The 52,659-nt window shown below is 40.6% G+C and carries 46 protein-coding genes and 1 tRNA gene (1 of these 47 cut by a window edge); 19 read left to right on the top strand and 28 right to left on the bottom strand.

The features are described from left to right. Window positions 1-521: 521 nt before the first annotated feature. Entirely contained in the window at window positions 522-965 is a 444-nt protein-coding gene (gene perR, locus CFT42_RS12210; protein WP_088810928.1) for a peroxide-responsive transcriptional repressor PerR, read from the bottom strand. Between the two features lie 71 nt (window positions 966-1,036). Beyond that, window positions 1,037-1,981 carry an NAD(P)-dependent oxidoreductase gene (locus tag CFT42_RS12205; RefSeq protein WP_088816233.1) on the bottom strand — a complete coding sequence of 315 codons (945 nt, stop codon included), beginning with the start codon at window positions 1,979-1,981 and terminating at the stop codon, window positions 1,037-1,039. Window positions 1,982-2,129: 148 nt separating this feature from the next. Between CFT42_RS12205 and CFT42_RS12200 the strand changes: the two genes are divergently transcribed. Beyond that, a complete protein-coding gene (locus tag CFT42_RS12200; protein WP_088816232.1) occupies window positions 2,130-3,428 on the top strand; it encodes a glutamate-1-semialdehyde 2,1-aminomutase in 1,299 nt (432 codons plus the stop codon). An 83-nt stretch (window positions 3,429-3,511) separates the two neighbouring features. After that, the gene (locus CFT42_RS12195; protein ID WP_088810925.1) at window positions 3,512-4,591 is read left to right on the top strand and encodes an aromatic acid exporter family protein; all 1,080 of its coding nucleotides are present in this window, start codon (window positions 3,512-3,514) and stop codon (window positions 4,589-4,591) included. A 194-nt stretch (window positions 4,592-4,785) separates the two neighbouring features. On the opposite strand, the gene ntdP is transcribed toward CFT42_RS12195, so the two are convergent. The 3 genes from ntdP to mutY form a co-directional block, all read right to left on the bottom strand. Next, window positions 4,786-5,313, bottom strand: a complete 528-nt coding sequence (gene ntdP, locus CFT42_RS12190) for a nucleoside tri-diphosphate phosphatase (protein WP_088810924.1) — start codon at window positions 5,311-5,313, stop codon at window positions 4,786-4,788. Window positions 5,314-5,484: 171 nt separating this feature from the next. Continuing rightward, window positions 5,485-6,231, bottom strand: coding sequence for an enoyl-[acyl-carrier-protein] reductase FabL (fabL, locus tag CFT42_RS12185; RefSeq protein ID WP_088816231.1), 747 nt, complete (start codon window positions 6,229-6,231; stop codon window positions 5,485-5,487). After that, window positions 6,228-7,316, bottom strand: a complete 1,089-nt coding sequence (gene mutY / locus CFT42_RS12180) for an A/G-specific adenine glycosylase (protein ID WP_088810937.1) — start codon at window positions 7,314-7,316, stop codon at window positions 6,228-6,230. Before mutY ends, fabL begins: the two co-directional genes overlap by 4 nt. A gap of 249 nt (window positions 7,317-7,565) precedes the next feature. On the opposite strand from mutY, the gene CFT42_RS12175 reads away from it, so the two are divergent. Then, window positions 7,566-8,546 carry a metal-dependent hydrolase gene (locus CFT42_RS12175; protein ID WP_088810922.1) on the top strand — a complete coding sequence of 327 codons (981 nt, stop codon included), beginning with the start codon at window positions 7,566-7,568 and terminating at the stop codon, window positions 8,544-8,546. A 60-nt stretch (window positions 8,547-8,606) separates the two neighbouring features. Here the strand turns inward: CFT42_RS12175 and CFT42_RS12170 are convergent, their stop codons facing one another. From CFT42_RS12170 to recX, 3 genes are read right to left on the bottom strand one after another with little or no spacing between them, the layout of a single operon-like run. After that, a complete protein-coding gene (locus CFT42_RS12170) occupies window positions 8,607-9,068 on the bottom strand; it encodes a dCTP deaminase/dUTPase family protein (protein WP_088810921.1) in 462 nt (153 codons plus the stop codon). Between the two features lie 12 nt (window positions 9,069-9,080). Further along, the gene (locus CFT42_RS12165; RefSeq protein WP_088816230.1) at window positions 9,081-9,305 is read right to left on the bottom strand and encodes a YfhJ family protein; all 225 of its coding nucleotides are present in this window, start codon (window positions 9,303-9,305) and stop codon (window positions 9,081-9,083) included. Continuing rightward, complete coding sequence (recX, locus tag CFT42_RS12160) at window positions 9,302-10,117, bottom strand: recombination regulator RecX (protein WP_088816229.1); 816 nt, start codon at window positions 10,115-10,117, stop codon at window positions 9,302-9,304. The genes CFT42_RS12165 and recX overlap by 4 nt, the downstream gene beginning before the upstream one ends. Window positions 10,118-10,198: 81 nt before the next feature. Here recX and CFT42_RS12155 point away from each other — a divergent pair, with 81 nt between their 5' ends. Then, window positions 10,199-11,113 carry a TIGR01777 family oxidoreductase gene (locus tag CFT42_RS12155; RefSeq protein WP_088810918.1) on the top strand — a complete coding sequence of 305 codons (915 nt, stop codon included), beginning with the start codon at window positions 10,199-10,201 and terminating at the stop codon, window positions 11,111-11,113. A gap of 20 nt (window positions 11,114-11,133) precedes the next feature. On the opposite strand, the gene mprF is transcribed toward CFT42_RS12155, so the two are convergent. Further along, window positions 11,134-13,716 carry a bifunctional lysylphosphatidylglycerol flippase/synthetase MprF gene (gene mprF, locus CFT42_RS12150; protein ID WP_088816228.1) on the bottom strand — a complete coding sequence of 861 codons (2,583 nt, stop codon included), beginning with the start codon at window positions 13,714-13,716 and terminating at the stop codon, window positions 11,134-11,136. Between the two features lie 27 nt (window positions 13,717-13,743). After that, window positions 13,744-14,421, bottom strand: a complete 678-nt coding sequence (locus CFT42_RS12145) for a VanZ family protein (RefSeq protein ID WP_088810916.1) — start codon at window positions 14,419-14,421, stop codon at window positions 13,744-13,746. A gap of 182 nt (window positions 14,422-14,603) precedes the next feature. Here CFT42_RS12145 and CFT42_RS12140 point away from each other — a divergent pair, with 182 nt between their 5' ends. The 3 genes from CFT42_RS12140 to CFT42_RS12130 all read left to right on the top strand — a co-directional run bounded on the left by CFT42_RS12140 (window position 14,604) and on the right by CFT42_RS12130 (window position 17,207). Continuing rightward, window positions 14,604-15,347, top strand: a complete 744-nt coding sequence (locus CFT42_RS12140) for a MerR family transcriptional regulator (protein WP_088816227.1) — start codon at window positions 14,604-14,606, stop codon at window positions 15,345-15,347. A gap of 220 nt (window positions 15,348-15,567) precedes the next feature. Then, complete coding sequence (locus CFT42_RS12135) at window positions 15,568-15,759, top strand: DUF3311 domain-containing protein (protein WP_088810914.1); 192 nt, start codon at window positions 15,568-15,570, stop codon at window positions 15,757-15,759. Continuing rightward, window positions 15,756-17,207, top strand: coding sequence for a sodium:solute symporter family protein (locus CFT42_RS12130; protein WP_088810913.1), 1,452 nt, complete (start codon window positions 15,756-15,758; stop codon window positions 17,205-17,207). Before CFT42_RS12135 ends, CFT42_RS12130 begins: the two co-directional genes overlap by 4 nt. Window positions 17,208-17,223: 16 nt before the next feature. Here the strand turns inward: CFT42_RS12130 and CFT42_RS12125 are convergent, their stop codons facing one another. Further along, window positions 17,224-17,541, bottom strand: coding sequence for a phage repressor protein (locus tag CFT42_RS12125; RefSeq protein ID WP_088810912.1), 318 nt, complete (start codon window positions 17,539-17,541; stop codon window positions 17,224-17,226). A gap of 79 nt (window positions 17,542-17,620) precedes the next feature. Then, window positions 17,621-19,021, bottom strand: a complete 1,401-nt coding sequence (rlmD, locus tag CFT42_RS12120) for a 23S rRNA (uracil(1939)-C(5))-methyltransferase RlmD (RefSeq protein WP_088816238.1) — start codon at window positions 19,019-19,021, stop codon at window positions 17,621-17,623. A gap of 133 nt (window positions 19,022-19,154) precedes the next feature. Between rlmD and CFT42_RS12115 the strand changes: the two genes are divergently transcribed. Next, window positions 19,155-19,799 carry a deoxynucleoside kinase gene (locus CFT42_RS12115; protein ID WP_088816226.1) on the top strand — a complete coding sequence of 215 codons (645 nt, stop codon included), beginning with the start codon at window positions 19,155-19,157 and terminating at the stop codon, window positions 19,797-19,799. 33 nt (window positions 19,800-19,832) lie between these two features. On the opposite strand, the gene CFT42_RS12110 is transcribed toward CFT42_RS12115, so the two are convergent. Beyond that, window positions 19,833-20,690, bottom strand: a complete 858-nt coding sequence (locus CFT42_RS12110) for a YihY/virulence factor BrkB family protein (RefSeq protein ID WP_088810910.1) — start codon at window positions 20,688-20,690, stop codon at window positions 19,833-19,835. A gap of 106 nt (window positions 20,691-20,796) precedes the next feature. Between CFT42_RS12110 and CFT42_RS12105 the strand changes: the two genes are divergently transcribed. Further along, window positions 20,797-21,018, top strand: a complete 222-nt coding sequence (locus CFT42_RS12105) for a DUF1128 family protein (protein WP_088810909.1) — start codon at window positions 20,797-20,799, stop codon at window positions 21,016-21,018. Here the strand turns inward: CFT42_RS12105 and CFT42_RS12100 are convergent. Next, the gene (locus CFT42_RS12100) at window positions 20,998-21,807 is read right to left on the bottom strand and encodes an AAC(3) family N-acetyltransferase (protein WP_088810908.1); all 810 of its coding nucleotides are present in this window, start codon (window positions 21,805-21,807) and stop codon (window positions 20,998-21,000) included. The genes CFT42_RS12105 and CFT42_RS12100 overlap by 21 nt on opposite strands. A gap of 53 nt (window positions 21,808-21,860) precedes the next feature. Beyond that, entirely contained in the window at window positions 21,861-22,619 is a 759-nt protein-coding gene (gene map / locus CFT42_RS12095; RefSeq protein WP_088810935.1) for a type I methionyl aminopeptidase, read from the bottom strand. A 203-nt stretch (window positions 22,620-22,822) separates the two neighbouring features. Between map and CFT42_RS12090 the strand changes: the two genes are divergently transcribed. Further along, window positions 22,823-23,269: a flavodoxin gene (locus CFT42_RS12090; RefSeq protein ID WP_088810907.1), complete on the top strand. Its 447-nt coding sequence runs from the start codon at window positions 22,823-22,825 to the stop codon at window positions 23,267-23,269. 61 nt (window positions 23,270-23,330) lie between these two features. On the opposite strand, the gene CFT42_RS12085 is transcribed toward CFT42_RS12090, so the two are convergent. Then, entirely contained in the window at window positions 23,331-23,693 is a 363-nt protein-coding gene (locus tag CFT42_RS12085) for a hypothetical protein (protein ID WP_088816225.1), read from the bottom strand. Between the two features lie 154 nt (window positions 23,694-23,847). Between CFT42_RS12085 and CFT42_RS12080 the strand changes: the two genes are divergently transcribed. From CFT42_RS12080 to CFT42_RS12060, 5 genes are all read left to right on the top strand, one after another. Further along, window positions 23,848-24,087: a LapA family protein gene (locus CFT42_RS12080; protein ID WP_088810905.1), complete on the top strand. Its 240-nt coding sequence runs from the start codon at window positions 23,848-23,850 to the stop codon at window positions 24,085-24,087. Between the two features lie 112 nt (window positions 24,088-24,199). Continuing rightward, entirely contained in the window at window positions 24,200-25,432 is a 1,233-nt protein-coding gene (locus CFT42_RS12075) for an aminopeptidase (RefSeq protein ID WP_088810904.1), read from the top strand. A gap of 97 nt (window positions 25,433-25,529) precedes the next feature. Next, entirely contained in the window at window positions 25,530-26,783 is a 1,254-nt protein-coding gene (locus tag CFT42_RS12070; RefSeq protein WP_088810903.1) for an MDR family MFS transporter, read from the top strand. A 217-nt stretch (window positions 26,784-27,000) separates the two neighbouring features. Further along, window positions 27,001-28,008 carry a rod-share determining protein MreBH gene (gene mreBH / locus CFT42_RS12065; RefSeq protein WP_088810902.1) on the top strand — a complete coding sequence of 336 codons (1,008 nt, stop codon included), beginning with the start codon at window positions 27,001-27,003 and terminating at the stop codon, window positions 28,006-28,008. A 96-nt stretch (window positions 28,009-28,104) separates the two neighbouring features. Continuing rightward, a tRNA-Arg gene (locus tag CFT42_RS12060) sits at window positions 28,105-28,178 on the top strand. Window positions 28,179-28,351: 173 nt separating this feature from the next. Here CFT42_RS12060 and CFT42_RS12055 read toward each other — a convergent pair. The 8 genes from CFT42_RS12055 to CFT42_RS12020 form a co-directional block, all read right to left on the bottom strand. Further along, the gene (locus CFT42_RS12055; protein ID WP_088816224.1) at window positions 28,352-29,434 is read right to left on the bottom strand and encodes a DUF871 domain-containing protein; all 1,083 of its coding nucleotides are present in this window, start codon (window positions 29,432-29,434) and stop codon (window positions 28,352-28,354) included. A gap of 21 nt (window positions 29,435-29,455) precedes the next feature. Beyond that, on the bottom strand, window positions 29,456-29,758 hold the full coding sequence (locus tag CFT42_RS12050) for a PTS sugar transporter subunit IIA (RefSeq protein WP_088810898.1): 303 nt from the start codon (window positions 29,756-29,758) through the stop codon (window positions 29,456-29,458). A 19-nt stretch (window positions 29,759-29,777) separates the two neighbouring features. Next, window positions 29,778-30,092 (bottom strand): PTS sugar transporter subunit IIB, encoded by a 315-nt coding sequence (locus tag CFT42_RS12045; RefSeq protein ID WP_088816223.1) that lies wholly within the window; start codon window positions 30,090-30,092, stop codon window positions 29,778-29,780. A gap of 149 nt (window positions 30,093-30,241) precedes the next feature. Next, on the bottom strand, window positions 30,242-32,920 hold the full coding sequence (locus tag CFT42_RS12040; protein WP_088810896.1) for a sigma-54-dependent transcriptional regulator: 2,679 nt from the start codon (window positions 32,918-32,920) through the stop codon (window positions 30,242-30,244). A gap of 80 nt (window positions 32,921-33,000) precedes the next feature. Beyond that, window positions 33,001-34,116: a DEAD/DEAH box helicase gene (locus tag CFT42_RS12035; RefSeq protein WP_088810895.1), complete on the bottom strand. Its 1,116-nt coding sequence runs from the start codon at window positions 34,114-34,116 to the stop codon at window positions 33,001-33,003. A 138-nt stretch (window positions 34,117-34,254) separates the two neighbouring features. Continuing rightward, window positions 34,255-35,214 carry a LacI family DNA-binding transcriptional regulator gene (locus CFT42_RS12030; protein ID WP_088810894.1) on the bottom strand — a complete coding sequence of 320 codons (960 nt, stop codon included), beginning with the start codon at window positions 35,212-35,214 and terminating at the stop codon, window positions 34,255-34,257. Between the two features lie 46 nt (window positions 35,215-35,260). Further along, on the bottom strand, window positions 35,261-38,467 hold the full coding sequence (locus CFT42_RS12025; protein ID WP_167373841.1) for a GH36-type glycosyl hydrolase domain-containing protein: 3,207 nt from the start codon (window positions 38,465-38,467) through the stop codon (window positions 35,261-35,263). Continuing rightward, the gene (locus CFT42_RS12020; protein ID WP_088816222.1) at window positions 38,464-40,620 is read right to left on the bottom strand and encodes a glycoside hydrolase family 3 N-terminal domain-containing protein; all 2,157 of its coding nucleotides are present in this window, start codon (window positions 40,618-40,620) and stop codon (window positions 38,464-38,466) included. The genes CFT42_RS12025 and CFT42_RS12020 overlap by 4 nt, the downstream gene beginning before the upstream one ends. Window positions 40,621-40,962: 342 nt before the next feature. Between CFT42_RS12020 and CFT42_RS12015 the strand changes: the two genes are divergently transcribed. The 3 genes from CFT42_RS12015 to CFT42_RS12005 are packed head-to-tail and all read left to right on the top strand — an operon-like array spanning window position 40,963 to window position 43,995. After that, window positions 40,963-42,210: a sugar ABC transporter substrate-binding protein gene (locus CFT42_RS12015; protein ID WP_088810892.1), complete on the top strand. Its 1,248-nt coding sequence runs from the start codon at window positions 40,963-40,965 to the stop codon at window positions 42,208-42,210. Between the two features lie 49 nt (window positions 42,211-42,259). Then, window positions 42,260-43,147, top strand: coding sequence for a carbohydrate ABC transporter permease (locus CFT42_RS12010; protein ID WP_088810891.1), 888 nt, complete (start codon window positions 42,260-42,262; stop codon window positions 43,145-43,147). A 17-nt stretch (window positions 43,148-43,164) separates the two neighbouring features. Beyond that, a complete protein-coding gene (locus CFT42_RS12005; RefSeq protein WP_088810890.1) occupies window positions 43,165-43,995 on the top strand; it encodes a carbohydrate ABC transporter permease in 831 nt (276 codons plus the stop codon). A gap of 437 nt (window positions 43,996-44,432) precedes the next feature. Here the strand turns inward: CFT42_RS12005 and CFT42_RS12000 are convergent, their stop codons facing one another. From CFT42_RS12000 to CFT42_RS11985, 4 genes are all read right to left on the bottom strand, one after another. Continuing rightward, window positions 44,433-45,563, bottom strand: coding sequence for a glycerate kinase family protein (locus CFT42_RS12000; RefSeq protein WP_088816221.1), 1,131 nt, complete (start codon window positions 45,561-45,563; stop codon window positions 44,433-44,435). After that, window positions 45,560-47,248, bottom strand: coding sequence for a sugar phosphorylase (locus tag CFT42_RS11995; protein WP_369821474.1), 1,689 nt, complete (start codon window positions 47,246-47,248; stop codon window positions 45,560-45,562). Before CFT42_RS11995 ends, CFT42_RS12000 begins: the two co-directional genes overlap by 4 nt. Next, window positions 47,241-49,838 (bottom strand): glycoside hydrolase family 38 N-terminal domain-containing protein, encoded by a 2,598-nt coding sequence (locus tag CFT42_RS11990; RefSeq protein ID WP_088816220.1) that lies wholly within the window; start codon window positions 49,836-49,838, stop codon window positions 47,241-47,243. Before CFT42_RS11990 ends, CFT42_RS11995 begins: the two co-directional genes overlap by 8 nt. A gap of 75 nt (window positions 49,839-49,913) precedes the next feature. Beyond that, complete coding sequence (locus CFT42_RS11985; RefSeq protein ID WP_088810887.1) at window positions 49,914-51,899, bottom strand: fructose-specific PTS transporter subunit EIIC; 1,986 nt, start codon at window positions 51,897-51,899, stop codon at window positions 49,914-49,916. 132 nt (window positions 51,900-52,031) lie between these two features. Between CFT42_RS11985 and CFT42_RS11980 the strand changes: the two genes are divergently transcribed. Beyond that, window positions 52,032-52,659 carry the 5' portion of a MurR/RpiR family transcriptional regulator gene (locus CFT42_RS11980; RefSeq protein WP_088810886.1) on the top strand. Its footprint extends 125 nt past the window's final position, so the window shows 628 of its 753 coding nt (coding positions 1-628); its start codon is at window positions 52,032-52,034; the stop codon falls past the right edge of the window.

The following is a 52,659-nucleotide window of genomic DNA, read 5'->3' as shown; positions in this document are numbered from 1 at the left end:
CAGCGTTCGTCCTGAGCCAGGATCAAACTCTCTTTAAAATAAATCGAATTTGAATACTTATTCAACACCGTGAATAAGTTTCCTTAGCGTCACAAATTGACTTTGCTAGCTTGTTTCTTACTTTTTTTGGAAACATCTTTTTGTTTCCTGTCCTATGAATTGATTGGTGAAACATCTGTTTCATCGCTTTTTCATCTTCGTTTTGTTCAGTTTTCAAAGGTCATAATTTGCCGCATTTTTGAAAAGCAACTGGCTTTTTGCGACTTTTAAATCATATCATCTAAACGCTTGCCTGTCAACATTTTTTTGAATTAATTTAATTTCAAAAACAATTGATTAGTAGCGCCGAAAACTAATATATCAATTTTAAATGAAGATGTCAACAAGTTTATGCATAAAAATGCGAGAAAATATTTTTTTCACCATTTCTAAGGCAAACTAGGCTTTAAAATCCCCTTTTCCGCATAAAAATTAATCATTTTATGCAAAACAAAAATCACCTATTTTTAAAATAGGTGATTTTATTTTTTATTTTTCGCTTTACATTCAGGACATAACCCATAAACTTCTAAACGATGTTTGTTAATTTCATACCCTGTAACATGGGAGGCAAAATGCTCGACTTCATCTAGACCTGGATAATGGAAATCAACAATCTTTCCACATTCATCGCATATAGCATGATAATGGTTAGAAGTAGAAAAATCAAATCGGCTTGAAGCGTCGCCATATGATAATTCCTTAATTAATCCTGCATCTCTAAATACGCGTAAGTTATTGTAAACTGTTGCAACACTCATATTTGGAAAATCGCCTTCAAGTGCCTTGTATATTTCGTCGGCAGTTGGATGAATATGTGAATTAATTAAGAACTCAAGTATAGCATGACGTTGAGGAGTAATTCGTACTCCTGACTGTTTTAGAATATCTATTGACTCTTTTAAATGAGTGTTAGACACCGTCATGCACTCCTTCCTTTAAATGATAACTTTCTTATATTTTAACGGAAATGTTCATAAGCTGTCAATACAACGATTTAATATCCTCTATTTAAGTTGATTTCATTCTGCACGGTTTTGCCTGCTTTAAACTTCTCTAGACTATCAAGCCAGATTTCCATGCTGCGATTAATATATTGATCGGTATGTCCAGATACGTGTGGGGTCATTGTGACATTTGTAGCTGTCCAAATCGGGCTTTCAGTCGCCAGCGGTTCCTCGGGATAGACGTCGAGATAGAAATGGCGAATGGTTTTTTCAGCGATGACTTTTTCTAAAACGGCGCTTTCTATAGCGTTTCCACGACCGATGTTGATGAATACGGCGCTCTTCGGCAAAATATGGAAGAAGTCTTCATCATAGACGCCTGTCGTTTCTTTTGTTTTTGGTAGCACAGAAACGAAATAGTCAGCGGCGCGAATTACTTGTTTTAAGTCACGCATGGCGAAAGTTTTGTCAAAACCTTCTACTGGTTGGCCGGTTGTATTTAGTCCTACCGTTTGCATGCCAAACATTTTGGCGAATTTTGCGATTTGCGAGCCGATTGCTCCTGCGCCAGCAACAACGATTTCCTTATTGCCGAGCTCAACGACAGGGTGGGAAAACGCCCACTCTTTCTTTTTTTGAGCTTCATAAAAGTGTTGTAATTGCTTCACGTCATGCAACAAATAGCTCAGCACAAATTCTGCCATCGGGACAGCGTGAATGCCGCGAACATTTGACACTAAAATATTTTTTTCTAGAATAGCTTGCTTAGGTAAGCCGTCAACGCCCGCAGAAAAGACCATAATCCACTTTAGTGCGCTAGCTGCTTCAATAATTTCTGCTGTGATGTCACCGCCATATGTCACGATGCAGTCCACTTCATTAAGTTCCTTAAAGTTCTTTATTTCTTTTTCGTAATAAAATATATCGTTTGGATATGCTTCTTGCTGTTTTACTTGCCAATCTTCCGGTATCGTTAGCGTATATAAGATTTTCAAACAGCCCAGCCCCCTTTCTACTCTTTTAGTTTATGCTTTTTTTGAAAAAACGGCAATTAAGTTGTTCTTTCATGTTGCTGTTTTAAATTATTTCGCATAAAATGGACTAGATAAGCGGGATTCCGCGAAATTCAAAGGAGATGTCTAGATGGATCATTCAAAATCAGATGCTATACATAAGGAAGCAAAAAAACATATTGTTGGCGGCGTTAATAGTCCAAGTCGTTCGTACAAGGGCGTTGGTGGCGGTGTGCCGATTACGATGGAGCGGGCAGAAGGGGCTTATTTTTATGATGTGGACGGGAATAAGTATATTGATTACTTAGCGGCTTTTGGCCCCATTATTACCGGCCATGCACACCCACACATTACAAAGGCGATTACAAAGGCTGCAGAAACTGGGGTTTTATATGGTACGCCAACTGTGCATGAAATTACATTTGCGAAAATGTTAAAAGAAGCGATTCCTTCTATGGAAAAGGTGCGCTTTACCAATTCTGGTACGGAAGCTGTCATGACAACGGTTCGTGTTGCTCGCGCCTATACTGGCCGAGATAAGATTATTAAATTCGGCGGGTCTTATCACGGACACTTCGATCTCGTTTTGGTGGAAGCGGGTTCTGGACCTTCAACACTAGGCACGCCTGATTCTGCTGGTGTGACAGAAGCGACAGCCAAAGAAGTCATTACCGTTCCTTTTAACAACGTCAAAGCTTTTAAAGAAGCTCTTGATGTTTGGGGCGATCAGGTGGCAGCGGTGCTTGTGGAGCCGATTGTCGGGAATTTCGGGATTGTCGGGCCAGAACCAGGATTTTTGAAAAAAGTAAATGAGCTGACTCATGCGGCGGGTGCGCTCGTGATTTATGATGAAGTGATTACGGCATTTCGCTTTATGTACGGCGGGGCGCAAGATTTGCTCCAAGTGAAACCGGATTTGACAGCGCTTGGAAAAATTATTGGCGGCGGCTTGCCGATTGGGGCGTATGGCGGGCGCTTGGATATTATGGAAACTGTAGCACCGCTTGGTCCGGCTTATCAAGCTGGCACACACGCTGGAAATCCCGCTTCCATTCTATCTGGCATTGCCTGCCTAGAAGTTTTACAAGAAGAAGGACTTTATGATCGTTTTGAAAAATACGGATCTAAATTGAAAAATGGTATTTTAAATGCTGCTGCAAAACACGGCATTACAATTACGATTAACCAAATTGTTGGGGCGCTGACGGTATTTTTCACCGATAAAACTGTGCGGAACTATGCAGATGCTGAACAAACTGACGGCGAACAATTTAGTCGTTTCTTTAAACTTATGCGTGAGGAAGGTATCTTACTGGCGGCATCGAAATACGAGGCTTGGTTTATTACAACGGCCCATACTGAAGCAGATATCGACGACACAATTGCGGCAACAGAGCGTGTATTTGCCATTATGGCCTCCGAAAAATGATTTTTATGTTACAAAATGAAAAATATGGTTATAATAAAGGTATTAAAAGATAAAAATCGCCCATTAGAAAGGAATCACCTACCATGAAATTTGGAGCTAGAATATTAAAAACTGGTATTGCTATAAGTTTAGCTTTATTTATTGCCGAACTTTTCCAGTCCCCCTCTCCTTCGCTGGCAGGAATTTCCGCCATATTTGCGATTCAACCGTCCATTTACCGCTCGTACCGAACTATTTTAGAGCGCGCGCAAGGAAATGTGATTGGTGCCATCATTGCCATTGTTTTTGGTCTATACATTGGAAATGACTTCATTTTGATTGGCGTAGCTTCCGTTATTTGTGTGGCGCTACTTCTGCAATTAAAACTAGAAAATACGATTGGCCTTGCTCTTGTAACACTTGTTATTGTCATGGATTCACCCGGAAATGACTTCCTTGAAATCGCCTTAATTCGTTTTGGTACAATCATGCTAGGGCTTGTTGCAGCATTTATCGTCAACTTAATTTTCATTCCACCAAAATATGAAGTGGCTTTGTATCAGCAAATTTACAATACGAACAATGAGATTATTAAATGGATCCGCTTAAATTTACGCCATGCCGCTGATTTTCCTTTACTAAAAAAAGATATGAACTGGATGCAGAAACAAATTGGGCAAATTCGTAATCAATATGAGCTTTATAAAGAAGAAAGAACTTTTTTAAAGCGAAATTCTGTTTCTAAAGGGCGTAAAATTGCTATCTACCGGCAAATGATTCTCTGCTCACAAAAAGGCTATGAACTTTTAAAAATTCAAAATCGCTACGAAAATGATTATTTACAACTTAATCCTGAAAAACAAGAGGTCATCAGACAGCAAATTGACTTTTTAGTAGATAAACATGAACAACTTCTACTCACATACATTGACCGCGTTGCCGTTGATACAGATTACTTGGAAGACCATTTGGCGCAAGATCCGAAAGAATTAATGGATTTATTTTTAAATGAAATGAAATCGGATGACCCAGAAAACAACACAGATGAGTATCACTTAATGCGCATTATCGCTTGCGTTTTTGCCTATCAGGAAGCAATCGACTATTTAGAAAAACTCATTCATAGTTTTAAAATCCGCCATACGGATGAGAATAAAATTGATATTAGTGTGACGGAAGAGTAATGGATAAAAAGCATAAATCTAGTAACACTACCATTTAGGTAATGGACTTTACTAGATTTATGCTTATTTTTATCCGCTTTATTTTACTTGAAATCACATACTTATTAGCCATGTAAAGCGAACAAAAAGACGCCAAAAAAAAGACGTTGCCCAAACCTTATTAAACAAACAGGTTTAGGCAAATGCGTCTTTTTTCAACGGTATTCTTTGTACTTTTCATACCAAATATCAATATAGTCCTTCGAAAAAGGTCCTTTTTTATCCAAAATCCAGTGACTCAAAATATCTACGTTATTGCGTAAAATTCGGTCGATGGCATCAGGATATTTCATTTGGCGACGATGCTGCTCGTATTCACCTTCATCAAGTAAATGGAAACGTCCGTCAGGAAAAACTTTAATATCTAAGTCATAATCAATATACTTTAACGCTTCCTCATCGACCGCAAAAGGCGTTCCTAGATTACAATAATGGTACAGGCCATCTTCCCGTATCATTGAAATCACATTAAACCAATAATCGCTATGAAAATAGCAAATTGATGGCTCTCTCGTTACCCATTTTCGCCCGTCAGATTCCACGACAAGTGTATGATCATTTCCCCCGATAATAACATTTTCCGTTGCTTTTAGCACAACTGTTTTTTTCCAAGTACGATGAAGTTTACCGTTGTGTTTGTAGCTCTTAATCTGGATAATTTCTTTCTCTTTTGGCAAGTACATACACACTTTCCTACTTTCTTCATGTACTAGAAGCTGTTATTCACAAATCATTATAACATAACAAAACAACGCAAAAAACAATAAACTACGGAAAATCATCTTTTTTGATTAAAAAAGTAAAATCCGTGCAGAAAGTTCCATTTAAAGTGGGAAAATCATTTTTATTTGAGCTTATACGAGTAATGTCCGTCCACCATCAACCACAATCGTCTGCCCGCGAATCATATCTGCATGGCTGCTCGCAAGAAACATGACTGCGCTGACTAAATCTTGAAGCTCTACCATGCGCCCCGCCGGAGTCCTACTAATCGCATCTTCGATTAACTCCGCTTTATTCGGAAAATGTTCCAGCGCGTCCGTTTCAATCAAGCCGCCTGAAACCGTGTTAACTGCTATTCCGTAAGGCGCAAGCTCAACCGCCAAGTAACGCGTGAGCGATTCAACCGCCGCCTTAGAAACGCCAACAGTCGTATAATTATCCAAATAACGAATCGAACCAATTGAGCTTAACCCAATGATTTTCCCGCCGCCCGTTTCCTGCATCATCTTAGCCGCTTCTTGGCTAGCGAACAAAAAGGCGCGCGCATTAATATTCATCGTCCAGTCCCAGTGCGTTTGTTCAAGCTCCATCAGCGGTTTCAAGACGCCGCTAGCCGCATTGCTCACAAAAAGGTCAAGTCGTCCAAACGTCGCTTTAATTTCAGCAAACATCGCGCGCGTTTTTTCAACATCGCCAATATTCGCACGGAAAAGCTCACATTTTCTGCCAAGTTTTTCAATTTCCGCCTGCACCTCTTCGGCTTTTTTACGACTCCGCGCAAAATTTACCGCCACATCATATCCTTCTTTTGCAAGCTGAATCGCGATTTCACGACCAAGCCCGCGACTACTTCCAGTCACTAAAGCTACTTTATTCATTCCAAATCCCCTTTTCTCTCAATAAAACTTTGCCACATTTTTTGGTATGGCACGGGAAACGCAAGCCGCTGCATCTCCTCTTCTGAAACAAATTTCACCTTGTCTTCTGGCTTACCGCCAGTAAGTTTAGCCGTCAAAACGTCCACTTCCCACACCAAATGCGAAAAAATATGCTTCACATGCGGTAGCGATTCTTGAAGTTCAACTTCTAAACCATATTTTTTTAGGAAAGCAAGTTTTACCATTTCACTATTGGCATTTGCTTTTACTTCCACAGTTGGAAACTGCCATAAATTGGCTAGCAGTCCTTCTGACGGGCGCTGTTCAACTAAAATGCGGTCATTTTGCCGGACAACAATTGCCAGCAGATGAATTTTTTTCGACTTCACTTTTTTTATTTTAACTGGATAGTCCAGTTCCTTCCCATTTTTGTGCGCTGAACAAAACGGTTGCAGTGGGCAAAGTAGGCACATTGGCTTTTTCGGTGTGCAAACTAACGCGCCAATTTCCATTAAGCCTTGGTTGAAAGACGCAGGATCAATTGGGTCAATTAAATCATACAGCACCGTTTCAAAAATCTTTCGCGTACTTGGTTTCATAATGTCCGCATCAATTTCGCATACGCGCGACATGACACGCATAACATTCCCATCAATTGCGGGTTCCGCTTTCTGATAGGCGATACTTAAAATTGCGCCGGCAGTATATGGGCCAACCCCTTTTAGACTTAAAATGTCCTTTAACGTGTCTGGCACTATTCCCTCATGTTCTTCAACAACTTGACGCATCGCCGCCTGCAAATTGCGGACACGTGAATAATAACCGAGCCCCTCCCAAATTTTAAGAATCGCATTTTCATCCGCATAAGCAAAGTCTTCCATCGTTTCAAATTGCGTCATAAATCGCGTGAAATAAGGGATAACCGTGTCCACTCGCGTTTGTTGTAGCATGATTTCTGACACCCAAATCCGGTACGGGTCAGTGTTCTCACGCCAGGGAAGTATCCGTTTATTGGCTAAGTACCAATCGATTAGAGCTTGTCTGAAAGCTTCAGTTTGTTTTTTATCAAAGTATGTATTTGTCATTCGTTCACCTAAATTTCTCATAAAATTCTAATGCTCCGCACTTTCGATGTGTAGTATAATGAAAACATGGGAATAGATTAATGGTTAAGCTTTTTCTATTATACAGAAGCTAGCTTTTTTTGAACAGCACTCTGCTTGTAAAGGCTTAGCTGACAGAGTAGTAATTACTCACCCACACACTTTAGTCGCAGGAAGATGCCGCTTGGTTTGTTAAGTGACTCTTTCTAACTTCTTGGAGGAGGAAAGCATTTGGACACAGGCACACATGTTGTTATGGGGATTGCACTTGGGGCTCTCGCAACAATTGACCCTGTAGTTGCAAGTAGTACTCATGCTACAATGGGTATCATGGCAGCAACAATTATTGGTTCTCAAATTCCTGATATTGACACTGTATTAAAACTTAAAAACAATGCGGATTATATTCGTAATCACCGGGGGATTACACATTCCCTTCCGATGCTCGCGATTTGGCCGCTCTTAATTTCAACTGTACTTTACTTTATTTTTCCGGCAGCAACATTTTTACACTTGCTCTTATGGAGCTTTATAGCAGTCGGGTTACACATTTTCGTCGATATTTTTAATGCATACGGGACGCAAGCGGTTCGACCATTTAAAGACACTTGGGTCGCATTTGGTTTCATCAACACATTTGATTGGTTTATTTTTGGATCACATGTCGTTGCGATTATCATCTGGCTACTCGGTGCTCCTGCTGGTCCAACATTCTTTACGCTTTACGGAATCCTCGCGCTTTATTATGTCGCACGCGCAGTTACACAGCACATGATTAAACATGCCGTCAAGAATTTAATTCCTGATGCCGAAGAAATCATCATCGCTTCAACGATTCATTTCTTCCAGTGGCGTGTCGCTGTGACAACGAAAGAACATTATTATGTGGGACGTGCTTTCAAACGAAACATTTCAGTTTATGAAAAGTTTGATCGCTTACCCGTTCCAAATAATGAAATCATTCGTTCTGCGAAACAAGATAAAAACTTGGCCGCTTTTGTCTCCTTTTCAAAAGTGTATAACTGGAGAATTGAAGAAAAGTTAGATGCCACGTATGTCACGTTTACGGATTTGAGATACCGTAGCAACGGGCACTATCCGTTTGTTGCCGTTGTTCGTCTAGACGATGATATGAATATCTTATCATCTTACACGGGCTGGATTTTCTCTGATGAAAAACTTCAGAAGAAACTCACCCCAGTAGCTGTGTAACTTTAACCTCATAAACAAACCCCAGCTGTTACAATAACAGCTGGGATTTTTATTTAAAATTTATTTACCAGTACTCCCAACACCACCAGCGCGTGACTCATTTGTCACATCATCCACGTCAGCAACGAGATATTTTGTGAAAATACCTTGGGCAATTCGCTCGCCTTGTTCAATTTTAACACTAGCTTCGCCAATGTTTCGCATCGCAATTCCAATGTTGCCGTCATTCGAAGGATTCCCGTAATAAGATGCATCAATGATTCCTGTGTTATTTGATAAATTAAGTCCGCGTTTAATTCCAATCGAGGAACGCACGTAAACACTTAACACCTCATCAGCTTGCATGTAGGTCTTCACGTCTGTCCAGAAAACGTGCTGGCTCCCCGGGTGTAGTGTCACTTCTTCATTGGAGAAAAAATCATACCCAGCTGACCCTTTATCTGAGCGAACGGGCAGTGTAATCGTTTGATTCAAAAATACTCGATTAGCATCCTTGACAACTTCAAAACCTCTTATTTTCATTTAAACTCTCCTTTATTTTCTCGAACTCACATGATGAAGCACAGCTCCGTGGTGTTCAATTTGTTGTTTGACATATTCATAAGCATATTCAGGTCCGCGGTACGGATAACCTGCTTTCGCATAAGAACTTTCAAAATCCGACCAAAGCATTTCCACCCAAAAGAGCGCTTTTTCTTTGTCTAAACTCGGATTTTTCGCTTGAAGCAATTGTACGAGTTCTTCTACATATTCATTCAATCTTGCTCCACCTCTTCAAAATCAATTTCATTTTCGGCTAGATAAGTTTGTATTGTATCATATTGAAAGCCTTTTTGCATGAGTGACTGAATGGTTTTTTGTTTCGCCTTCTTCGGACCAAGTCGTTTATTTTTCCGCATCAGCTTTTCAAGCTCTGCACCGAGAATTGCTTCGTCACTATTTTCATCTAAATCCGCTGTTGCGACGGCTGCCGCTTCTTTTGCAAGCTCGACGGTATAGCCTTTTTGCATTAAATCGGTCACAATTTTTTGTGTTAAAATTTTACGTGATGTCCGCTTGCCGCGGCGCGCAATTTTTGCTGCTTCTTTATTCGCGTTTTCTAATTGCATATCACTTGTATAAAACGGAAGTGTTTCGGCAATGAGTTCGCGCGTGATGCCTTTTTCAATGAGTTCGCGTTCAATTTTACCTTTTCCTTTTGTTGTCGTTTTCATTTGCGTTCTAATATACAGTTTCGCGAACTCGGCGTCATCTAAATAGTTCATTTCCACCAATTTTTGAATGACACTCGAAATATGTGCTTCTGAAATTTCCTGTTTTTTCAAATAGTCACGCACTTCTTTTTCTGACCGAACGCGGTGCGCTAAAAATTGAATGGCTTTATTTAAGCCTTTACGGACTTCGTCTTCCTCGACGATTTTATCTATTAATTCATTGGTTAGCGGCATTTCTTTTTTTAGTTGAAATTTCACTAATACGGCTTCGTCTACACTGAATAAATAGTTTTCATCTACAAAAATGTTGTAACGTTCTTTGTTTTTTTGTTGGGCTTGAATCGCAGTTATTTTCATCAAAAAACCTCCTCTTCCATTGTATCACAGTTTTTATTTGAAGAAAGTGGGAATAGAACTAAGTAAAGAGGTGAGCCGATTATGAAAATTTTAATTGCCGGCGGAACTGGTTTCGTCGGGCGCCATTTAACGCATGACTTTGAAAAGACGATGGATGATATTTATATTTTGACGCGCGGCAACCAAGCCGATTATGCGAATGTCCATTTTATTAACTGGCTAACAGATGAAACCCCGCTTCCTGATTTAAAAGAACACGTTTTTGATGCGGTTATCAATTTAGCTGGTGTTAGTTTAGCCGACGGGCGCTACACGGAAGAACGAAAACGCGCCATTGTTTCGAGTCGCGTGGAAGCAACAGCCGCACTCCTAGCAATTGTTCGCAAAATGAATGTCCGACCAAAAGTATGGATTAATGCGAGCGCAATTGGCGTCTATCCTTCTTCTAAAACTGCCATTTATAGCGATTCCGAAGAAACACCTATGAGCCGTACCTTTTTAGCACGCACTGTTCACGAGTGGGAAGAAACGGCGATAAAAGCCGAACAATACGGCATTCGTGTTGCATTCGCCCGCTTTGGCCTCATTTTAGGAACAGACGGCGGTGCGTTTCCGATTTTCGAAAAAGCCTTCCGAAATTTCTTCGGTGGACGCTTCGGCAGCGGAAAACAATGGTATTCTTGGATCCACATTGACGACGTTATCTCTGCTATCCGCTTCATCATTCAAAAGGAAGAACTAGATGGCGCCATCAATTTGGTCGCTCCGCACCCCGTCCAAGAGAAAAAATTCGCCGAGCTACTTGGGAAGAAATTACATCGTCCGTACAAAACTCCCGTTCCTAAAAGAGCCATTAGACTCGCACTTGCGGATAAAGCTGCGATGATTTTAGATAGTCAACGCGTGTATCCAGATAAACTACTCGCCCATCATTTCGAGTTCACATTTAACACGCTAGAAGAAGCTTTGGACGATTTAATAAATGAAGAGGCGTAGCGCTTTGCTACGCCTCTTTATTATTCTTCTGACTCAGAGAGCGGGACTTCTAAAATTATTTGATTGTGGGATAATTGGCGTTTTTTCCCTACTAGAAGCATGAGTTGTAACATTGTAAAGGCAATGGAACTCCGTTTTCGGTAGGCGACAAATTTTTGCACCCAGACGTTGACGTATTTTGCCTTGTAGTTTCTAAGCCCTTTAAATCCGTAGAAACCTTGACTATAGCGGTAAACAAGTCCCGCCATACGTTCGCCGAGAAACGCGTATTTGGATTCGCCGACATTGGCAAGTGGCGCCATCCCCATATTGAAAACTTGATAGCCATTTTCTTTCGCATCTTCAAACAAATTGATGAAGAGGAAATCCATAATACCTGATGGTGCTTCTTTGCCGTAGCGCATTAAATCAATCGAGGAAAGTTCATCGTTATAAGCAGGCATCATGGACGCAAAGGCGATGATTTTTCCAGCTTCATTTCTAGCAACCGCAACCCCCGCTTGTTCTAAATAATAGGTGTCGAAAAAGCCTAGAGAAAAACCTTTTTCCGTACGACCGTCTAGCCATTCATTGGATATTTTACGCAGCGTATTCCAAACATCAGAGCTAAACGGCGCTTCGAGAATCTCAAATTGATAGCCTTCGCGTTCAAATTTGTTCATTAAAGCGCGCTCCCCCTTTTTCTTTTTCCCAGAAAGAGAGAAGTTGGTGACATCAACGTAACCTTCCTCGCCTAGTTTAATAAAGTCAAAACCAATTTCGTGTAAGTATGGCAACATGTCCCCGCGGACTTCATAAAATACGGGGCGATAGCCGAACAAATCCGCTTTCTCAAGCAGTTCTAAAATGGCCGCATCACGCCGATTTGGATCCCCCGTAGGTTCGCCCATAATCACCATTTTATCGGCGATAATTCGGAAGCCAAAAAGGACGTCGCCATCTTGTGCCCAAAATAGCAATTTGTCGCGCAGAAACATGGTGTGGCTTACTTCATTGCCGCCCCACTTCTCTAAATGGGCGCGCACTTTTTCGGCTTCAAAAGGGCTGCCAAATTTTTCCTCGGATTGCGAGAAATAAATGTAGATGGCTACTAGGCAGATGACCGCGATGAGCATGCCGATGAAGCCGGTTACCCACACGTGTTCAGACGCAATTTCCAAGTATTCCGGAATTTGCTTTTTATGTTGGATGTTCGGCGAATTGTAAATACCGATGATAACATATCCGGCTAGGCAGGCAATAAAGATGACCGCATCCATGATGATTTTACTCCACGTGTACACAAATTTTTCACGGTAAAATTCTTTTCTCGCTAAATACACGCACAGTAAAATGATGCCAAGGAAAATCGCTTGTTTGATGGAAAATACACGCGCCAAGGTGTTGAAAATCGCGCAGCCTAGTATGATAATCGTTGTGATGTAGGCTTTTTTCGTTTTGCTTTCAATAGCTCGACCTAGGCCAAGCAGCAGAAAACCAAACGCGACGTTTGTAACCTGGGAGATGAACAGAAAACCAAAGGGCATGAGTTTATACAAAAATGGGACGTGGTAGATTGCAAATGGTGCAACAGAAGAAATAACGAGCAGTAAACCGCTGAAATAAACGAAAATAATAAGGAAACGATGCGCTAGTTTTTGTAAAAATAGAAAGGGTAAATTTTCTAAATAATCGTTAAATCGTTTGCCGGCTTTTTGTACGAAGAAAAATAAGCCTGCGATAAATGGGACAATGTAGTAAAAGATTCGGTAAAACAACAACCACACGAGTGCCAGTTCTTCTGAAACGCCTAGCTGCCCGAGGCCGTAAAGCATGACTAAATCAAATGTGCCGACACCGCCTGGAACCATTGAAATAATCCCAATAACAGAAGCGATGACGAAAAGTGGAAATACTTTCATCAAATCGACTGGTTCATTCATTAAAAAGCCAATGATGACAAAACAACCAAATGCAAAGCCCCATTCTAAAAGCGATGCAGAAATTAATGTCAACTCACGTTTTAGCGGCAAGTCTTCAAACAGCGACTTGCTTTTCCATTTGGTGACTGTAAATAAAATCGGAAAATAAAGTCCGCCGCCAAGAAGCCACGGCCAGTAGCTGATAAAATGATTCGCAAAATTTGGAATGGCCAGTGTTGTAAGGCCAATTAAACAGTAAATGGATAGTCCAGAAACTAAAAATAATGCTATTTTTGAAATCGCAAGTAAAATTTCTTTGTGTGATGCATTTTTCCCGTAAAAACTAGCGCGTAAAGAAGCGCCCAAAACGCCGCCAAAACCACCAATATTGGTGAATGTATTTGTAATCCAGCCTGAGGAGACAACGTGCATCGCTGAAAATTTCCCCGGTAAAAGTTTGACGATGACAAAATCATAAATAAGCATCGGCGTTACGGCAACTAGCCCGACAATGACCATAATAAAAATACTCTCCGGGCTTTGTGAAGTTAAATTTTGCTTGAGTGAGCTATAATCGACGGTCGTTAAAATGTTGATGACCTCGTAAATGACGAATAACATAATAAGAGAAACAAAGACGATTTTGACAATCTTACTATTTCTCTGGAAAAAATCATAGGCTTGTAGTAATTTTTCTTTCATTTCCATTCTCCTTCGCTTGTCAAAGAATTAACGCTTTCTTTTCCCAATTCGTTTTCGAAGCGTTGGTACGCTATACATCACAATAACGCCCAAACAACCACTTAAGGTGTTTAAAATCACATCGTCTATATCCGTTGAACGACCAGTTGGTAGCATAATACCATCAAAACCGGTAATCAGTGTTGTTTGTGCAAATTGAACGAGCTCAACCGTACAAGATGTAAGAAATACAACTAAAATGGCCATGCTTGCCCTTTTACAAATTTTAAAATAAAGTAAAAAGAAAGAAAGTGGTGCAAGAAGCAAAGCATTTCCTACAATTTGAATGATTGTCGGCATTGTCGGTAAAGTTTGTCTAACCGTATTTTCGATTGTTGTAAAAGGCTTGAGGTTAATCATATCCGTTTGAATGTAAAAATTCCCTATGTAAGTACTGCTAACAAAATCCCCCAAAGCAATGTACATAACAAGATGGTGTAATACAAACACGTATAAAATAAAAACAATAAACCAAACAAAATCAATACTCGTCTTTAAAACAGCTTTTTTTGTTAAAATAAAAGTAATGATAAGTAAAAACAATCCATTTGCGGCTGAATTAATGAGCTCGGGTCTGCTCCCAAATTGGAGCGCTAGTGTAATCCCGTACCCGAGATATAAAATCGGAAGGCAAAGGACAAGATATTTTAAATTTCGTGCTTGCATTAAAAAGGTTCACGCCTTCCAAATTTTTTCTATACGTCTAGTGTAGCAGATAGGTCCCTTCTTGAAAAGCGTTCCCACGTATATTCTAGCTTACATTTTTGCAAGCCTAAAATTAATTAAAAAATCTAGTTGACCTTGACGTAACGTTAAGGTTTACAATATGAATACGGAGGTGGTTGGAATTGGAATACACAATTCAAAAGGTGGCGAAACTAGCTGGTGTAAGTGCACGTACACTACGCTATTATGACGAGATTGGGCTTTTAAAACCGGCAAGGCTCTCGACAAGTGGCTACCGAATATACGGGCAACGGGAGCTTGATTTACTACAACAAATTTTGTTCTATCGTGAGATGGATCTGGCTCTTCCTGAAATTAAAGCGCTCGTCACGGACCCTACTTTTCAGCCAAAAGAGGCTCTAAAAAGTCACCGGCAGGAACTCCTTCGTAAAAAAGAACGACTTGATGCGTTGATTCGAAATGTCGAGAAAACGCTTGAAAACATGGAAGGAATGGTGAACATGTCTGACAAAGAAAAATTTGAAGGATTTAAGAAAGATTTAATTGAAAAAAATGAAGCAAAGTACGGCGATGAAATTCGTGAAAAATACGGCGACGAAACGGTCGATGCGAGCAATGCGAAAATGATGAACCTTTCGGAAGATGATTTCGCGAAGATGGAGGCGTTAAATGACAAGCTATTTGACTTGTTGGAACGCGCAAAAACGGATGCGACCTTGCAGGAAGACATCTATTTGGCTCATAAAGAATGGCTCTCCTTCTCTTGGCCAGATTATTCGGAAGAAGCACACATTGGTCTTGTGAACATGTATGTGGACGACGATCGCTTTAAAGCTTACTATGACAACCGCGGCGGAGCTGGAACTGCCGAACGACTTCGCGATGCTGTCATGGCTTCACTTTAGGAAAAAATCCCACTTTCAGTTTGAAAGTGGGATTTTTGGTGTCTTAACGCTTTTTATGGTATCTTTTGTATAGTAAACTTTATGGAGGATTTTATATGGCGAAAAAATCAACGGATAAAAAACTGCTCATTAAAATTTCGGTGGCAGTTGTGCTCGGACTTTTAGCTTTTGATGCGATTATTATTTGGGCATTAATGCAGTAAATTTTAGGAGGAAAAATATGAAAAAGTGGTTGCTTATTATCCCCTTTTTATTTATTTTAGGTGGGATTCCATTTGCAAATCGAATTTACCCACTTATCTTTGGAATTCCATTTGTTTTAGCTTATATTGCGGCGGGTGTTATTCTGTCCTCTATCATTTTGTTTCTTTTGTATAAATGGGAACAAAACGGGGAGGATAATTTATCATGACGGCGCTTTTTATTATTTCGGCCTTTTTTATTTTAACGATTATTTTAGCAATTCGCGCGAAGCAAAAACAAAAAATGACACTTGAAAATTGGGCGGTCGGGAACCGAAGCTTTAATACTGTATTTGTCTTTCTTTTAACGGCGGGTGAAGTGTATACGACGTTCTCGTTTTTAGGTGGGAGCGGCTGGACGTATTCGAAGGGGATTTCAGCGGTTTATGTGATGGTTTACATTGCGCTTTCTTATGTTTCGTCTTATTTCTTACTTCCGCTTATTTGGTCTTATGCGCATGAGCATCGCCTTGTTTCACAGTCTGACTTTTTTGCTAAAAAATATGATAGCAAATGGCTTGGCGTTATCGTGGCTATCGTGGGCGTTATCGCGATTATTCCCATTATCGTCATTCAGCTAAAAGGGCTTGGCATCATAGTTTCGCTCACATCATATGGAAAAATCCCAATGAATGCCGCGATAATAATCGGAACGCTCGGCATCATTTTATATTCCGTTCTTTCAGGAATTCGCGGCGTTGCTTGGATTTCCGTTTTAAAAGATTTTATGATTTTATTTGTCATTGTGTTTATGGGAATTTATTTGCCACTCCACTATTTTGGCAGTTACGGCGAACTTTTCACACAAGTAGCTGCAATTAAGCCAGAACTGCTAACATTTCCAGAAACCACTTACACGGTAACTTGGTTTATTAGTACTGTTCTCTTTTATGTGCTCGGTTTTTATATGTGGCCGCAAGTTTTCGCGTCTACGTTTACCGCAAAAAACGCAAATACTTTCCGTAAAAATGCGATAATCAGCCCAATTTACACGCTCATGCTATTATTTGTCATTTTCATCGGATTTACAGCCGTCATTAAAGTGCCCGGCTTGCAAGGTGACGAAAGCGATCTTGCACTCATTCAGCTCGCCATTCAAAGCTTTAACCCGTTTTTCGTGGGTATCATTGGGGCGGCGGGCATGCTCACCGCACTTGTGCCGGGTTCGATGCTCTTAATGACAGCGAGTACCTTATTTTCTAAAAACATTGTCTTTGGGTTAAAAGGAAGCTACAACGAGGCGCGTGTCGCAAGGTTGTCCAAACTTTTCGTGCCGCTTCTTGGCGCCCTTTCTTGCGTGTTCGTTTTCCAAGGTGGCAATGCGCTTGCAGCGATTCTTCAAGTGGGCTACAGTCTCATTGTGCAGCTTTGTCCGGCGCTCTTTGCAAGTTTGATGAAGCGCAATCCAGTGACAACGGCCGGCGCCATTTCAGGAATTGCAACGGGGATTTTAATTACCATTTTTGTCAGCAATTACAGCATGACGCTTGCGACGATTTTCCCTGACTTGCCGCGCACAATTAGCGATATTAACATTGGCTTCCTGCCACTACTGGCAAATATTCTCGTCACTTTTATAGTTAGCGCATTCACGAAAAAGGAGAATTTTCGGCATTAAAAAAAACTTGGCATGATTACCAAATTTTGACTACTTTTCCAAAAATATTTCTACGTTTGACCCAACCATTTACAAAGCCATGGTTATTCGAAATTTGAAATTCCATTTCATTATTGCGCGAACGCACGGCAGAAATCAGGTGCGTGTAGTAGTTCCCTTTTACTTTACAAAAAACGATTGTTTTCGGTTCTAATAAAGTGTGTTCATTCACGGGTTCTAAACTAACTGGCTGATTTGACTTAATGATGGGCAACATAGAATTACCCGCTTCTTTGTACTTCTCGATGAACTGGCCATTTTGAAGTAAGGAAGCGATGTAGCTTGCCTTGGACATAAATTCTCCCTCCTTTTCATGTCTAAATGCAACACATAGCCTACAGTTTGTAAACAAAAAAAGCTGATTCCGCGGGGGATCAGCTTTTTACTTTTTTCTTTTGATTTGATTTTAGCGACAGCTTCACGACACACTCCACGTGGCTTGTCATCGGGAACATGTCGACCGGCTGCAAATACCGAATGCGATAGCGTTTTTCGAATAAAGCTAAGTCGCGGGCTAACGTAGAAGGATTGCATGACACATAGACAAGTTGCTTCGGACGAGCGCTTAAAATGGCTTGCGTTAAACTTGCATCAAGTCCAGTTCGCGGCGGGTCAACAATGATTGCGTCAGGCGCGTAGCCTTCACTTCGCCAATTTTGGAAGACTTCTTCTGCCGTTCCAGTCACATAATGTGCGTTTGTAATTCCGTTTTTCACTGCATTGTTTTGCGCATCTAAAACAGCTTCACGGACCACGTCCATGCCGCGCACTTCTTGTACTTTTTTAGCGAGCGAAAGCCCAATTGTGCCCACGCCGCAATACGCATCGACAATTTTTTCATCGCCAGTTAGCGTAAGCGCTTCTGAAACTTCCTCGTATAAACGATTCGTTTGCTTCGGATTGAGCTGGAAAAAGGCACGTGCCGATAAATCAAAATGAAGCTCTTTAAGCGCCTCTTCAATGCTTGCCTTTCCATCTAAAAGAAGCGTCTTATCTCCAAAAATTAGAGACGTCTTATCAGAATTGATGTTTTGCATGATTGATACAATTTCTGGGTGGCGCGCCTTAATTTCTGTTAGGATTTCTTGTTTTTTCGCAAATTTTTCGCTTGTCGTCACAAAAACAAGTTGCACCTCATCCGTTTCAACGCCCACGCGGACAACAATTGTGCGGATGAATCCTCGGCCGGTTGCTTCATCATACGCGGATATCCCGTATTTCGTAAGTAAATCGCGCACCGAATTCGTGATTTCAACCGTCCGCTCATCTTGTACGAGACAATCACTTGTTGGCACAAGTTCGTGTGAATCCGCACCAAAAAGACCTGTCACGATAGCGCCGTCTTGATTAGTTCGCGCTTGAAATTGGCTTTTATTGCGGTACCGGAACGGGTCTTCCATACCAATTGTATCGCGAATTTTCATTTTGTCGGTATTGAACGTTGTATGTTTCTTCAGCGCTTGAATTAAAATATCTTTTTTAAACTGTAGTTGCGCCGAATAGGATACGTGTTGCAACTGACAGCCCCCACATGCTTCGTATACGGGACAAGGCGCGACAACCCGATTGGTTGATGGTTTTCTGATTTTACGCACCACGGCTTCACTGTATTTTGGCGCTGTTTTAGTCACTTTTACGACGACCTCTTCATCCGTCAGTGCGCCTTTAACAAAAATAATAGTTCTTTTAAAATATCCGATTCCTTCGCCGTTAATTCCCATTTTTTTGATGGTGAGTGGGAATTCTTGTCCGACCTTGATTTGCGCTTCGCTCAACATGCTCTCCTCCATTCATTCTTTCTTATACTACCAAAAATTGCGAGTTTTGTCATGGCTGTTTTTAGCTAAAATTTGGTACAATAGCCATATCAGCCTTGGTTTTACTGAACGAAGGAGGCTTTTTGAAAGGATGGAAAAAAACGTGATTGTACTTGCTGGAATGATTGGCGCTGGTAAAAGCAGCTATACGGAGCTGATTGCAAAGGAACTTGGTTCAAAGGCATTTTATGAGAGTATTCAAGATAATCGTATTCTTGAAATGTTTTATAGCGACCCGAAACGCTGGGCTTTTGCGCTACAAATTTATTTTTTAAATACGCGTTTTCGTAGCATTAAACGCGCCCTTTTAGATCAAAATAATGTTTTAGATCGCAGCATTTATGAGGATGCGCTTTTCACGAAAATTAATTTTGAGGACGGGAATATTTCGGAGCCGGAAATGGATACGTTTTTGGATTTACTGGACAACATGATGGAAGAGATTAGTACGCTTCCGAAAAAGTCGCCTGATCTGCTCATTTATTTGCGCGGAAGTTTAGAAACGGTTTTAAAACGCATTAAACTGCGCGGACGTCCTTATGAGCAAATTGAGCTTAATCCCGCCTTGCTGGACTATTACACCACCTTGCATGCGCGTTATGATGACTGGTTTGACGCTTACGATCATAGTGACACGCTTGTTGTCAACATTGACGAAATTGATATCCACAATGAAGCGGATGCGGTTTATTTTATGGACTTAATTCGCGCTAAGCTAAATGAAATTCGGTCATAAAAAAAGGACTGGCGATAAAATCGCCAGTCCTTTTTAATTGATTTCGCCGACTGCTCTTCTCTGTTTTAAAATGAGAAGTGTCGCATTGATTTCGCCGCCAATCATTAAAATAATGCCTGTCAGATAAAACCATAACATTAAAATAATGATGACACCGATACTGCCGTATGTCGCTGAATAGTTGCCAAAATTATTGACGTAAAATGCAAAACCCATTGATGTAAGCGACCATCCGACTGTTGAAAAAAGCGCACCTGGTAAGATTTTAAACAAATGATTGCGCTTCGCTGGTGCAACCCAATATAAAAATGTAAAAACAACAAAAATAACAATGACTGTTACTAACCAGCGAATATTATTCCAGAAATCTATGACCTCAGGTGAAACATGCAGATGGTCAAAAACGAACAAGCCAATTTGTTGACCGAATACAAGTAAAATTAACGTGATTGCAACCGTTGCTAACATCGCGAGTGTAAAAACCATCGATACAAAACGCTTGATGAAATAATTACGTCTGTCGCTTACACTGTATGCTTTGTTAAGTGCTTTTGTGACAGCATTCATACCATTTGAAGCTGACCAAAGTGTCCCAATAATCCCAATCGATAGCAACCCACCGTTTCGGTTTGAGAGCAACGAATCTAAATTGCTTTCTAAAAAGTTAATAATTTCTTTTGGAGCGAACTCTTGAATTAAATTAAAAACAGCATCTTTATCTATATTTAAATAGGCGAGTAATGTCGCCGCAATTAAAAGCATCGGAAAGATTGAAAAAAGCATATAATAGGCTAGCTGTGCGGCACTTCCAGAAACATCATTCTTTCCAAAACGCTCGATAATAATGCGGATAAAACGATATAGCGGGTGCCTCGTTAGCATTTTTAGCATAAAAAATTCCTCCTTCCAACCATTTTTTCTAGTCCTTTAAAATTCGCGCACCATGTTATTTTATGATAAAATGCTTTTTATTACGAATAAAAAGGGGCCAAACCGTATGAATTTAGAAAATCCCTCTCAAGAAAATGTGGATTTTATGTTAAAAGAGATTACTTCCAAACTAAAAATGGTAAACAGCGGTGTATTTGAAAATTTAAAACTCGAAAACATTCATTATGATAGATTGCTCGATTTATATACGTTAATTCACCGCAAAAAATTGATTAGCCCTAGGGAAATGCAATTATTTGCTGAAGAATTAAGCTTCATTCGTATTTAAGTAGTTTTCCGCAAAATCAACAAATTCTTTTAAATCGAATATTTTAGACGGGGCGAGCGCAATTTCTTTTTTGTGGCTCCCCTTTTCTTTTTCAAAAACTTCGCCGATTTTTAAGAACACTTCGCTGTTGTAATTCTTTTCTTCAAACATTTGGATAACCCGCGCATTGTTTTTAAGCAGTGTCGCTCTATTCATTTTATTTGCGACTTTGTTTGACCGTTCTTCTGCCAAATGAAGCGATGTGTTTGAATCATTATCAACACCGAACAAAACGATTTTACTACCTGTTATTTGATACAGCTTCCCTAAAGGAGAATTTTCCCCAAAACCATGTTCTAAAGAGTGATTTTCGAGGATTTCTGCCGCGTGTTTCCCCCAAGCTGTGAAGGAATAAAAGGGGTGATTGCTCCTTGACACTTCTGGAAGTGCTCGGAAAGTTTCTGCGATAACACCCATTTTATAGCTCGGTGTTCGGTTTGGATCAAAGACTGGCATTGTTTCTCTGATTTCTTCCCACCATTCTTTTGGTACTGGAGGGTTTTCCCAATTTTCCGGGTCGGACAAGCCTCCTGTTTGAGCAGGCATGACAATCGTTCCACTTTTCGTTATAACCGTTTGCAGTGCATCAATAAGTGTAATAGCACCGCCACAAATCCAGCCAGCTTGTGACATGGAGGCGTGAAAAATAATCGTGTCCCCTTCTTTTAAGCCGGCTTCTCTAAATTCAGTGAGCAAACGTTCTTTAGTGAATGGGACTTTTGTTCTTTGTATTGTAAGCTTCTCCCCCATTTTATCCCTTCTTTCTTAAAAAACTGCAACATGTGTATGTTGCAGTTTTGTCTTTAGTCGTTTTCACCTTGATAAGTCAAAATTTCTGGACCATTTTTTGTAATCGCAATCGTATGTTCATATTGCGCAGAAAGTGAGCCATCAACAGTTCGAGCTGTCCAGCCATTATCGTCCATTTTAGCACGCCAATCACCAATATTTACCATTGGTTCAATTGTAATTACCATGCCTTCTTTTAAGCGAGGTCCTTTACCGGGTTGTCCGTAATGTGGGACTTCTGGTTTTTCATGTAATGTTGGGCCAACACCGTGACCGATGAAATCACGTACGACACTTAACTTTTCGTTTTCGACATACGTTTGAATGGCATGACCGATGTCGCCAATTCGATTTCCGACTTGAGCTTGTTCAATTCCAAGATAAAGTGATTTGCGCGTTACTTCCATTAAGTGCTTCACTTCGTCGCTCACTTCACCGACAGCATAAGTCCAAGCTGAATCTGCAAGCGCTCCGTGATAATTCACGACCATATCAACCGTCACTATATCGCCTTCTTTTAAAGGGGTTTTGCGCGGAAAACCATGGCAAATTTCATCATTAATGCTTGCACATGTCGCATACTCATATCCTTCAAAGCCTTTTTGTTCCGGAGTAGCTCCTTGGCTTTTTAAAAACTTTTCTGTAAACACTTCAATATCCCAAGTTGTAATGCCTGGTTGAATTAATTTTGCGATTTCTTGGTGTGTTGCAACTAAAATATCGCCAGCACGTTTCATTTCGTCAATTTCGCGGCGTGATTTAAGTGTGATCATTTCGTTTTTCATCCTCCCTAAAAAATTCCACTATTCTTTATTATAACCTTCTACTAGCATAAAATAAAGTATTCTATAAAAAAGGTTGCACAATTTTTTCGAACATTTATAATAGAGTTATTGGTGAAGACTTTATCAAGCTATCCATTTTTTTACATTATGAATAGCTGTTCACAAAATTCTTAGAAAATGGTGGTTAGAAGATGGCAAAAGTGATGATTGTTTATGCAAGTATGACTGGAAACACTCAAGAAATTGCGGACATCTTAGGTGAAGAATTAGAGAAATACGATATTGAAGTTGAAATCGAAGAGTGTATCAATGTTGAACCGGAAGATTTACTTGACTACGACGGAGCGCTTATCGGTGGTTACACGTATGACGACGGTCAACTTCCAGATGAATTTGTTGATTTTTATGAGGATATGGCTGATGTAGACTTTTCTGGAAAAGTTTGTGCATCGTTCGGGTCGGGCGATACATTTTATGATGAGTTCTGCTTAACAGTAGACCTTGTTGAAACCCGCTTAAAAGAACAAGGTGCGACAGTCCCTGTTGCTGGGCTAAAAGTAGATTTAGACCCTGACGAAGAGGACGTTGAGCGTGCAGAAGCTTATGCTAAAACATATGTGGACGTGCTTTTAGGCTAAGAAAATGATAGTTTTCTACAAAATAAAAGAACTAAGCCAGTGACTGGCTTAGTTCTTTTATTTAATCTTGATTTTGATTTTTAAATGATGGAATGAATACGAATAATGCTAAAATGATGCATAGCGCGCATGTAATGGGACGGATAAATAAAATCGACTGATAACCTGGTTCAATAAAGAAACCAACTAATGCAAGCATTCCCCAAGTAGCCACAGCGGTTAAGCTTAAATAACGGTTATTTTTCCCCACTAAGTATAAAATACTTGCCGTAACCATTAGGCTTGAACATATGTAACCAAATCGTCCCATTTCTTCTGCAGAAACACTAAAAATATTGACCAACACAACGTTTTGAGTATTTATCTGAAAAATAAAACCCGTAACAGCAACTGTAAATGACAATAACGCAATAAAAATTCTCATAAATTCCCCATCTTCTTTTTTTTAAATACATTATATCAATTTTTATGCAAAAAAAAATACGTTTTATAAAAAGTTCGAAATATTGTCAAATTTATTCTTATCGTTTGTTTTTTCTCCGATTATTCCTTATGATAATTGAAAAGGAGGAATCGAGATGGCCAATGATCAAGCAACACCTAAAAAAAACAGTACGAAGAAACCAGTTCCTGTTAAACTAATCGTTAGTGCAATTTTAGTTGTTTTTATTATTATTTTTGCAGCTGTGAATGCCGAAAAGGTTCGTGTAAACTTCATTTTCATGCATGTTGAAATGCCTTTAGTTCTCGTGATTTTATTTTCCACATTAATTGGTGCTTTAATCATGTTTGGTTTTAGTTATTTTAGAAAAAAATAATGAATTGACCTGTACAATATAAAAATGTGCAGGTTTTTTCTTGCTCAATCGTTGCTTTCCCAGTAATTTTAAGCTACTATTATCTTATCGAAAAAGATAGGTGTGATATATTGTGACAAAATTTAATGAAAAGTTAAACAAATACGCTGAACTAATCGTTAAAGTTGGTGTGAATGTTCAGCCAAATCAAAAAGTTGTGATTGCTTCTAGCATCGAATCGGCGCCTCTTACGCGTTTAATTACCAAGTATGCATTTGAAGCAGGTGCTTTAGATGTGATTGTAAATTGGAATGATGAAGCGGTAACACTTGAGCGCTATCACAGCGCCCCGCTGTCCGTTTTTGAAACAGCTCCTGAACATCGCGTGAAAGAACGAACTGAACTCGCTAAAGAAGGTGCTTGTTTTATTTCCATCGTATCAGAAAATCCTGATTTACTTAAAGACGTAGCAAGTGAAAAAATTTCTGCTAACCAAAAAACAATGGGAGAAGCACTTAGTGAATTCCGTGAACTCTCAATGGCGAATGTTGTAAGCTGGACTGTTGTGGCAGCTGCTTCTGCTGGCTGGGCAGAGAAAGTATTTCCTGACTTACCACTCGAAAAACAAGTTCCAACACTTTGGGAAACCATTTTTGAAACAACGCGCGTCAATACGGATAATCCCGTTGAAACTTGGAAAAACCACGATACTACTTTAAATGCTAAAGCAAATGAATTAAACGAAAAACAATTTAAAACATTACATTACACAGCTCCGGGAACTGACCTTTATATTGGTTTACCGGAAGACCACGTTTGGGTGGGTGCTGGTAGTTATAATGCAAAAGGGCATGAATTTATGGCAAATATGCCGACGGAAGAAGTTTTCTGTTGCGCGGAAAAAACGAGCGTGAAAGGTTACGTTTCTAGTACAAAACCGTTAAGTTACTCTGGAAACGTTATCGATAACTTTAAACTTACTTTTGAAGATGGTCGTATTGTAGGCGTTGAAGCTGAAAAAGGACAGGATATTTTACAAGATTTAGTGAATACAGATGAAGGCTCTCACTATTTAGGCGAAGTGGCGCTCGTTCCAGATCCGTCCCCGATTTCACAAAGCGGTATTTTATTCTACAACACGCTATTTGATGAAAATGCTTCAAACCATTTAGCAATCGGAAGCGCTTATGCGTTTAACATTAAAAACGGTGAAAACATGAGTCGTGAGGAACTTGACGCGCGCGGTGTTAACACGAGTTTAACGCATGTTGACTTTATGATTGGTTCAGATAAGATGAACATTGATGGCATCACGAAATCAGGTGAAACGATTCCTGTATTTCGTAATGGCGACTGGGCATTTTAAAATCCTTTGCGTATAACATATACCGCGTGAAAGCTCCCTCCTGCTTGCAATTTCGGGAGGGGCTTCTTTTATTTTAAACAGAGAAAGAAGGTATATGATGAGATTTTCTACATGGGATATTAATTTAAAAGTGCGCCTTTTTGGGGAGGCACTGCTTGATATTTCTTTTTGGACGGTGTTCCCTTTTTTGACTTTATATTTTTCAGAAGCGATTGGGCGGCAAACAACGAGCTTGCTCCTGATTGTTTCGCAACTTTTGGCCGTTATTACTGCGTTACTCGGTGGCTATTTCGCTGATGTTTACGGACGAAAACGGATGATGAGCATTTCCGTTGTTGGTGAAGGAATTGGTTTTTTAATCTTTGCCATTGGGGCACTTTCGTTTGTTGACTCACCGTACCTGAGCTTTTTTGGATTCACGATTGCGAGTATTTTTATGGCGTTTTATCAGCCGGCGAGCCAGGCGATGATTGCTGACGTTGTGAAGCCAGAACATCGTAGCCATGTTTATTCGGTTTTCTACATGATGATTAACATCGCCGTTGTGATTGGCCCAATTATTGGGGCGGTCGTCTTTAACAGCTTCACCGTTCAGACGCTACTCGCGATTACATTTTTTGATATTGTTCTTCTTTTTCTTTTGCAAAAATTTGGTCATGAAACGGCGCCGCTCGCGCTAAACCCAGTCTTAAGAAAGGAACAAGCGAGCAAAAATATTTTAACCGTTTTAATGGAGCAAATTAAAAATTACCAATTAATTTTCAAAGATAAAATATTTTTCCTCTACATTTTAGCTGGCGTCATTATTTCGCAATCTTTCATGCAACTTGACCTTCTATTCCCGCTTTATATTAAAGAAGTCATTGGCGCATCAAGCTTGTTTGGTATCCCGCTTAGCGGCGAAAAGCTATTTGGCGTCGTCGTTTCCATCAACGGCTTTTGTGTCGCGTTACTCACTGTGTTTATGACACGCTGGATGACACGTTACAAGGAAAAATTTGTCTTTATGAATTCCTCGTTCTTATACGGCATCGCTATTATGTGTTTTGCCATTTCAACAGGCGCACTTGGTGCCATTTTCGCTATCATTTTATTTAGTTTTGCTGAACTGATGACTGTAGGTATACAGCAAAATTTCGTTTCCAAACTAGCACCGGAAGATAAGCGGGCGATGTATTTCTCGGCGGCGGGCCTTCGGTATACGCTCGGGAAAGTCATTGCTCCACTTGCCATTACGCTTGCGACATTCATTGGGTATTTTTATACTTTTGCGATTATTGCCAGTTTGGCGGTCATTAGTGGACTGATTTATTACGTTATGTACATTCAATATGAAAAAGCACATCATTAAACGTGTCGCGGCAATCGCATTTTAAACGATGGTCGCGACATGTTTTTTTATTACAGAGATTACGGTGAATTTACTTTCTTCAAAAAAAGAAAAGGTTCTGATTAACATTTCTTATCATGAAGCTAAATCTGGTGCTTAACGCGCGAAAAAGCTTTATACTGTTCCATAAGGCCTTTTGTGCCGAGTATTTTATTGTTAAAGAAAGTTAGGTGTTAAAATGTTTGGGAGTTCAACAATTGGGATTGATTTAGGTACGGCGAACATCCTCGTCTACAGCAAATCAAAAGGTATCATTTTAAACGAACCTTCTGTAGTAGCTTTAGACACACACACGAAACAAGTTTTAGCGATTGGAACAGAAGCTAAAAATATGATTGGAAAAACACCTGCGTCTATCGTGGCGATACGGCCAATGCGAGATGGAGTTATTGCAGATTTTGATATTACTAGCGGCCTTCTTCAGGAAATTATGCGACGGATTAACGCAGCAGGCGGAGGTTTTAAGAAACCAAAAGTAATCGTTTGTACGCCTACGGGAGCAACTTCCGTTGAACGTCGCGCGATTACCGATGCGGTTAGCAGCATGGGGGCGCGCTCTGTCGTTCTAATTGAGGAACCTGTAGCCGCCGCAATTGGAGCCGATCTTCCGGTTGACGAGCCACTGGCGAACACCATTGTCGACATTGGTGGTGGAACGACTGAAATTGCGATTATTTCTTATGGAGGGGTTGTATCTAGTACCTCGATTCGAACTGGCGGCGATCATATCGATGAAGAAATCATCGCGTACATTCGGAAAAATTATAACGTTTTAATTGGCGAATCCACAGCTGAACGCGTCAAAATGGAACTCGGCTACGCGCCTATCCCGCATGCGGAAAAAACAATGGAAGTTCGCGGACGCGATTTACTCACTGGTCTTCCGAAAGTGGTAGAAATTTCCTCGAATGAAATCCAACATGCGATTTCTGAACTATTAAATCGTGTTTTGGAAGCAATCCGCCTGACGCTTGAAAAATGCCCTGCGGAATTAAGTGGCGATATTGTTGACCGCGGCATTGTTTTAACTGGTGGCGGTGCCCTCATTCAAGGCTTACAAGAATGGCTTGTAAAACAAATTGATGTGCCAGTACATATGGCGCCAAGTCCGATGGAATCGGTTGCGATTGGCACAGGAAAATCACTGGAGTATATCGAAAAATTAGATAAGCTAGCTGGAAAATAAAAAAAGCGTGTGAACCTTGTTAAAATAAGGATCACGCGCTTTTTATTTCCTTGAAAAGTCGCTCTTAGTTTGATAAAATTAATTCGTTAGGCTTTTGTCCTGGTAGCTCAGTAGGATAGAGCGACAGCCTCCTAAGCTGTAGGTCGTGGGTTCGATTCCCTCTCAGGACATCTATAAAAAGAAACATAGGTAAGCAAAAATCCAGTAATAATTCCATCTTTCGAAATGGATTTCACTGGATTTTTGTTTATTTATATCCTAAACTCTTTTATTTTAAACAATTAAAGTTGTATAAATCATTCTACTAAAAAATGGTCGCTTCCGCGACCACTTTTTCTTAATCTTATTTCTCCACCAATCTAAAATGTTGCCACGGAAGAATATTTTCAAGCAAATAGCGTTCTTCTGGAACGACACGGGCCACGATATTTGTGTTGCCAGAGTTTTCCATATCACGGAGAGCAATTTGCATTTCGCCTTTGTAACGCTCGTAGCCGTTGTTATCGATTGTCACATCACCTAAAGCAAGTTTTTCCGTATCATGAGCTGGGAAATCATGCGTTTTAAAGTTTACGCGCGTCATCGTTGAACGGATAACATAAGCGGAAACGTCGCCACGGTTGAAGTGTTTTTGCGTCAACACGATTTCTTTTTCAACAGCAGTTGTTCCTGGTAAAAATTCAACTGCGATTTGTAATTCGTTGCGGTTCAGTTCACCGAGTGCCTTTAGCTCCGCCTCAGATGCGAACATGTTCCCCACAATAACATCGTCAATTAAACCGGTATTCCACAAATCTTTCGCTTGAACAGTAATATCCACGCCGCGATGTTCCTCAAGCGTTGGAAGTCCCCCGTCTACAACGAACCACGGACCATATTCGCCGCTGTTTGAAGAAACAAAAGCAGCCGTTCTTAAGTTTAAATCTTTAAATTGCTTGCTCGTACGTAAGAAGTGCTCGCGTGAAAGCGCCGTGTAGCGTCTTGGATAAAAGTTATGGCAACCGATAATGTTTGCCACATTTGCTTTATAAGATAAAATATTTTCAACATAACGTGTACCGTTACTAATGTTTAATTCAATCATTAAATCGTTGTCATCAAAGCTCATTGCCGCTTCTTCCGCGCCCGAAAAACCTAAATCAAGGCGTAAACCAGATAAGCCGATTTCTTTAAAACGGTCAAGTTCTTGATAAGTAACATTAAGCGATTCAAAAACAGTCGGATCAACGTCGGCAATAACTTCATAACCGAGCTCATTCGCGCGTTTACAAATCGTTTCGAGTTTCGCGAATTCTTCTTTATCGTTTGCCGAAATTAAACATGTAAAAATACGACTGAAGCCATATTTTGCAGCAGTTTCAATATATTGTAGTGATTCTTCTAAGGCAACATGTTGCGGGAAAACCGAAATACCTAATTTTCTCATAGTCAAAAACCCTCTCTTCTCTTATTTCGTGCGATATAGTTCAACAATTTCTTTCGCTAAATCTTTAAACGTGATGGCATTCATCAAGTGGTCTTGTGCATGCACAAGTAAAAGCGACACTTCTGTTTTTTCACCACGAGCTTCTCCTTGGATTAAAGCCGTTTGCGAATGATGTGCTTCGAGTAAAGCTTCCTCCGCTAATTTGATTTGTTCGTCGGCTTTTTCAAAATCACCTTTTTTTGCTGCATCAATAGCGAGCATAGCATCGCTTTTTGCGTTGCCTCCAAAAACGATAAGTCCCATAATAGTTTGTTCTAATTCCATTTTATACACGTCCTTTTCTTTAATTATCCGCTTGCATCATTCGAAATGCTTGATCTAATACTTTGTTTCCATCCATGGTGCCAAAGTCTATGCTGTCAATAATCTCAACCGGTATTCCAAGTGGATCTAATTTTTTCTTTAAATTTTTAGCTAAAAAACGAACTTGCGGTGCGAGTAAAACGGCGTCCGTATTCTGGATATGTTTATGAACATCAGCCTCAGCAACAGCGAGTACTTCCGTTTCAATCCCGCGTTCAGAGCTTACCTCAGTCATTCTTTTTACAAGTAGGCTACTTGACATTCCTGCCGAACAAATGAGCATAATTTTTTTCATTTTGACCCTCCGAAATCGAAATTTAGCAACAAACTATTAGAATGCAAGTTTCATGCCAACTTCGTTATTTTCAAATGCCTACTGTATCCTCTTTTTCTTTTACACAAAATCAGTAGAAGTGTGTAGCTTTCTACACACTTCTGCATATTTTAGTCTGCCGCACCAATTCGATTCGCGAGCATCATTTGCGTGAGATAAGCAATTTCGGATTGCGGCACTGTAATATTATACTCGCGCTCCACATTTTCCATCATTTGCTGGGTGACTTGCATCTCAACTAAATGATTTTTCGCAAACTCATTAAAATCTGGGAACTCACGGTCAACAGCACCCAGGCGCATGCGTTCAATTAGGAATGCTAAATGTAAAATCATGCCGATGTCAACACCCGGTTCTAAAATTAAGTTAAGTTGAATTTGCAACTCGGAAATGATTTTCCGCAAGAAATAAACAAGCTCTTCCGCTGACTCGACAGCTGTTAAATTTCCGTTTAAAGAAGCAATTAATTTTTCATAAGGTACTTCGTCATTTAAAATTCGTTTGATAATGTCGATGCCGCCATCTGAAAAGACTTCAAGCGCACTGAAAAATGGAATATCACGATACTGGAATTCAACAGAACCCATAATTGCTAAAATATTGTATTCCTCCATCAACTGATCAATGCGCTCACGAAACGCCTCTTTGTGCAGAAATTGCAGAACAATAATTTCCACTTTCGTTTGGTCAATAAGCGGTTCCACACGAGCCCGAAGCTGTTCGGCAACGCCTTCTCCAGTGAAGCAAGTAAAAATAACAACATTTTTAGCAGGTTTCGCCCGTAAAATTTGTGCTTTATATTTGTTTTCAAACAATTGCTGACAACTTTGGTAGATGTCTTCAAGTCCCCTGCCAAGCGAAGCCTTTCGAATTGCCTCAAGCACAACCGGCGTGCTAGCCATAGTCACCGTTTTCGTCCGAATGCCGAGCTCTTCTGTCAGCATGTTCCCAAACGAAGCGAGCGAGCCCATATCTGAAAGAATTAGCACACCTTTTTGTGGATCTAACTTGACGACCAGTTTTTTAACTTTTTCATACATCGTCTTCACTTCCATCGAAAGCGGCATGTCGATTGCCGTACCACTTTCAATGCTTAAAAGTTCCTGCACCGTTTCCACCATGCTCGTTGCAGTCGAGCGGCCATGCATGAGGACTAAAACTTCCACTTGCGCTTCACTCACAAACATCGATTCAACCACTTCTGCTGTTAAAAACATCGTTAAGAAGCCAATTTCATCAAATGGGATTTCAATGCCTAGTTCCTGCTCAATTAAAGAAGAAATATCAATGGCAACTTGGAACTCCTTCGGATATTTTTTGCGAACATTGTTTAAATCGGGGTGAATAATATGTTTTTGTTCGCGAATCCGTTCAATTGTGCTTTGTAAATGAAGTGCAAAAGCAAAGCGCATCTTGTCATTATACTGCCGTTCTAGGCGGTTTGTCGCCACTTCATATACGCGCTCCGTAAGCCGCCAAATTTCTGGGACAATGATTTCCTTCGCCGTTTGTTGCGTCGGAAGTTGCACCATATAATCGTGGAAATATTGGTCCACGTCCACATAAAGTGCAGCCTCGAGCTCTGTCTGATTTTTCCCCTCTTTAATCAATTCGTCAGCACGATCTTGAATGGCCTGGTAGACATCATTTACGTTCGTATATTTGGCCGCACTTTCCTCGCTCGAATCGGCAAATTTAAAAATCGTTTTATTCACGTCAATAAGGCGATTAAGCTTTTCAGGCTCGTCTTTCATGTGCAGTAGACCTTTTTGAACATGGATGGGCAAATCGTCCTGTTCGATTAAAATGTAGTTTGTCGCCTTCGTTTTATAATGTAAGAACGCTTTCGCACACGCCAATTTTAAGTCACGTTGCAATTGTCCCACATTGGCGCTTGCATGATAAAGTAAAAAGGCGATTAGAGCTTGGCGATGTACGCGAATCGGCTGGTTTAACCGGCGCGCTTCCTGCTTCAAGAAAAATTCAATCAATTGATAGCGCTCTTCCAAATTGCGTTCTGAAAGTGCCGGTAGCGTAATCGTCATCGGAATCCGTCTAGTAAACGTTTCAAGGAGAAAATTATCTGGCGATTCCGTTGTCGCTCCAATAATTTGCACCTGTGCGGTATGCACTTTTGAACTTTCACCAAGCGGACGATACTCCCCCTTATCGATAAAAGTAAAGAGCATTTCCTGACCTTCTGGCGGCAAGCGATGAATTTCATCTAGGAAGAGAACACCTCCATCTGCTTTTGCTAACAAACCCGAACGTGTTTCCTCTGCGCCTGTATATGCGCCTTTTATAACGCCAAAAATTTGACCAAATAAAAGCTGCGGATTTTGTGCGTAGTCGGCGCAGTTAAACGATACAAATGGAGCGGTTTTCGAAATCATGGTAGACTCTTTCGCAAAATGATACATACATTCCGCAAAAAGCGATTTCCCAGTACCCGTTTTCCCTAAAATAAGCGTATGAAGACCGTGCGGTGGATATAGAATCGCTGCTTTAGCTTGTTGAATACTAACCTTTAAACTGTCACTAGAACCAATTAAACGATCAAAAGCGCTTGTTTCATTCGAGGTAGCATCAACTTCACTTTCTATCTTTAAAGCTTGATAAAAAACTGGTTTCCCAGGTAGTTTTTCAATTTTGTTTTCTTTAAATAGGTCATTCAAGTACCTGCTGGCGTTAGCCCGGTCCATACCTAGCGCATTTGCTACATCTCCAGCTGAAACTTTTTGATTCATCGCATTTAAGTGTTGTAATACTTCATCTTTTCTACTCGACATGCCCTTCGCTCCTTTAAAAACTCATTCATCTTTATTATACTCGTTTTTGTAAGCGCCTTTCAAGTTGTTAAAAAAGACGTTTACTTTTTCTTCGGTGCTGCACCAGACATAAGTTTTCCTTTATAGAAACGAACAAGCTCTCCCGTTTGATTTATGCCTGTTAAATATTGCTTGAGCGTTCTTGTTTCTCTTTCATTGACGAAACTAATAACCGTTCCGGCTTTTCCCATTCGACCTGTTCGTCCCGAACGATGCACATATTCTTTTTCTGTTTTCGGAAGATCATAATGAATGACGTACGGGAGGTCTGGGATGTCTAGGCCGCGGGCTGCGACGTCGGTCACGATAAGGAAATTTAATTCCGCTTTTTTGAAGGCTTGCAATGTTTTTTTACGCACATCGCGGCGTATGTCGCCATGAATTCCAGCTGCCTTCACCCCGTCATACGCGAGTTTTTCTAACAGAATATCCATTCTCGGTTTATCGCGAACAAATACAAGCGCGCGCATGCCCGGAACGTGTTCGAGTCTGCGTATGAGCGTGGCCTTATCGCGATTTTCGACTTCCATGTAAAGGTGGGTCACATTCTCATTCGCACGCTCAACTGGTGTCGCTTCAATGAACAGTGGTTTTTTTTCGGTTTGTCTAAAAAATTGTTCGGAATCATCTAGTTTCGTTGCCGAAACGAGGACCAGTTGTCTGTCGCGCATACTACTAGCTAAAATCTCCATGGTCGCTTTAAAATTTTCTGCCAGCAGCAATTGGTCGGCCTCATCAAGCGTAATCGTCTTGACTTCATGCATCTTAATTTTCTTTAGCTTGATGAGTTCCAGTGCGCGCCCAGGCGATGCCACAATGATTTGCGGTTTCTTTTTTAGTTTTTCAATTTGACGTTTGACGTTCGCCCCGCCGATAATCGGGAGCACAGTGATGCCGTCTTTCACCCACGTTTTAATGGTATCTGAAATTTGCATGACAAGTTCATGGCTTGGGGCCAAAACGAGCCACTGCGTATGTGGTTTTGCTTCTATTTTTTCGAGAATTGGTAGCGTGTAGGCAACCGTTTTTCCGGTCCCGGTCGGAGAAATCGCAATCACATCGTCCCCGTTTTGAAGCGGCTCATAAATTGCGTTTTGAATATCTGTCGGTTCACCGTATGCATGTTCCAACCATTTTTCCTGCCAAATTTTTTGCATATTAAATCTCCTCTTTTTTCATTCATTAAGTAAGCTCATCATATCATAAAAAAAAAGGTAAAACCATATGGCTTTACCCTAGAGTAATGACAAATTGCAATCTGATTTCGTGCTGTACGTTTTGCTTGTCACCTTAATTTACCCGACTGAGCCGCCTCGAATGAGCGACGTGTAAATGATTTCGTTTTCAGTTTCTTCTTGTTGCAGCAATTTCACGAGCTTTTCAGCGGCGACAGCGCCCCATTTGTACTTGGAATAGTCGATGGTCGCTAGGCGCGGGTTTAGATAGGCGCCGACATCGCGGTTATCGAAGCCGATAATGCGAACATCGCGGCCAATGACAAAATTTTGTTTCGCGAAATAGCGGTACATTCCTATCGCCATGTTGTCGTTTAGCGAAAGCACCGAAACGGGATGCTTCCATTCGCGAACAATTTGGGCGGCGGCAAGCTCACCAGAAGCTTCTTCAAAATCGCCTTCGATGACGTGGACTTTTTCGCTATCAAAACGCGCCAGTTCCGTGAGAGCGGTGTCAAAACGGACGTTGCCGTCGAACGAATCTTTTGGTCCTTTGATGACATAAAAGTCGCCGCTAAACCCTTCTTTTAGGAAATCGACAGCGAGAGTGGCGCCTCCTTTGTTATCTAGCAAGACTTGGCGGATGTTAGGGTGCGTCAGTTCGCGGTCAAGCACAACCATTTTGTGGCCGCGATCAGCGTATTTTAAAATATCTTCCGTTTTAAACGTAGCATCCAATATGATGGCACCGTCAATCATTTTTTCCGGTAAAAAACGCTGCGATTTTTCCCCGCTGAGGGCAATAAGTTCATAATCTAATTTGCGCAGCGTTTCCGTGAGTCCATCAAGAAGTGGTCCGTAAAAAGCTCCGCCGTAGTTCGCCAAATAGGCGCCGATAATTTTTGTTTCGCGTGTTTTCAAAGTGCGTGCGGCCATGTTTGGAACATAGTTTAGCTCATTCGCAATGGCTAGAATGCGTTTCCGTGTCTTCTCCGTCACCTTCGAACTTCCGTTAAGCGCATAGGAAACGGTGGATATGGAAACGCCAGCTTGTTTTGCAATATCTTTAATTCCTACCAAATAAATCGCTTCCTTTTCGCTATTTTATTATATTATACACATTTTCTTAAATGCTGGTAAACAAAATTTCAAGTGCATGCTCCCCTTTTTCAAGTTCCGCTTTTGGGATAAAAAGAGCGCCCTCTCTGTATGGATTACGCAAAAGCTCACGCCGCGTTTCCCCTGCGAAAGTAATCCCTTTTTCCGTGCTCAACTTGAAAGTTAGATTTAGCGTGCGTCCAGAAAGTTCCATCGTCACTTTAAGGCCGTCTAAATCCCGCGGTAAAACAGGATCAAACTCAAAATGATTTGCCGTTTCGCGAATGCCTAAAACGGAGCGAATCAATTGGTTTAAGTAAATGCCAGGTCCGCTTGAATAAATGCGCCAGCCGCCTTTCACGGGAATACTTCCTTTTTTCACAGCAGCGAAATCATCTTGCGCGGCGTAGCGGTCAAGGAAAGCCGCATCTGAACTACTAAAGTACGTATTGCTTTGACGCGTAGCTGCGTTTGGTACAACCTCACTAATTTGAATTGGGTTAATCACATCTAGCATGTGCACTGCGCGACCGTCCCCAATTTTCGCAAGCGATTCAATATAGCGAATGTGTGCGTGAACGTATTGCAAACCGACCTCACGACCAAAGTTTGCTGCTTGCTCCGCCCGTTTAAAGTGCTTGCTCACACCACCCGCGTAATGCGCCGGTGCGCTCATCAGACGGACGCCATCAGGGTGGAGCAAATGCTCTTCGATAATATCAAAATTTTTCTTGCGCTGCTCATCGCTCACAAGTTCGGCGATGACGCTTCTTGTTAACGGAATTAGACGGTAATCAATTTTCGTTTCTCTATCTTGCGGATGAATCATAAATTCCGCTGTTTTTTCATCTTTCATATACACAAACCCAGGAATGACATCTGTAGTGCCAAGCATATAGTTGTTAAAATCACGCTTAATTGCATCCGCAAGCTCCGCATAATGTTTGCCCTCTGGCATTTCGTCCCCCAAATGCTGCATCACTTGGTACGTCAGCGCGACCGTCCAACTGGAAACCATCCGTTTTTTAAGTTCACTGTTTGCCGGCTGCAAAGTGTCGTCCCAGTCGCCGTCACCATAATTGGAAAGCGAAGTCCCTTTCATAAAGCGACTTTCAATTGTCGCAACAGCTTTTTCGATGTGTGCCTTTAAAGTTTCTTTCGAGTCGGTGTATCCTTTTGTTCTCGCCGAAATAAACGGAATGCTTTCTTCCAAAATCGTTTTATCCCCTGAAAGCGCCAGATAATCGCCGACCATTTTGAGCGGCCAAACGATGACGTCTCCGTGGCTTTCTTCTTGCTGAATGTCGACGTATTCATCGAACATAAACCACTGCGGCCAGTCGCCCGTTTCGGCGTATTGATGCGAAAACACTTTCAAAATAAGTTTGCGAAGCACTTCTTTTTGTCCCGTTGCAAGGAAAAATTCAAATGGCCCTTGCGACACATCACGCGTCCCCCAAGCGGCGCCACTACCTTGTTCAAGACCGTGCGGCGAAGCATAGTGAATCAACATTTGGTGCGCATACCAGTAAGCCGTCAAATTGTACTTTTCAGCAAAAGTGGAGTCATGCGAAAGCTTGAACTGTCCAAGTAGCTTATCATAAAACTGCTCAAAATCCGCTTCTTTTTCGGCAAAAAAACGACCGTCTAACGTAGCTTGAACTTCAAAATGCGCGCTTTCTTTCTTCGAGTAGATAAAGCAATCTAAATCAGCCGTGTTAATCGCTGCATGCGCAATAAAACGCTCATCTGTTACTTCGTCAAAATTGCCGGAAATATGGTACGCCAAATTGGGATAGCGCACGTTGTTTTTTGGCTTGTAAATAAGCGTGCCGTCCGTTTCCGTCCGTGAAAACTCATTTTCGTATTCATTTGGCCCCATGCTAACTTGATTCGTCATGATAAAATCATACGTTTTGTTTTGCTCAGAACGAATCGTAACAAGCACTTTTTTGCTTCCACTGGAAAGCTTTGTTTCCACTGTAAGTGTGTCATCAGCCAACAGATAAATCCATTTCGCGCGGTTCGTCTGCATCTCGAATACACTCGGCATCGTGAGCAGATGAAGCCCGTCAGTTTTGCGCAAATAAATTCGGAGGCCACTCGTTTGAAGCAAATTAAGCGCGTTTCGCTGATGCGAACTAAATTTATTCATGTTCGTGTTCCCAAGCGTCACATGCGTTTGGAATACGCCCGCCATATAAACCGTTGTCGCCAGTGTGTTTTCCGGCGAGAGCAAGTCAACTTGATCAAGCAAAATCGTGCCGTGCGCACGCTCCACCAGGCGTTCTTTTTCCTTTAAAACAACATGCGCTTTTTCTGGGGTAAAAAAACTTAGCGTTTTGTTTGCCGACTGCTCTTCAAACAGGCGTGCTGGATAGTGCGCCTGAAGCCATTTTGCAGATGCCGTTTCGCCTCTAATTTCTGCCGCATGCCCGTGTTGTCGCACCATTTTTTCGCCCAATTGAAAATCGCTTTCTTCCAAACTATCAAAAAGCGCGTTTAGTTTCGCGGTAGAAGTTACAGATGTAGTCGCTTCCATTTGATTTCGCGTGAGCAGCCCATAAAAACACGTTTTTTCCTTCCCTTGCAAAAGTTCCGTTTGTAAACCGACCAGCGCCATTTCATATTGCCATTTGCGATTTTTAAGTCCGTCGCCTAGAAGTCCTTCCGGCGCTTCGGAAAGTTTAACGCCCGTCCCGTAAAAATCGAATCCGTCTGTCACAAACCGTGTAATTTTACTTAAAGCACCAAATTCAGCGCCCGGAAATTGATTCCCCGCTTGCGGCTGGTTTTGCCGCGTCAAAATAACCTTCCCACGCTCCGTATCAAGCACATTATAATCAAGGTACTGCGCCATGTACGCCTCGTTCGTTCTAACAGCTGAAACATCAGCAAGCCCTAAATCCTGAATATAAATTAAATCATAACTTCCTTGAATATCCGCTGCCACCTCATAAAACCAACCATCTGCATGGATATGAAAAGTTACCAAATAGCTTCCAACAGGTAAAGTACCCGCATAGCTAACCGCACTCGCATGATAGGAAAACGTCGCGTCTTCATTTAATAGCGGATAACTTTTCCCGTCCGCCCGTAAGAAAATTTGTCCTAACCGCGTTTCAAGCGGGTTTTGCAATACTTGATTCACAAGCACCCCGTCATACAAAAGCGCATGTAAGTGCCCCGTTTCAAAAAATTTCGCCTCAAATTGACCTTTTCCAATTGTAATCATCTAACCACCCTAACCTCAAAACTTTTCACATCCACACTACTCGTTCCAATAAACACCCGGTGAAGCCCAGCTTCCTGCGCCACAGTCAAATCCGGTAAATAAAACGAAAAATCTTCTTTTGTTAAAGCGAAAGAAAGTGTCGTTTTCTCACCCGGTTCTAGGCGCACTTTTTGAAACGCCTTAAGCTCTTTTAGCGGCCTGGAAACACTCGCTGTAATATCTTGCAGATATACTTGAATGACTTCGCTGCCGGCGCATTCGCCCATATTTTGAACCGTCACTTTTACGTGAAGCGTATCCGCTAGCGCGATTTCGTCCGCCATTTCCATTTCACTAAGCACAAAATTCGTATAGCTTAACCCAAAACCAAACGGAAACAGCGGTTCATTTGGAATATCCAAATACTGCGACAAATATTTCTCACCCGCGTTTTGCGCCGTTTTTGGGCGACCCGTGCGCAGCTCATTATAGAAAATTGGAATTTGTCCAGTTGTTTGCGGAATGGTCATCGATAGCTTCCCAGAAGGATTTACTTCTCCCGTCAGCAAATCAAAAATGGCATTTCCAGCTTCTGTTCCTGGGAAAAAGACATCTAAAACCGCTTCAGAATGGTCAACTAAATCGTGGATATCAAGCGGGCGACCGTTGAATAGAACCGTCACGACTGCCGAATTTGCCTTTGCAACACGTTTAGCGAGCTCATATTGCGCCTCCGGTAAGCGAATTGTCGCAAGACTTGCCGCCTCACCACTCCACTCGCTTTTTTCGCCAACACATAAAACGACGACGTCCGCATTTTTGGCTGCCTCTTCCGCTTCCTGCAACACGTTTTCCGAGATTTGCTCGTAGTCAGTGGACACAATTTCTGTGGCGCTGAATTTGCCCGAGAAGGCGTCCGCCATCGACACCGCATCTTTCTGTTCGCCGTACACAACCCAACCGCCCAAAACATCTTGACTATCCGCAAGCGGTCCAATCAACGCGATTTTTTGGTTGAAATCAAGGGGTAAAATGTTTGCATTGTTTTTCAACAGCACGGCTGATTCATGCGCGACATTTCTTGCTACTTGGCGGTTCTCATCAGACAAAATATCTCCGCTACGCGAATCCCGTTTTAATCCCCGATAAGGATCTTTAAAGAGCCCTAGCTCCTCTTTTAATACGAGCATACGCATCACCGCTTCGTCTAATAACCCCTCCGAGACCTCGCCCGTTTCAACGAGCTCTTTTAGATTTGTAATAAAGCATTCCGTCATCATTTCAAGGTCAACACCCGCTAGGAGCGCGCCTTTTGCGGCTTCTTTCGTATCAGCTGCCGTCCCGTGATTAATAACTTCTTTCACTGCGCCCCAATCTGAAATCAGCACGCCTGAGAAACCAAGTTCTTGCCGTAAAACGTCTCGATTTAGCCATTTATTCATAGTCGCCGGAACGCCTTCTAGTATATTGAAAGACGTCATCACCATTTTCGCACCCGCTTCAAGCGCCGCCTGATAAGCTGGTAAATAATTTTGATAAAACTCGCGTTTACTCATATCAACTGTATGATATTCACGTCCTCCTTGCGGGGCTCCGTATGCCGCGAAATGTTTCACGCAAGCAGCTAAGCGCGTGTAATCTTCCTGCAAATTTCCGCCTTGGTATCCGCGAACCATCGCCGCACCTAAGCGACTATTCAAATGTGGATCTTCGCCTGTAGATTCCATGACACGTCCCCAGCGCGGGTCCCGAACTAAATCCACCATCGGAGAAAATGTCACATGATGCCCACTTGCTGTCGCTTCAAGTGCCGAAACTCGAGCCATTTCACTTGCCACCTCTTCACTAAAAGATGCGCCTAGTGCTAGCGGAATAGGAAAAATCGTTTTATGCCCATGAATGATGTCCGCCATAAAAACAAGCGGAATTCCTAAGCGATTTGTTTTCATATGTTCTTCCTGAATTTGTAACATATCTTTTTTCGAGCTCGACCCTAAAACCGAACCCGCATTTTGAATAATGCTTTCCGTCAAATTGAGCTCTTCCATCGGTCCAGTAATTTCGCCCTGCATTTCGGTTCCTTTGAAGAATATCGGTGAAAGTTGCATCATCTGACTAATTTTTTCATCAAGTGTCATTTTTCCAAGTAAATCTTCCAACTGATTCTTATCCATAACGGCCTCCTAAATTTCTTTTGAAATCGAAACGTTTCTATCTAAATATAACAACAGTATAAGCGCTTTCTTTTTTATAGTCAATCATTTTTATTGTTTCACAAGATTTTATCGTCGATTATCACTTTTCTTACTATTAAATGGGCGAAAACCGAATTTGATTAGCATGGCAAACGCAATATCAAAAAAACGTTATATAGAGCCATTTAAATACCTTTTTTGATTTTTTTAGAAAAAAATAGTTGAAACCGATTACATTTCATATTATAATAACCCTATCGAAACGTTTCTATAAAATTTCAAGTTTGTGAAAATGCGTCATAAAAAACGGAGGTAAAAATAATGAAGAAGAAAATGAGTATTGTTTTGTCTGTTTTAGTTTTATCCTTAAGTTTAGTGTTAGCAGCTTGTGGTTCAGGAAGTGGGAGTGAGTCTAGCGATAAAGATACTTTAACAGTATGGGCAATGGGTGATGAAGCAAAATCCCTGAAAGACTTAGCCAAAGACTTTACGAAAGAAAGTGGCATTGATGTCAAAGTACAAGTTATTCCTTGGGCAAATGCACATGACAAATTACTAACTGCTGTCGCATCAAAAGAAGGTCCAGATGTTCTGCAAATGGGAACGACTTGGATGCCTGAATTTGTAGAAGCTGGCGCTATTCAAGATATTTCGAAGGAAGTTAAAGCGAGTGAAAACATGAATCCCGACAAATTTTTCCCGGGTTCAGTAAAAACAACCGAATTTGACGGCAAATACTACGGTGTTCCGTGGTACGCAGAAACGCGCGTCTTATTCTACCGTACCGACTTACTTAAAAAAGTAGGCTACAACGAAGCCCCTAAAACATGGGATGAGCTTTCCGACGCTGCTTTAAAACTTTCTAAACGTGGCAAAGACATGTATGGCCTTAACGTTGACGCGAACGAACAAACACTAGGCTTTATGTTCGGTCGTCAAAACGGCTCTGAGCTTCTTACAGATGACAATACAAAACCCGTTTTTAATCAAAAAGAATTTGTAGATGCAGTGAAATATTTAGATTCCTTCGTAAAAAATGGTTCTGCTCCTGACACTGATTTAGGCATGGATGCTGCCCAAACATTTGGTGGCGACGGAATTGTACCGATGTTCATCAGTGGACCGTGGATGGTTAACACCATTAAAACAACGATTCCTGATATCGAAGGAAAATGGGCAACTGCTGTTCTTCCTAAAAAGGAAAATAACATCTCCAGCCTAGGTGGCGCGAACTTGACTGTCTTCAAATATTCTAAGAAACAAAAAGAAGCACTTAAATTTATGGAATTTATGAGCCAACCAGATATTCAGTTGAAATGGCTCAAAGACACAAACTCAATGCCAGCAAGTAAAGCAGCATGGGAAGATAAGACACTAAAAGAAGACCAATTCTATCAAGTGTTTGGTGAACAAATGAAAGACGCTGAACCAATGCCACTTATTCCAGAATTTGAAGAAATTGCGCAAACGTACCTCAAAAACTGGGAACAAATTTATCGCGGCGGTGCTGATCCACAAGAACAAATGGACTCATATAATCAGCAAGTCATCGATATACTCAAGAAATAAAATACCGCGGGGCGCAATTTGCCCCGTTTTTTCATAAGAAAGGAGCGCCATGAAACAGTTTTTAAATCGTCATACACCCTATTTCTTTATTTCGCCAGCGCTAATTTTACTTATTCTTTTTTCCCTTATACCGATTGTCGTCGCTTTTGTTATTAGCTTCACCGACATCAACTTAACGGGACTGGCGGACTTTTCGAAAATTAATTTTATCGGATTTGAAAACTATATCAATATTTTACAGGATCCGGTTTTCTTGAAATCCATTGGAAACACACTATTTTATGTTATTGTCGGTGTTCCACTTGTCATCGTTTGTTCGCTTGCTATTGCGATTATGATTAACTTTTCGCAAGCGAAGATTTTCCAATTTTTCCGCTTAATCTTTTACACACCTTCCATCACAAACGTTGTCGCGGTGGCCGTTGTTTGGAGCTATTTATACAACCCGCAATTTGGGCTTTTTAACTACTTGCTGTCGCTCATTGACTTGCCGCCAGTTCCGTGGTTACAAGATCCTACGATTGCTAAAATCTCTTTAATTATTCTTGCTGTATGGCGGGCCATTGGTGTCAATATGATCATTTTTTTAGCGGCCCTGCAAGGTATTCCAAAAGAATACTACGAAGCAGCGCAACTAGATGGTGCCGGCAATTTCCAACAGCTCTTTAAAATTACCGTACCGCTTCTTAGTTTTGCGATTTTCTTTGTCAGTGTAACAACATTAATTGGCTGGTTGCAATTCTTCGAAGAGCCGTTTGTTATGACAAAAGGCGGGCCGCTAGACAGTACAAATTCAGTTGCCCTTTTCATCTACCAAAACGGTTTCCAATTTAGTAAATTCGGTTACGCGGCGGCTGGGTCATTTATTCTGTTTATCGCGATTATTATCGTGACTCTGATTCAATTCCGTTTACAAAGAAAAAATAATACGATGTAATTTGAGAGGAGAAAAAAATGAATCCATATACAGAGAAATCTCGCATGTCAAAACTAATTGTTATTCTTATTTTAACGATTGGCGGATTTTTTATGATTTTGCCGTTCATTTGGATGGTTCTCTCCTCCTTTAAAACGGATGCAGAAATTTTAAAAATTCCTCCAACCATTTGGCCTGAAACATTCACTTGGGAAAATTTCAAAATGTTGTTTGTTGAAATGAACTTCAGTGTGTATTTAAAAAATACACTTATTATCGTGCTATTCTCTTTCATTGGCCTATTTTTCAACGCAATGGCCGGCTATGGTTTTGCTAAATTTAAATTTAAAGGGAAAAACAAACTATTTTATTTAGTGTTAGCTACAATGATGATTCCCGGACAAGTAACTATGATTCCGGTCTACTTAATTTTAAATGCGATGGGACTCACCAATACAATGACAGGTATTATCCTCCCCGGCCTAGTTGGCGCCTTTGGGATTTTCCTATTCCGGCAATTTATGTCCACCATTTCCGATGACTTGCTTGAAGCGGCACGACTAGACGGAGCAAGTGAATTTTATATCTTTTGGCGAATTATCATCCCGATCTCGCGTCCAGTATTAGCTGTTCAAGGGATTTTGACATTTATCGCAGGCTGGAACTCATTCCTATGGCCACTCATTATTGCCAACGACGAGAAGTACTATACACTTTCCGTTGGCTTGCAACTACTAAAAGGGCAATATAGCAGTAATTACGCTTTGCAAATGGCAGGTTCTACCTTCATGGTTATCCCCGTTATCTTGATTTTCATGATGTTCCAGAAATATATTTTAAAAGGCTTCAATGTTTCAGGAATGAAATGATGAATTAAAAAGACAAAAAACGGTGCTACAATCCAAAAGTTAGAGCACATTTAATTAAATTTTTTGGCTGGTCTGAAGACAGTATTCTATCTGACTTCGGCCAGCCAATTTTAATTTGATATATTGATGATGATACAATCTTATTACTATAGAAACTTATTATGTTTTGGGATTAGCTTTCGTAAAATATAAATGTTGCAACCTCTAAAAAGATTTTCTACCCATTTTTTTGATTAAGTTAGAATTTACACCTTACATCGGCCTATAAAAAAAGCCGAGAGATAAGTTGTCTCTTCAGCTTTCCGTCCGTTTAGAACTCAAACAATTGCTAGGGATGGTCTTATAAATACTGCCACCCCTACTTCAGTTATATTATTTTTATCTTCGTAGCAAATGTTCACTACACAAAACTTTCCAATGAGCGCTTCAGGCTTCTTTTAATTTTTAGGAATGTATTTAAATAGCTGATAACTTTCTCTAGCTGTCAAAGCGAGATTCTTAGCTGCCACTTCTTTTTTCAAGGCCGAGTCTAAAGAAATCGGCTCTTGTTGAATTGAAAAAACGCCCAGAAGGAGTGCTTCCAAATCACCTAAGTTTGCGCTTCTCCTACCAGCAAGCCCAATCACTGGAATTGCATATTTCCGAGCAATTTCAGCAATTTTCATTGGTAATTTTCCTTGTGCGGATTGTTGATCTATACTGCCTTCTCCCGTATAGATTAAATCTGCTGTTTTTAGAGCAGCTTCTAAGTTGGTCATTGCTGCAATTAGATCAAATCCAGATTCGATTTTCCCACCAATACAGACCAGACTTCCTGCTATCCCCCCAGCCGCTCCTGTTCCTGCTAGCTCATTTAAATCTGTTCCTACTTGTTCAAAAATAAAGTTTGCCCAGTCTTTTGCCCGTGCATCTAGTCGCTTCACTTGCTCCAAACTTGCTCCTTTTTGTGGTGCAAACACATGTGCAAAACCAAGCTCACCTGAGAAAGGATTACTCACATCACTTCCAATGAAGATTTCAAGTTCTGCGAAGGTTTCTTTTAGCGCGTGTAAATCAATATCAAATTTCGCCTCTTGCAAAAGTAAGTTTCCTTCATGTTTATTTCCTTTTGTAAGAGCAGTAAGCAAGCCTAATCCGCCGTCTGATGTTGCTGTTCCGCCTAAAAAGATAACGATTTGCTTACAATTCCGTGCTTTGGCATCTAGAATCATTTCGCCAACACCAAAACTACTCCCTTGTTTTGTCGTTTCTCCGCTTGGTTTGATGGCTTCAATTCCGATAATCGATGCACTTTCGATGATAGCTGTTTTTTTATTTTTCCAAGTTGTGATGAGGTAGCTGACTTCTCTTGCCCGGTTCAGTGTATCTGTCGCTATCATCGTCACACTTTCCACGTGCTCTAGGCCATGTTTTAAGGCACTCATGCTCCCTTCACCGCCGTCTGAAACTTCATAAACTTGGATGTCTGTTGAAGCATCGATTTGATGAATTCCTTTTTGAATGGCTTCTCCAGCTTCTAAACTTGTTAGACTTCCTTTAAAGGAATCCACCGCGATTGCGATTTTCATTTTTCTTCAACCTCAATCCATGCAAATCCGTAAGCGTTAAGAGAGAGCGTATTTGTAACGAGAGCTTCGTTAATAATGTCAAATCCACTTACGCCTTCGATTGATACAGTTTCATTACTTACGTTTGTAAAAGCCAGAATACTCTTTTGTCCATCTCCAAGATTTCGTTTTAACGCAAAGATTTTTGCTCCATAATCTAACACACTTTGGCTCGCATAAGGGCTAAATTGCTCGTAGTTTTTTCGAGTTTTGATTAACTTAGAAATGCCGTTAAAAATCGTCTTGCGGTAATGATTCGTTTCTAACTCGTTAAGCAAAACTTCTTTATCCAATTTTTCACGGTTGATACGCCGATTAATACCAGATTCATTCACACCTTTAAAATCATTTTTAGAACCAAAAAGAGAATGGTAGTAAATGGCTGGGACACCGACCATCGAGAGTAAAATATGATGTGCCGCTATCATTTTCTGAGTTGTCTGTTCATCATCTTCTCCCTCATTCCGTAATGCTTCTGAATAATTAATGTTTAGCTCATAAACTGTCTCACTACCATCTAGATTCGATTTATAAGATACCTTTCCGCCATTTGCCAGCACTTTTTCGACTAAAAATCCACGTTCTTCTTCAGGTAAAATGCCTTCTGTTGGGCGCATTCCAATTCCGTCATGAGAGGCTAGAAAATTAAAATAGGTCGATGTACTTGAAACACGATCAATATTTTTAGCCCAACCGCTTAGAATTTCGCTGCTGTTTTTTGTAAAAGCATGTAAGACAAGCGGCGGAAGCGGAAACTGGTAAACCATCTGTGCTTCATTCCGTTTGTTGCCAAAGTAGCTGATATTTTCTTCATGCGGTACATTCGTTTCAGTGATGATTTGGGTGTTGGGTGCGAAATATTCCAACAAAATTCGCCAAAGCTGAATTAATTCGTGCGTTTCCGTTAAATGAATCGAGCTTGTTCCCGATTTTTTCCACAAAAAACCAATTGCATCCAGTCGAATGGAAGAAGCCCCTTCTCGTGCATAGGTTAAAATAACATCTGTCAGCCGCGCGAGCATTTTTCCGTCTTGAATGTTCACATCGACTTGGTCTTCGCTAAAGGTTGACCATGCTGAAACAGAACCATTTTTTCCTTCATAGGTATGGAAGAGTGGTGATGTCCGAGGCCTTACAACGTTTGAAACATCAAAATTAGGATTTTCTTTTATAAAGGCTTCTCGAAATTCTGGATCTTCTGCTAAAAATCTTTTGAACCAGTCGCTTGATTTTGACATGTGATTTGCAACAAAATCAAACATTAACCGATAATCTTGTCCGAGATGATGAATATCCGACCAGTCTCCAAGTGAAGGATTGATTTGATAATAGTCGGTCACGGAAAATCCATCATCTGACGTATAAGGAAACATGGGGAGTAAATGTACATCCGAAATAGTTTCTCGCGCCACTTCATCAAGCGTTTCTTTAAGCGCAAGTAAAGGTGCCTTGCCTGCAGACTGAATACTATCACCGTAAGTAATCAAATAGACATTGTTTTCCCCGATAACTTCATGTTTAGGAAAGGAAAGTTGTTCAAATTTTTGAATGACGGGTTCAAGCTCCGCCATCACTGCATCTGCTTTTTCACGATATATTTGGTTTATTTTTTCTGAAATTGCTTGTTTGATTTCCAATTTATTCACCTACTTGATTCAAGACTAGACTTGCAAAATCTTTTCCGCCAATTTCTATTACGCTTTTATCCGCTTTTTCATCTAATGTGCAACTCTTGCGAAGTGTTTCTGGTAATATAATTGGTTTTTCTTGTGGATTAAATACCCGCAAAATGATTTGGTTGCTTTTTTCTGCTTTTTTCATACTACTTACAAAAATATCATTCGGCACGGTAAGCATGGTTTTTTCTACTGGTAAACCTTGTAAGTTTTCAGGTTGCGGTAATTCAAAACGATCTAGACGCTCTTCAAAGCTATTCAAATTTTGTAATTGATAGCTCAGTACATTACGAGAAACTTCTTCTGCGCTCCCATATAAATGAACGGGTTCTGGCTCTCCTGCCGTAAAACGGCAACTCAGTTCAAATATCCATTCACCTTGCATCTGAGCATCAGGCGTTTCCACCACTTTATTATTAATTCCAGACGCTCGCCCCGGCCGCCAAGCAAGGTCATCGCGTCCAAGTAGGCCAACACTTCTAAATAGAGTGATAAAAAGGTGTTGATTTGTTGCCTCATATTCTTTTAATCCTTTTGGATAAACCGCCAAGTGTCCTGCCTCATCTGGCGTTACAACCAAACGTTCAAGCGGATAAATTGCTTGCGGGGATTCCGCAAACCCAAGTTCTTTCCAATTTGATAAATAAGGGTTATTATTTTGACGTTCTAGCAAACTATAGCCTTGATCTGCGAAACTCATACCCGCTTTATTTTCACTGGCAAACCGCATTCGAATTCGGTGATCTTTAGTTTGATTATCAAGCTTGTGCGCTAAATGAATTAAATCAGAGTTCTTCGTGAGACGAATCGTTGTCTGGATTTTCATCTGTTCGGTTAATGCATTCGCCTGCTCAAGATTTTTTGCCACTGCCACTTCCGTTTCTACAACCATCTGACTTTCTTCTGCTGACTCTTTCACTTCGAGAATATGAAATCCGTTTGAAAAATTGGCTTCGTTTCCTTCGATAGGTGAAAAATCATAAGAATCCCCACCATCCGCGCAATTTTCAAAATCAAAAAAGTTTTTTCGAACCGTTCCATCTGCTCTTCTTAATTCAATTTGTCCGCCAGCAACACAAATCTCATAAAATTCATTACGGATACTTGTTGCTTCCGTTAACGCTAACACTTCAGCAGAGGTTTCATCAAGCTGCAGCTTACGATAGCCAAATCCTTCAAAATGGACTCTTGCTGTAATTTCCGTACGGTAATACCCCGGAAGTTCAACTTGCACTTCGCCGTCCGCCGTCACCTTCACCTGGGTTCCGCCAGAAATATATTCTTGTTTGCGAATCACTTGGTTTAAAATATTTCCTACAATATCTGTTAGTCGAACTTGCTTTGAGTGAGTAAACACAACGAAGTCCACTTGCTTTTCTACACTTTTAGGACTTAAATGAAATGCAAGTACACCCGATTCTTCTCCCAAGACAGCCCTGCTAATTTGCTTTTTCAAAATATTAATCTGATCGTCAATAATTCGTTCTACTTTAAATAAACGATTCATAATTTCCCGATTAGTTTCATCTGAGTTACACCCGCCAATCGAATCATGCGCATGCACGTCAAAAAGAAGTTTTAGACAATGATTAATCCAGTTTTGCGGATAATTTCCACCAAGATCCTTGCTAAGCACTGCCAAAGGTTCCAACTGTTGATACAGTTTTTCTTCTACTTTTGCGTTTAAAATTTTAATATCCACTCTTTGCGAATGTATTGTATTATGAATACGTGATTTTTGACAAGCAATTAGTTCCCCAGAAATTTCAGTAGCGTGCGGGCGCTCCCATGCTTTTTCCATAAAACTTTCATAATCTGACAAAATAAATTCATAATGCCAATCCCGTTTATTGAGTTCTTCAACCACTTGTGGGAAGTGTTTTCGAACAAAAACCTGATCTCCCCCAGCTGGTAGTAACAAAGGCACGTGCGCTGGATTCTTAGCTTCTAGCGCCTCTAAAATCGGAAGCAATGTTTTTTCTACATAGTCCTCTTCATTTGATAAGAATTTTCCCGGACCATATCCAAAAAAGAGATTATTGGTTTTAATCCCCTCTCCATTTGGTGCAATCCAGTTGAAATTTAAATCTTCGCTAACTTGTTCGTTATACACACCTCTTTGTAGCACGCTATAGGACAGGCCAAATCGTCTAAATATGCTTGGTAAATAAGCATTTTGCCCAAAAACATCTGGCAAATAACCAATATCCATCGAATGTCCCAGCGCTTCAGCTCCTAATTTTCCAATTAATAAATTACGAATGGTCGATTCGGTTTGAACAAGTAAAGTATCCCCTTGTGTGTACCAAGGGCCTACATGTAGCCTATTTTCTTGAACAAGTTTTTTGATACGCTGGCCATCTTCAGGCGTATATTTAAGATAATCCTCAACAACAGACATCTGTCCATCAAAGGTATATGTTTTAAATTCAGGTTGCCTCTCCAAAAAGTGCAACAACTGGGAAAGATTTTCACTTAATAATGTATTGGAATCTTCTATTGAAAAGTACCACTCACGATCCCAATGACTATGTGGTACAACAAAAACTTGCCTTTTCACGGATCAATCACCTATTCTAAATTTTTTATTTCTAAAGAGAATGGGACAAACAAATATTTGCCCCATTTCTGATTTTTACATATCAACTTTCTTACCTTTAGCTTCTTTGCGTTTAATAATCGCGTATCTTACAAAGATGTTTCCAAACGCTATTACAAGAACCCCTGCAAGCAAGCCAATTAAATAAGCTGGTAAATGCTCAACAAGTGGCCAGCCCCAAACTGCTGGGAGTGGTAGCCACTGCACTGCGCCTAAGGCAACTGCTGTACAGGAACCTACGATAGCCCCAATCACATTGATAGGAATCGTAATCAGCGGATTTCTTAGCATAAACGGAATTGCACCTTCTGAAATGGCTAGAAATCCTAGTAGGAATGAAGTGCCTCCAACAACACGTAGCTCTTGTGAATACACACGTCGTCCAACAACAAATCGATCGATCATCGTAGATAAGCCAAGTCCAAGTGGCGGAATGACAATTGCAAGTACACGGGCAGTTAGTGGAAAAATGCCATCTGCTGCTAAACCGATTGCAATTGCACCGGCTGCTTTATTGACTGGTCCACCTAAGTCGAATGCTGTTGCAGCTGCAATAACTGCTGATAGACCAATCTCTCCTGCCCCACTCATATTTGTAATCACATCGGCAATCCATTTATTTAAAGCTCCAAATACTGGATCCACGAAATACATATTGAGTACAAAGATGAAAAGTACCGATAAGCCTGGAACCAAGAACATTGGCTTCATAGCGCTTAAATTTTTACTTAATTTAATCTTGTTGTTTAAGAAACGAGAAAAGTAACCTGCCGCAATACCTAAGACTAATGCTCCTAAGAACCCACTTGGAATTCCGCCATCAATTCCCCAGAATGTGTAATGTAACCCGCCTGCAAAAAGTCCACCTGCAAAACCTGCTACTAAACCAAGGCGGTCTGCAATGGAATAAGCCGCAAACATTGCAAATACTGGATAAATAAATTTGAAGAGTAAGTTTCCGAATGCATCTAGATAATGCAAGAAGGTGACTAGACCACCCGTATCACGGTAAGCGGCTTCACCAATAACGGCTGGATCCATTCCAAGCGCTAAGCTCCAAACAAGTTTCGCAATTCCTAGCATTAACCCTGCGGCAACGAGAAGTGGAATCATGTATGAAATCCCTGTCATTACAGCCGTAATGATTTCATTTTTAATTCCTTTCTTTTCCGTGCCAGAATTAGTTGATATTTCTTCAACTGTCCCCTCTACAATTCCTTGGGGAGAATTCAAGGCTTGATTAATAATTTCTTCACTTCGTTTTAAAGGTTCCGCTACTTTCACTTGTACATAAGGCAGACCTGCAAAGCGTTCACGTTCTTTAACTTTTGTATCGACTGCAAAAATAATGCCTGAAGCTTTTTTCACCATTTCAGGCGTAATTTTATCTTCTAGACCGTTAGCACCTTGTTTTTCAACATGGATTTTAATGCCCATTTCAGTTGCTTTCTTCTCTAAAGTTTCAGCTGCCATATACGTATGCGCGATTCCTGTTGCACAAGAAGTAATGGCTAAAAGAAACTTATCCGAATTCACCTTTTCGGAAGTCTTTTCTTCTTTTTCTTCAGATAATAAAGCTACAATTTCTTCTGACGAGTTTGCTGCCTTGATTGCATTTAGATAATTTTCATCTACTAATCGACTGCTTAGCTCAGCCAACAATTTTAAATGTGTCGTTCCTGCTTCGCTCTCTGGAATGGCTAAAAGAAAGATTACATCTACTTTATTTTCAGGATTTAAAGATGGCCAAGCTCCCTTTTTCATTGGTTCATCAAGAGTCATGACTGCAAATCCAGCTTTGTTAACAGCTTTACTTTTTCCATGTGGAATAGCTAAACCATTTTCCATTCCAGTTTCGGAATGTTCTTCTCGTTTATATACATCGGCTAAAAATTCGTCAATGCTTGCGATGTATTCGTTTTCAAAAAGTAGCCGAGCGAGTTTCGACAACGCTTCTTCTCTTGTGGAAACGTGTTGCTTCGCAAGAACTAAATTCGGTGCTATTAGCGCTCCAATATTCATTTAACTTTCTCCTTTGCTCTTTTGATAAAAATAATATATCACTAAAATGCAAACATTTTCATTCAGAATTTGGATAATTATCCAGAATAGGTTACAATAGGGCTGTGAAACGAATCAGGAAGGGGAAGACAAATGGGTGTTTTAATGGCTTACTACGGAAATCATCTCGATGAATTGAGTGAATCTGAAAAGTCGGTTTTTTTTAACCTTGATAACCATCCAGAGCTTGTGAATCAGATGAATTTGACGGATTTAGCAAAACGAATTGCTTCTTCTAATTCTACAGTTATTCGATTAGCTCAGCGACTTGGCTTTCAAGGATATTCGCAGTTTAAATACGAAATTAATCAGCTGCTTGCGCAAATGGTACAAATTCAAGAGAAGGATTTAGTGGCGCAATATCATCGCTTTTTTGAGCAATCTTTGCAAACTTTAACTTTAGAATCGATTGACTATTTTGCAAAGCACATTTATGAAGCAGAAAGTCTGTTTATAGTTGGAGTAGGCTTAACCAAACCTCTTGCTGAATATATGAGTAAATACTTGTACCAACTGAATCGTCCTTCCATGTATATATATGAATCGCATATGCTTGATTTACTTCCACAACTTTGTAAGCGAAACGATTTGGTTATTTTTATCAGTATGAGTGGTGAAACGAGTAGTTTACTTGCCTCGGCTAAAAAAGTAAAACAAACTGGCTGTCCGATTCTTTCAATGACAAATGCGAAGAATAATTCACTAAATAATTTGGTGCTTA

The organism is Listeria goaensis, from assembly GCF_900186125.1.
GTDB lineage: Bacteria > Bacillota > Bacilli > Lactobacillales > Listeriaceae > Listeria > Listeria goaensis.
The sequence above is the reverse complement of the archived record's forward strand: the minus strand, read 5'-3'. Positions and strand labels throughout refer to the sequence as shown.

Coding starts and splice junctions, on each gene's coding strand:
- CFT42_RS12080 (WP_088810905.1), top strand. CDS start 23,848: ATGGCCAATGATCAAGCAACACCTAAAAAAAACAGTACGAAGAAACCA.
- CFT42_RS12155 (WP_088810918.1), top strand. CDS start 10,199: ATGAAAATTTTAATTGCCGGCGGAACTGGTTTCGTCGGGCGCCATTTA.
- CFT42_RS12090 (WP_088810907.1), top strand. CDS start 22,823: ATGGCAAAAGTGATGATTGTTTATGCAAGTATGACTGGAAACACTCAA.
- CFT42_RS12025 (WP_167373841.1), bottom strand. CDS start 38,467: ATGATTACAATTGGAAAAGGTCAATTTGAGGCGAAATTTTTTGAAACG.
- CFT42_RS12040 (WP_088810896.1), bottom strand. CDS start 32,920: ATGTCGAGTAGAAAAGATGAAGTATTACAACACTTAAATGCGATGAAT.
- CFT42_RS12195 (WP_088810925.1), top strand. CDS start 3,512: ATGAAATTTGGAGCTAGAATATTAAAAACTGGTATTGCTATAAGTTTA.
- CFT42_RS12115 (WP_088816226.1), top strand. CDS start 19,155: ATGGAAAAAAACGTGATTGTACTTGCTGGAATGATTGGCGCTGGTAAA.
- CFT42_RS12010 (WP_088810891.1), top strand. CDS start 42,260: ATGAAACAGTTTTTAAATCGTCATACACCCTATTTCTTTATTTCGCCA.
- CFT42_RS12035 (WP_088810895.1), bottom strand. CDS start 34,116: ATGCAAAAAATTTGGCAGGAAAAATGGTTGGAACATGCATACGGTGAA.
- map (WP_088810935.1), bottom strand. CDS start 22,619: ATGATCACACTTAAATCACGCCGCGAAATTGACGAAATGAAACGTGCT.
- fabL (WP_088816231.1), bottom strand. CDS start 6,231: ATGAATAAAGTAGCTTTAGTGACTGGAAGTAGTCGCGGGCTTGGTCGT.
- CFT42_RS12135 (WP_088810914.1), top strand. CDS start 15,568: ATGAAAAAGTGGTTGCTTATTATCCCCTTTTTATTTATTTTAGGTGGG.
- CFT42_RS12125 (WP_088810912.1), bottom strand. CDS start 17,541: ATGTCCAAGGCAAGCTACATCGCTTCCTTACTTCAAAATGGCCAGTTC.
- mreBH (WP_088810902.1), top strand. CDS start 27,001: ATGTTTGGGAGTTCAACAATTGGGATTGATTTAGGTACGGCGAACATC.
- CFT42_RS12020 (WP_088816222.1), bottom strand. CDS start 40,620: ATGGATAAGAATCAGTTGGAAGATTTACTTGGAAAAATGACACTTGAT.
- CFT42_RS12130 (WP_088810913.1), top strand. CDS start 15,756: ATGACGGCGCTTTTTATTATTTCGGCCTTTTTTATTTTAACGATTATT.
- CFT42_RS12100 (WP_088810908.1), bottom strand. CDS start 21,807: ATGGGGGAGAAGCTTACAATACAAAGAACAAAAGTCCCATTCACTAAA.
- CFT42_RS12105 (WP_088810909.1), top strand. CDS start 20,797: ATGAATTTAGAAAATCCCTCTCAAGAAAATGTGGATTTTATGTTAAAA.
- CFT42_RS12070 (WP_088810903.1), top strand. CDS start 25,530: ATGAGATTTTCTACATGGGATATTAATTTAAAAGTGCGCCTTTTTGGG.
- CFT42_RS11985 (WP_088810887.1), bottom strand. CDS start 51,899: ATGAATATTGGAGCGCTAATAGCACCGAATTTAGTTCTTGCGAAGCAA.
- CFT42_RS12170 (WP_088810921.1), bottom strand. CDS start 9,068: ATGAAAATAAGAGGTTTTGAAGTTGTCAAGGATGCTAATCGAGTATTT.
- CFT42_RS12145 (WP_088810916.1), bottom strand. CDS start 14,421: ATGCAAGCACGAAATTTAAAATATCTTGTCCTTTGCCTTCCGATTTTA.
- perR (WP_088810928.1), bottom strand. CDS start 965: ATGACGGTGTCTAACACTCATTTAAAAGAGTCAATAGATATTCTAAAA.
- CFT42_RS12045 (WP_088816223.1), bottom strand. CDS start 30,092: ATGAAAAAAATTATGCTCATTTGTTCGGCAGGAATGTCAAGTAGCCTA.
- CFT42_RS12015 (WP_088810892.1), top strand. CDS start 40,963: ATGAAGAAGAAAATGAGTATTGTTTTGTCTGTTTTAGTTTTATCCTTA.
- CFT42_RS12200 (WP_088816232.1), top strand. CDS start 2,130: ATGGATCATTCAAAATCAGATGCTATACATAAGGAAGCAAAAAAACAT.
- recX (WP_088816229.1), bottom strand. CDS start 10,117: ATGAAAATAACTGCGATTCAAGCCCAACAAAAAAACAAAGAACGTTAC.
- CFT42_RS12050 (WP_088810898.1), bottom strand. CDS start 29,758: ATGGAATTAGAACAAACTATTATGGGACTTATCGTTTTTGGAGGCAAC.
- CFT42_RS12005 (WP_088810890.1), top strand. CDS start 43,165: ATGAATCCATATACAGAGAAATCTCGCATGTCAAAACTAATTGTTATT.
- CFT42_RS12085 (WP_088816225.1), bottom strand. CDS start 23,693: ATGAGAATTTTTATTGCGTTATTGTCATTTACAGTTGCTGTTACGGGT.
- CFT42_RS12000 (WP_088816221.1), bottom strand. CDS start 45,563: ATGAAAATCGCAATCGCGGTGGATTCCTTTAAAGGAAGTCTAACAAGT.
- CFT42_RS12055 (WP_088816224.1), bottom strand. CDS start 29,434: ATGAGAAAATTAGGTATTTCGGTTTTCCCGCAACATGTTGCCTTAGAA.
- CFT42_RS12110 (WP_088810910.1), bottom strand. CDS start 20,690: ATGCTAAAAATGCTAACGAGGCACCCGCTATATCGTTTTATCCGCATT.
- mutY (WP_088810937.1), bottom strand. CDS start 7,316: ATGACAAATACATACTTTGATAAAAAACAAACTGAAGCTTTCAGACAA.
- ntdP (WP_088810924.1), bottom strand. CDS start 5,313: ATGTACTTGCCAAAAGAGAAAGAAATTATCCAGATTAAGAGCTACAAA.
- mprF (WP_088816228.1), bottom strand. CDS start 13,716: ATGAAAGAAAAATTACTACAAGCCTATGATTTTTTCCAGAGAAATAGT.